We start from the raw sequence: 56840 nt of genomic DNA, 5'->3' as shown, positions 1-56840 counted from the left end.
TGGTTGAGACGGGGGCAGAGGCGGTCGCCGTCATCGTCATCGGCTCCTTGCTGGCAGAGCATCGGCAGATCCCGGATGGTCTTCACCTGCGGCTCGGTCGGGTAGCTGCGGGCCTTGTGGGTCAGCATGTCGCTGACATGGATCTCGAAGTCCGAGCTGGTGGAGGGGGAGAGCATCACGGCACCGATCAGCCCCTGACGATAGTGCTCCGGCAACCGGTTGATGACGAAGGGGACAATCTCGGCACCAAACGAGAAGCCGACCAGCAGCCAGCGGGGGCGCGGCCAGCGAGTCTGGTAATCATCGAGGATCCGCTCCAGATCGGCGGTCACCTGCTCCGGGGTTTTCTTCTTCCAGTAGTAGGTGAGGGAGCTCCAGCCCACGACCGGCAAGCCGTGCAGCTGAAACTGGGCGCTCAACCCCTTGTCAAGGGCCGCCCAGCCGCCATCGCCGCTGAGAAACACCACCATGGGGGCGTCGGAAGGCTGCTTGACCGGCAGCTCAATCAGGCTCAGGTCATCCTTGACCGGGGCGGCGTGCGCCGCAAAAGATGAAACGGGCAGTACGAGACTGAGTAACAGCAATATCAAGGCTCTCATTGGCCATGCTCCTATTTCTTGATCAGCCCCAGCGGGCCGCGGCTAATCAGGGTGATCAGGTGAGTCAGGGTTCTGGGCAGTACCAGCTTGCTGCTGCAGAGCAGGTAGCGGGGTTCCCAGCGGGGCGAAAATTTTCCCTTGTAGCGTCTGAGCCCCTGAAAGTTGTAAAAACGGCTGCCACGGACGAACAGGGTATTGCCAAGGCGGGCCCAGTAGCTGTTGAGCGGATGATCGTTGAAGCCGGACATGGGGGCCATCCCCAGATTGAAGCTGGCGTACCCCTGCGCCTTACCCCACAGCAGCAGCTCGACAAAGAGAAAATCCATGATGGGGGCGGTGCCGGTATCCAGGCTGTAGCGCATCAGATCGATGGAGAGGGTCTCCTTGTTGTCGCTCACCCAGAGGTTGGCAAAGCCGACAATCTGCCCCTCGTGCCACACCAGCGCAGCCGGGCTCAAGGTCAGGTAGTCAGGCTCGAAGCGGCCGACCGAGAAGCCCTTCTCCTTGCCCATCTTGCTCTGCAGCCAGGTATCGGAGACGGTCTGCAATCTGGGCAGCAGGGGGGCCACGGCACCTGCCTCGACCACCTCGAAGGTCAGCCCTTCCCGCTTGCCCTTGGCGTGGCTCTGGCGCAGGTTGCGCAGGCGGCTGCCCGCCAGATCGAAGGTAGCCAGATCGACCATCGCCTCTTCACCAAGCTTGAAGGGGATCAGCCCCAGCTCCAGATAGAGTGGAAGATAGCGGGCCGAGACCTGATAAAAGACCGGGTTGGCGTCGTGCTCGTCGCACCGCTCTCTAAATTGCCAGATCAGCTCTTCAATCAGCTCGGGGCGACCGACCGGATCTCCCATCACGATCCAGCTGTTGCCCTCGATGCCATACATCAAAAAGGCATCGCCGGCGGGGTGGAATAACAGGGACTTGTCCTGTAGCTGGGCCAGATAGCCGTGGATCCCCCCTTCGCGCACCACCAGCTCGTGAGCGCGCGCCAGCGTCTCCTTGTCCGGCTTTTCACCGACCACGCGTAGCGGCGCAAGCAGCTGGGCAACCCCGGCTACGGCCAGCACGGCCACCACGCTCCCCATGGCGCGCAGGCCGCGGGCAGCCCCGCCGTGGGGCGAGAAGTGGAACCAGAGGGCGTGGTCATACTCCACCTGACGGTATGAGAAGAGCAGCAGCCACAGGGCTCCCAGCAGCACGGCGCCGACCGAGATGAGCCAGCCCGGGGTGTACTGGGGATAGAGCAGCGACCCCTTGCGATAGAAGAGGGAGCGGCAGGGGGTCATGATGAGCAGGAAGCTGCCGAGCAGCAGGGCTGACTCCCAGTCACCCCCCTTGAGCAGGGAGAAGGCGATCCCCAGTGCCAGCAGCAGCTGGGTGATGCGAAATGCGGCGTCGTGACGGCGATAGAGGCTGCGCGCCAGCAGGATCAGGAGAATACCGCTCACGCTGCCGAGCACGTGGGAGAGCTCGAGCAGGTGGAGCGGCAACACCTGCAGCCACACCTCGATGTGGCTGCGCATGGTCGGGATCATCCCCGAGCAGAGCAGCAGGCTGCCGGCGGCGAAGGTGCCCATGCTGATAAGGGCAGGCAGAAATTCGCGCACCGCGCTCATCAGCCCCTGTAGCCGCTGCCAGCGCGCTTTTTGTTGCAGCATCTCCTGACTCGCAAAGAGCAGCAGGGCACAGAGAAAGGGAAGCAGGTAATAGATGCAGCGATAGAGCAGCAGCGAGGCGAGCAGCTTGTCGGTTGGCAGGTAGTTAGCCAGCAACAGGCTCATGCTCGCTTCGAACACCCCGATCCCGCCCGGCACGTGGGCCAGCACCCCGAGGAAGCTGGCCAGCACGAAGGCACTGAGCAGCACAGGGTAGGGGACGCTATCGGCGGGCAACAGCACAAACAGCACGGCGGCGGCGGCCATCCAGTCGGCCAGCGCGACCAACAGTTGCAACAGACGTACTTTGAAGCCGGGCAGGATCAGGCTGTGTTCGCGCCAGGAGAGACGGTGTGTGGGCCAGCAGAGGTAGCAGGTGACCAACAGCAGAGCCATGACGCCCGCCAGCCTGAGCAGGGTATCTGCCCACTGCGGCCAGTCAGGCAGCAGCTGTGATACATCGCAGGTCAGTAGGGCGCCACCTCCCCACGCCAGCAGGCCGAGGAAAAAGGTGATGGAGCAGAACAGCACCACTCGGGCTACCTCACCGGTCGCCAGACCGAGAGCTGAGTAGAGCCGATAGCGTACCGAGGTGCCGGTCAGCAGGGCAAATCCCAGGGTGTTGGAGAAGGTGTAGGCGATAAAGGAGGTGATGCTGACCTGTTGCCAGGGAAGGCGCTTGCCCAGCGCATGGAGCGCCAGCATGTCATAGCTGCAGAGGCAACCATAACTGAGCAGGGTCAGCAACAGGGCGCCCGCCAGTCGCGGCAGGGGTTGGGACCAGATGGCCACACGAATATCGTGCCAGTGCCATGCCTGAGTCAGGTGATACAGCACGGTCAGTGCGGTGCCGAGCAGCAGCAAGCTGCACAAGGGGCCGAGCCATTTAAGCAGATGACGCCACATGTCATGTTCCTGTGGTCATTGACCGTTTCCCGCAAAGGGGGAGCCGGGTCGTGGATCCGGTTTGGACGAGGGAGGCGCTCGTCAGGAATATTTCGGGAAGAGATGGAAAGGGAGGCGTCAGCCTCCCTCTGTGTTATCCAGTGACCGGTTGGATCACTTGGTTTTCGGCGCGACTTTGACGGCAGGGGTCTTGGCGTGGGTGGTTTTATGGTGTTTTTTCACCACCTTGGTCTGGGTCGCCTGCGGTGTGGCTGTCTTGGTCGGAGTGGCCGCCATGGTGAAACCGGAAGTGAGGGCGAAGACGGCTGCCAGGGTCAGGGGAATGATCTTTTTCATGTTCAATTTCCTTATTCGGGTTGATGTTATGGAGCGTTCTCCATGACAGTCATCCTATGACGGTTGCAGCGGCCCTTCAGTGAGCGGTTGGTGACGGTTTGTATCCAAATGTACAGGCAGGGTGAGGCAGAAGCGGGCGCCGTGGTCACTGGCCAGCAACGCCACATCCCCCCCGTGATGACGGGCAATGCTGCGCACGATGGCCAACCCCAAACCAGTGCCGCCGGTGCGACGATCCCGGCTCTGATCAAGGCGTACGAACGGCTCGAAGATCTGGGGCGCCAGCGCCGGATCGATCCCCGGTCCATCGTCGCTCACCTCCAGCAGATAGTTCTCCTGTAGCCGCGAGATGGAGAGGGTAACCTCGCTCTTGGCGTAGCGCAGAGCATTGCCGATCAGGTTCTCCACCGCGCGGGTCAGCAGACGCTGATCGCCGCACCAGGGCATGTGACGTGGCGGCAGATCGAGGGTGAGCTTCTTTTCGGGGGCCAGCGCTTGCCAGTCGCCGAGATGCGCTTGTGCCCAGTGGCTGAGCTCAAGCTCGTCCTGTTGCAACGGCAACTCGGGTCTATCCAGCTTGGCGTAGGTGAGCATCTCTTCGATAAGCGAGTCCAGCGCCCCCAGATCTCGCTCCAGCGCCTGCTGTTCCTGCTCGGCAGGGGCAGGATCGAGCATGGCAAGCCGATAGCGCAACCGGACCAGCGGGGTGCGCAACTCGTGGGCGATGGCATCGGTCAGTTGCTTGCGGCTGGCAATCATGGCCTGCAATTGGGTCGCCATTTGATCGAAGGTACGTCCCACCCGGGCCAGACTGCTTCCCGGTGGCAGATTGGTTCGGCAGGAGAGATCCCCATCGCCTACGCGACGTGCGGTTTGCTCTAACTGCTGCAAGCCGCGCCAGTGGGGACGCAACCACAGAAGGATGGGCAGGCCGAGAGAGAGGCCGATCACCAGCAGCAGCCCCACATCGACCCAGTGCAGCTCGTGCAGATAGGAGAGGTAGGGTACAGGGCCGACAATCAGCACCCGGTCGGTATCGGGGATGCGCTGCAGGAAGGTGTCATCCTCCTCGACGATGACAATATTGCCAGCGGCCAGAAAGGCCTGATCCTCGCTGGCCAGGGGCTGGCGCACCAGCTCGCCGATCTTGAGGGGGAGGGTAAACTGACTGCTCTGCTCGGCCAGCCGATCGGGCCAGCGCTCTGGCGGGGTTCTTGCCAACTCGCCGGTCAACAGGCCAAGGGAGCCTTGCATCATGCGTTCGAGATAGCGATCACCCGCCCGTTCGGCGGTCACCTGATAGACCACGCCAACCAGCAGGATGGCCAAGGTGAAGCAGCCGATCAGCAACAGATAGAATTGGATAAAGAGACGGCGCATGGCGGTGCTCCCGAAAGAGGGTTATTCCCAGGCGTGGAGGACGAAGAGGTAGCCTTTCTGGCGCACCGTCTTGATCCGGGTCGGGTTGTCGGGGTTATCACCCAGTTTGCGGCGCAGGCGGGAGATGGCCACATCCATGCTGCGATCCTGACCGTCGTACTCCCGGCCGCGCAAGCTGCGAAAGAGGGCTTCCCGACTCAAGATTTGGCCCGCGTGGCAGGCGAGCTCCCACAGCAGATCAAAGTCGGCGGTCGAGAGAGCAATGCTCTCGCCATCGAGCCGCACATCTCGCCCCGGACCATCCACCCGGAGCAGACCAAATTGCAGTTGCTGAGGAACGCTACTGGTGGCTGCCGGTTGGGTTGATGCTTGCTGGTGCTGGCGAAACTGCACCCTCAGTCTGGCCAGTAGCACGGGGGGCGGGGTGGTTTTAAGGATGTAGTCGTTGGCGCCCAGCTCCAGACTCAGGATCTGGTTCATGTCGCTATCCAGCGAGGTGAGCATTACGATGGGGCCGTCGAAGCGCGGCCGCAGATCCCGACAGAGGGACATGCCATCCTGCCCCGGCAACATGATATCGAGCAGCACCAGATCGGGCTGTTCGGCTTCTACCCGGGCCAGTGCCATGTCCCCTCTGGGCTCGAGGATCACGTCCATATCGTGGCGACCGAGCCAACTGCTGATGAGCTGGCCAATCTCGGGATCATCTTCGACAAAAAGAATGCGTTGCATAGAAAAGCTCCAACGGAAAGCAGGAGAGAAGAAGAGCGATCAGCATATCAATGGCGCTTGGGAAATACAGAAAAAGAACCGGGCAGGCTGGTGTGCGGGGGAGCGTGGTTGTGTCATCGATGGTGAGGCGCGAATCGTGACACATGGACGGAGCCGCGTTTATCGATCTAGAGGATGATGGCCTTGTAGACAAGGCAAGGCGCTGCCTGGCACAAAACAAAAAACCGGCCAAGGCCGGTTTTTCGCGGAGCAGACCAGAAGGTCACTGCACCAAGTCGATGGACATCACGTTGCGGCGATTATCGACAGAATAATGGGGTGGCTGATGGGGCTCGAACCCACGACAACCGGAATCACAATCCGGGACTCTACCAACTGAGCTACAGCCACCACTGAAATTTTCATCAACGCTTGCCAATCCAAAAGGAAAGGGGAGCATTAATGGCGCGCCCTGCAGGATTCGAACCTGCGACCCACGGCTTAGAAGGCCGTTGCTCTATCCAACTGAGCTAAGGGCGCTTTGTATCAACACGTCATTGACGACGAGTCGATGAACATGGTCGGTGATAAAGGATTCGAACCTTTGACCCTCTGGTCCCAAACCAGATGCGCTACCGGACTGCGCTAATCACCGAAAATCCCTGACCAGCATATCGACAAGAGTCGTACTGGGCAACGGGCGGGCATCATAGCCAAGCGTAAGGGCCAGCGTCAACGACTTTTTCCCCCAGTAAATTCAAGTGCCTACTTATTGCCCGCTACCGGTCTGGCGTGCGTCTGCCGCTAACATCCCGGCTAAAAAAATGCGACAATGCGCGGCAGTTGAACACATGGTGAGTGGAGAACGATGTCTGCCAAAATCATAGATGGAAAACAGGTTGCGCAAACGATTCGCAGCCAGGTCGCGGCGCAAGTCCAACAGCGGTTGGCGGCAGGGAAACGGGCTCCAGGGCTGGCAGTCATTCTGGTGGGGGCGGATCCCGCCTCTCAGGTCTATGTCGGCAGCAAACGTCGGGCGTGCGAGGAGGTGGGTTTTCTCTCCCGCTCCTATGACCTGAGTGCCACTGCCAGTCAGGAAGAGCTGCTGGCGCTGATTGACCAGCTGAATGCGGATAGCCACGTAGATGGCATTCTGGTTCAGTTGCCGTTGCCGGATCACTTTGATACCACTCAGGTGCTGGAGCGGATCCAGCCTGACAAGGATGTAGATGGATTCCACCCGTATAACGTCGGCCGTCTGGCCCAACGTATTCCGGCGCTGCGCCCCTGCACTCCGAAAGGGATCATGACGCTGATCGAGACCACTGGCGTGAAGACGCATGGTCTGCATGCGGTCGTGGTGGGAGCGTCCAACATAGTGGGGCGTCCCATGACCCTCGAATTGTTGCTGGCGGGCTGCACAACCACGACCTGCCATCGTTTTACGCGGGATCTGGAAGAGCAGGTACGCCGTGCCGATCTGCTAGTTGTTGCGGTTGGCAAGCCCAACTTCATACCTGGCGAGTGGATCAAACCGGGGGCACTGGTAATCGATGTGGGCATCAATCGCCTGGCTGATGGCTCGCTGGTCGGGGATGTGGAGTTTGAGACGGCGCGCAGCCATGCCTCCTTCATTACCCCGGTACCCGGTGGCGTGGGCCCGATGACGGTCGCCAGCCTGATGGAAAATACCCTGATCGCCTGCAGTGAATATCACGACTGATCATGGCTGGTGATAACCCTGTGATCCCGTGAGGAGGCAGGATTCGCCAGAAATCTGACAATAAAAAACCGGTTGCTCAGAGAGGAACCGGTTTTTTATTTATCCAACGGGCGTTATTTACATATTTTGTGCTTCGTTTGGCACAATCACAGAGGCGTGATTTCCTTTCGGCCCCTGTTGCAGTTCAAAATTGACAGCCTGACCCGCTTTCAGGGTCTTGTAGCCCTCCATTTGAATCGTGGAGTAGTGAGCGAAGATATCCTCACCGCCCCCTTCCGGACAGATAAACCCAAATCCTTTTGCGTTGTTAAACCACTTAACTGTGCCGGTTGCCATACTTCTACATCCTTTTATTGATTACCCAGAAGTCGTTGAGTAACCTGCGCCAGCCCTTTATAACTAGGGACATGGGCCCATAGCAGACGGGCACAGATTAGCAAGTAACCAATCTAGTCTAACTTTTGAGCGAGTCAAGAAGTTGTTAACAGCTGATGTGATCTGGTTAACAAGTCTATTGACAACCTTGTGTTAGACGGTAGTAATCTAGAGGTACCAAAGCGCGATTATGAGCAAGCAGAAAGAACTCTTTGCTAATGAAGAGATTGCAGAAGCAGAGAAAACAAAGCTGCAGCCGCCACCCATGTATAAGGTTGTGTTGAACAACGATGACTACACACCCATGGAGTTTGTGGTGGAGGTGCTGCAAAAGTTCTTTGGTATGGATTTGGACAAGGCGACTCAGGTCATGCTGAGTGTGCATTATAGTGGTAAGGGTGTCTGCGGCATGTTTACCGCAGAGATCGCCGAAACCAAAGTTGTCCAGGTCAACACCTATGCACGTAACAACGAACATCCACTGCTCTGTACTATGGAAAAGGCTTGAATCTGATGACTTGATGGCAAGTGTGACACCACATTGTAGCTGTACTAGGGGAGGTGCCTATGTTGAATAAAGATCTAGAAAAGACGCTGAACGAGGCTTTCAAACTGGCCCGTGACGAGCGCCACGAATTCATGACCGTCGAGCACCTGTTGTTAGCCCTTCTGGATAACAGTTCAGCCCATGAGGCGCTGAGCTCCTGTGGTGCCGATGTCGAGCAGATGCGCAAGGAGATCCGCGCATTCATCACCCAAACTACTCCGCTCATACCGCGCGATGATGAAGATCGTGAAACCCAGCCGACACTGGGCTTCCAGCGTGTGTTGCAGCGTGCCGTCTTCCATGTGCAATCCTCCGGCAATACCGAAGTCAGCGGCGCCAACGTGCTGGTCGCTATCTTCAGTGAGCAGGAGTCACAAGCTGCCTATTTCCTGAAAAAAGCCGAGATCAGCCGTCTCGACGTCGTCAATTTCCTCTCCCACGGGGTGCGCAAGGACAACAAGCCTGATCTCGGCAGCAATAACAATCCCGAGTCTGATGATGATGTTTCGACCGCCCAGATCGAGAGCTTTGCCACCAACCTGAACCAGCTGGTGCTGGAAGGGCGCATCGATCCGTTGATTGGCCGTGATCAGGAGCTCAACCGTACCATTCAGGTGCTCTGCCGTCGTCGCAAGAACAACCCGCTGCTTGTGGGTGAAGCGGGCGTGGGTAAAACCGCCATTGCCGAAGGTCTGGCCTATCGCATCGTCAAGGGGGATGTCCCCGAGGTGATTGCGGGCAGTACCATCTATTCGCTGGATATGGGTTCTCTGCTGGCGGGCACCAAATACCGTGGTGATTTCGAGAAGCGCCTCAAGGTACTGCTCAAGCAGATTGAGCGTCAGGAAGGGGCCATCCTCTTTATCGACGAGATCCATACCATCATTGGTGCCGGTGCTGCTTCCGGTGGTCAGCTGGATGCAGCCAACCTGATCAAGCCACTGCTCTCCAATGGTTTGCTCCGCTGTGTGGGATCCACCACTTATCAGGAGTACGCCCAGATCTTCGAGAAAGACCGTGCGCTGGCCCGTCGCTTCCAGAAGATCGATATTGTTGAGCCGACTATCGATGACACCACGCGCATCCTGATGGGGCTCAAGAGTCGCTATGAAGCTCACCACGGCGTACGCTATACCGCCAAGGCGATCCGTGCAGCTGCCGAGCTCTCTGCCAAGTACATCAATGATCGTCACCTACCCGACAAGGCGATCGATGTGATCGACGAGGCGGGCGCCGGTCAACGGTTGCTGCCTGCGAGCAAGCGCAAGAAAGTGATCAATGTGCAGGAAATTGAGTCCATTGTGGCCAAGATCGCCCGCATTCCGGAAAAATCAGTCTCCTCTTCAGATAAAGAAGTACTGAAGAACTTGGAACGCAATCTGAAGATGGTGGTCTTTGGTCAGGATAAAGCCATCGAGGTGCTGACCGATGCGATTCGCCTCTCTCGTTCAGGTTTGGGTAACGAGCGTCGCCCGGTTGGTTGCTTCCTGTTTGCCGGTCCTACCGGCGTTGGTAAAACAGAGGTGACCCAGCAGTTGGGCAAGGCATTGGGTGTCGAGATGCTGCGCTTTGATATGTCCGAGTACATGGAACGCCACACCGTCTCACGCCTGATTGGTGCGCCTCCCGGCTATGTCGGTTTTGAGCAGGGTGGTTTACTGACCGATGCGGTGATCAAACACCCTCATTCCGTCGTGTTGCTTGACGAAATAGAGAAGGCTCACCCGGACGTATTCAATCTGCTGTTGCAGGTGATGGACAACGGCACCTTGACCGATAACAACGGGCGCAAGGCGGATTTCCGTAACGTCATTTTGGTGATGACTACCAACGCCGGTGTGCAGGAGACCCAACGCAAAGCGATTGGCTTCCAGCAACAGGATTTGAGCCACGATGCCATGGCGGTGATCAACAAGACCTTCAGTCCGGAGTTCCGTAACCGGCTTGATCACACCATCTGGTTCAACCATCTCGATATGACGGTGATCCATCAGGTGGTCGACAAGTTCATTGTCGAATTGCAGGTTCAACTGGATGCGAAGGGAGTTTCTCTCGAGGTGTCCGAGCGTGCCCGCCACTGGTTGGCGGAGAAGGGGTATGACAGAGCCATGGGGGCCAGACCGATGGGTCGGGTAATCCAGGAGCACCTCAAGAAACCCCTGGCCAACGAGATCCTGTTTGGTTCACTGGTTGACGGGGGGATAGTGAAGGTTGAGTTGGTAAATGACAGCCTCAGCTTTGATTTTCAGGTCAATGTTGAAGCTGTTTCCCACTAAGCGTCAGTGATCAGAAAACGACAAAAAACCCCAACCGAAAGGTTGGGGTTTTTTGCTGAATTCCTGGCTTAGCGAGAGCGGAAAACAATACGTCCCTTGGAGAGATCGTAGGGAGTCAGTGCTACCGTTACTTTGTCTCCAGTCAGGATACGAATGTAGTTTTTGCGCATCTTGCCTGAAATATGAGCGATAACCACGTGACCATTCTCCAGTTCCACACGGAACATGGTATTGGGCAGGGTTTCGAGAATAGTGCCCTGCATCTCAATACTGTCTTCTTTAGCCATTGAATCCTCTTGATAAGCCACAACAAAAAACCGCTGGATCATGCCGGATTTAAGGCTATGTGTAAAGTTTACTCGGGCTTGGTGTCGATATTTTTCCATTCCCCCTGAATTAACAGCTCATGAGGGAGATAATTGCGCTTGTAATTCATCTTGCGACACGCCTCCACCAGATAGCCAAGATAGAGCCAGCTTCGCCCGGTTCGCCTGGCCAGATCGAGCTGGCAGAGGATGGCAAAGGTGCCCAGGGAGCGATCGGCATAATCGGGGTCGAAGAAGGTGTACATGGCGCTTAAGGAGTGGGGCAGCAGGTCTGTGGTAGCGACACCGATCAGGCGGCCCTCTTTGCGCATCTCCAGGTAGAGCGGCGGCATCCAGTCACAATGGAGAAACCCACGATACTGGCTGCGGTTGGGGGGATACATGCTGCCATCGTGGTGGCGTTCGCGGATATAACGTTCGTAGAGCAGGTAATACTCGGGCTTGTCATCGTAACTCAGGACGATCTCGATATCCCTGTTGAGCTGGCGGATCCGTTTCTGGCCGCGGCTGGGGCGAAAGCGCTCGCTGTGAATACGAAGGGATTGGCAGGCATGGCACGCCGGGCAGTGGGGGCGATAGATGTCGTTGCCACTGCGGCGAAAACCGGCAGTCAACAATCGCTCGTAACCGTTGGCGTTGAGCAGATTGTGATCCATCAGCACCAGCAACTGCTCCTGTTCATGGTCCAAATAACTGCAGGGATGCTTGGGAGTCAGCCCTACTTTTAGGATCACTTCTTCAGTCATAGGCTGATTTCCCCCTCTTGCCAGCAGGAAGCCAATAGTGGTTGATGGCCAAGGCGTGCCAGCTCGGCCAGAAAACGGGCCCTTGGCCACTCCTCGATACCCAGGGTCGCCAGAAACGGGTTTTGCATCTGGCAATCGATGAGGGCGCCGTGATGGCGGGCGAAGTGGCGACAGAGTGCCACCATGGCAAGTTTGGCGCCGTTATCAATCCGGCTGAACATGGATTCACCGCAAAACAGTCGGCCGATAGATAGGCCATACAGCCCCGCTTGCAGCTCTCCCCCTTGCCAGATCTCGATAGAGTGGGCATGACCCAGCCGGTGCAACTGCTGGTAGGCATCGATCATGGGTTGGCTGATCCAGGTGCCATCGGCAGTGCGACGAGGGGCGGCGCAGGCAGTAATGACTTCATTAAAGGCGCGATTGACGGAAATATCGAATGGGGTTCGGCGGATAATCTTCTGCAGTGTCCGCCCCACATGGAGTTGGTCGGGACGGATCACCCCGCGGGGATCCGGTGACCACCACAGGGTCGGTTGGTGGGGTTCATTCCACGGGAAGATCCCCTTGTGGTAAGCTGCCAGCAATCTGGCAGGGGAGAGATCCCCGCCGATCGCCAGCAAGCCGTTGGGCTCTTCCAGCGCATGGCTGGGGTCGGGAAACCAGCAAAGCTCATCATCCAGTTGGGTAAGATAGCGAGACATAAGGCAACGAGGTTCATAGATGAAGGCCATTATCCTGATAGTATCCAGCTTGCTCTGTTTTGTCACGGCGCCCGCCGGGGCGGAGGTCTACCAGCGCAATACCGCGCGGCCGGTCAATCAGGTGGTGTTTGGTCAGGTCGAAACGGTGCGCAATATTACCCAGCGCCAGATCCTGGAGTCAGAGCACTCTGGCTGGAAGACGCTGGGTGGTGCCGTGTTGGGCGGCCTGCTGGGGAACCAGTTTGGCGGCGGTCATGGCCGTGAAATCGCCACCGCCGTCGGCGCGCTCGCGGGAGCTGCGGCTGCGCAGCAATACCAGTCCGGGGGAACCGTGGTGGAAAACAAGTTGGTGGAGCTGCTGATCCGCAACGAGCAAAATGCCCTTATCAACGTGATCCAGGATTATGATCCCGCCATGGTCTTTGCCAATGGGGACAAGGTGCGCATTCTCTACTTCGATGATGGGGTGCGGGTCGACAAGACTTACTGACTTTCGATAGTCTCGGTGATGGGGAGACTGTGGCAGGAAAGGAACCCGCAGACTCTCCTGCCGGAAAGTCTGTCGGGCGGTAATACACGGGACTGATGCCCTGAGGATTCAGATAGTTATCTCTTGAGAGACTATCTTGTCGCGACCGGTGTTCTTTGCCTGATAGAGCAGCCGATCCGCTACGCTCAGCGCCTCGTCCATGGATATCCGCCCGACGCTGATCACGCCGTAACTGGCGCGAACAAAGAGCGGGGTTTCCGGTGACAAAGGTTGCTGGCGCAGCTGCTGACGCAGCCCTTCAAGACGCTTGATCAACACGGGGACGGTACAGTGAGGCACCATCATGGCAAACTCCTCTCCGCCAAAGCGGGCGATCATGGCATCGGGGAAGAACTGGGTCAGTAGCCGGGTCAGATGGCAGAGCAGTTGATCGCCGATGGCATGGCCCCAGTGATCGTTGACCTGCTTGAAGTGATCCACATCGAGCACACAGAGTGCCATAGGCGTCTGCTGGCGCTGATGCTCTTCAAACCATTTTTGCCCTTCGTTGAACCAGTAGCGCCGATTGTAGAGACCGGTCAGGTAGTCACGATTGGCTGACTCCTGAATGCTGTTGAACTGCTCGAGGGCTTCCAGATTGTGGCTGACCCGACACTGCAGCTCTTCCGGCTCGAACGGCTGGTTGAGAAAGTCGTTGGCGCCTTGCTTGAGGTAGCGAGCAGAGAGACCGCGCTTGTCCGAGACCGAGATCCCGATAATCGCAAGCTGCTGCTTGCTGTAACGCTCTCTCAGCATCCGCACCAGACTGATGCCATCGATATCCGGCATATAGTAGTCGACCAGCGCCAGCCGGATGTCCGGGTGTTGCTCCAGCATCGCCATCGCTTCACGGGCATGACTGGCCTCATGCACCTGCAACAACTGCTTGCGCAACTGGGCCATGGTGCGGTGACGGGAGGTGCGTGAGTCGTCGACCACCAGCACTTCGATCGACTGGTTGAGATAGAGGCGGTGCACCAGACTAACGGCATATTGCAGCGAGTGGCGCGAATCCTTCATCACATAGTCCAGCACGCCGGTTTCCAGCCAGGCGGCACGTTTATCTTCGCTGATGTCGGCAGTGAGGATCACCACCGGCAAACCTCGAGCCAGCAGCTCGTTGACCGCTTCGCCACGGGGCGCATCCGGCAAGGTCAGGTCCACCAGCGCGACCACATACTCTTCGCCCCGACAGTGACGGGCGCCTTCGAGGGTATCGAAGGCGTCAATCTCGAGGCCAGTTTGCTGGGCAATGGCCTGAGTCAGCATACGGCGGATGGTCAGGCTATCTTCGACAATCAATATCTTCTGTTTCATTAGACTCCTTTAAATAAAAAAGGCATACCGACTGGTATGCCTTATATCACAACTGCGCTTGTTTATTGCGCGTCGAGGTAGCGTTCGGCATCGAGGGCTGCCATGCAGCCGGTACCGGCAGAGGTGATCGCCTGACGGTAGTTGTGGTCGGCCACATCGCCGGCAGCGAAGACACCTTCAATGCTGGTCTGGGTGGCAAAACCGTCGAGGCCGCCCCGTACCTTCAGATAGCCGTTTTGCATCTCCAGCTGGCCATCGAAGATCTGGGTATTGGGCTGGTGGCCGATGGCGATGAAGACACCCATCAGTGGCAGCTCGCTGGTGCTGTTGTCCTGAGTGTTGCGCAGGCGCACACCGGTGACACCCATCTGATCGCCCAGCACTTCGTCCAGGGTCTGGTGGGTGTGCAGCACGATATTGCCGCTCGCGACCTTGTCGTGCAGACGCTTGATCAGGATCTTCTCGGCACGGAATTCGTCGCGTCGGTGGATCAGGTGCACCTTCTTGGCGATGTTGGCCAGATACAAGGCTTCTTCAACGGCGGTGTTGCCGCCGCCGATCACCGCCACTTCCTGATTACGGTAGAAGAAACCGTCACAGGTGGCACAAGCGGAGACGCCGCGCCCCTTGAAGGCCTCTTCGGAGGGCAGACCCAGATACTTGGCGGAGGCGCCGGTCGCGATGATCAGGGCATCGCAGGTGTATTCGCCGTTGTCTCCTTTGAGGCGGAACGGGCGCTGAGTCAGTTCGACACTGTTGATGTGATCAAACAGGATGCGGGTATCGAACTTCTCTGCATGCTCTTTCATGCGCTCCATCAGGGCCGGGCCGGTCAGGCCTTCCGGATCACCGGGCCAGTTTTCCACTTCGGTGGTGGTGGTCAGCTGACCCCCTTGCTGCATGCCGGTGATGAGCAGGGGATTGAGGTTGGCGCGGGCGGCGTAGACGGCCGCGGTGTAACCGGCCGGGCCTGACCCTAAGATCAGCAATTTGCTGTGAGTGACTTGGCTCATGATGTCATTTCCGGGATGTGATGAGTTTGCGCGATTGTAGGTAATTCGTGATCCGGGGTCAAAGGCTGGTGAGTCGATTGCACTAATCGTGTTCACAAGGGGTGACATGCAAAATAAAGGAATAAAAAAACCGCCCATCGCGGGCGGATTTTCACTCATCTCCAACTGGCGCAGGCCAGAGCAGATCAGTTCAGCAGGGTCAGGGGATCCGTGTAGGCAAGGCCATGCGCCACGGCCACTTCCTTGCAGGTGAGCTTGCCCTCCATCACGTTGAGCCCGTGCAACAGGTTGGGGTCGCTCAGCAGTGCCTGACGATACCCTTGTTGGGCCAGCTTGATGATAAAGGGGAGGGTGGCATTGTTGAGCGCCACGGTCGAGGTGCGGGCCACCGCCCCTGGCATGTTGGCGACACAGTAGTGCACCACCTCATCGACGATATAGGTCGGATCCTGGTGGGTGGTGGCGTGGGAGGTTTCCACACAGCCGCCCTGATCGATGGCCACATCGACGATGGCAGAACCCGGCTTCATGCGCGCAATGTGGTCACGGCTGACAAGTTTTGGCGCAGTGGCACCCGGCACCAGCACGCCGCCGATGACCAGATCGGCCGCCAGCAGATGGCGTTCCAGCGTCTCGCTGTTGGAGTAGACCACCTTGGCCGCTCCCTGGAACTCGTTATCGAGACGGCGCAGGGTATCGACGTTGTTATCGAGGATGGTGACATCCGCGCGCAGGCCAATGGCCATGCGGGCCGCATTGGAGCCGACCACGCCGCCACCGATGATCACCACCTTGGCCGGTTCGACACCGGGTACGCCGCCGAGCAGCACACCGCTACCACCGCGCGATTTTTCCAGCGCTTGGGCACCCGCCTGAATAGACATGCGTCCGGCAACTTCTGACATGGGGGCCAGCAGGGGCAGGCCGCCACGGCCGTCGGTGACGGTTTCATAGGCGATACAGATGGCGCCGCTTTTCAGCAGGGCTTCGGTCTGGGGCAAGTCTGGCGCCAGATGCAGATAGGTGAACAGGGTTTGACCCGGACGCAGCATGGCACATTCGACAGGCTGAGGTTCCTTGACCTTGACGATCATCTCGGCTTTGGCGAAAACCTCTGCAGCAGAGGCCAAAATTTCGGCTCCAACAGCGATATAATCTGCATCGCTGAAGCCAATGCCGTTTCCGGCACCGCTTTGGACGAAAACAGTATGGTTTCGTGCTGTCAGTTCACGTACACTGGCCGGAACCATGCCTACGCGGTATTCATGGTTTTTTATCTCTTTAGGTACACCGATAATCATGCTATCCCTCGTCTATAGATTGGTGTTTCATGTTGCCAAAATGTTAACCAACATTTGCGCCTAGTATATTCAGGTATTGACAGGATTTGTGACCATAATTATAAAATGACTGGTGATTCTTACCAAAAAATAGCCAAAGGATGGAATAAAATGATGGAAGCTAAGAGTCGGCTAAAGGATTTGGACAGGATTGACCGCAACATTCTTAATGAACTGCAAAAGGATGGCAGGATTTCGAATGTTGAGTTGTCCAAGCGAGTTGGCCTGAGTCCTACACCGTGTCTGGAACGGGTTCGTCGCCTCGAGCGACAAGGTTATATCGAAGGATATGCCGCTATTCTGAACCCTCATTATCTGGACGCATCTCTGCTGGTGTTCGTAGAGATAACCCTCAATCGCGGGGCGCCTGATGTGTTTGAACAGTTCAACAAGGCTGTTCAGGTACTCGAAGAGATCCAGGAGTGTCATCTGGTTTCCGGTGACTTCGACTATCTGCTCAAGACCCGAGTCAGCGACATGTCGGCTTACCGCCGTCTGTTGGGGGAAACCCTGCTGCGTCTGCCCGGTGTCAATGACACCCGCACCTATGTGGTGATGGAAGAGGTCAAGCAGAGCAGTCGTCTGGTGATCAGCACCCGATAAAGCAGGTTATGCCGTGGTATCTTTTCCATATGAGACACCATGACAGTCAGAAACGAGCGGCCGGTCCGCTCGTTTCTTCTTGTAAAGATAATTGCAAATATGGCCCCGTCCCATCAGGCTCTGGCTGACAATCGATGGGCTTTTCGGGGATACTAGGCCCCCTTATTTCCTGCATTACATGTTTTCAGAAAGGAGCCGGAGTTTGGCCGATAAAAAGCTGTTTACTCCTTTATCAGGTACACAACGGATCTTCGAAGCCGTCTTGATCGCCATCACCCTGATGGCTGCTTATCTTCTGCTTGCCCTGTTGTCCTATCATCCCGCTGATCCCGGCTGGTCCCAGACCTCCTGGCAAGGGGAGGTGAAGAACCTCGCCGGTAGTGCCGGTGCCTGGCTCGCCGACATCACCATGTTTACCTTTGGTGCTTTCTCCTATCTGGTGCCGCCGCTGGTGGTACTGCTGGGCTGGAGTCTGTTCTGGCGTCCGAGCCGTCTGCTTGATGTGGATTACCTCACCCTGGGGGTGCGGATCATCGGCTTTATCCTGACCGTGCTCGGCATGTCGGCCATTGCCAGCATGAACTTCAACGATATGCAGAACTTCTCCGCCGGTGGTCTGGTGGGGGATGTGATCGCTTCTGCAGTGGTGCCGCTGTTTGGCGGCGTCGGGGCCAACCTGATGCTGCTCTGCTTCGTGGCAACCGGCATCACCCTGTTTACCGGCTGGTCCTGGCTCACCATCGTCGAGCAGATCGGTGCGGCCTGTACCGGTTCGGTCAGCGCTGTTTACCACTTCCCGACCACCCTCGGTCGCTGGCTGACCGGTGGCTGGCGTCAACCCCGCAACGAGGGGCCGGATCCCTTGCTGGAAGGCGGGGTAGGGGCCATCGCGTTTGATGATGAGGAAGATGAGCCGCACACCAGCTGGACTCGCAAGCCCAAGGCCAAGAATCAGAAGGCTGCCGCCGAAGAGTGGCTGCCGGAACTCGACGACGATACCTTCGAGTTCGACCCACAGTTTGATGATGAAGATGATGAGCCGACTCCGGCTGCCAAGCCGAAACGTGCGGTGGCGGCTGCCAATGGGCGCCGTCAGCCGGTACTGGCTGTGGCCGATGACGATGATGAGGACGATCTGGATCTGCCGTGGGCCGAAGGGGACGACGAGATCGCCGTACCTGTTGCAGTCGCACCGACCAAGCCCAAGCGTCGTCCGCAGTCAACAATGCCGCCGTTGCCTAGCATCGAGCTGCTCGACCGTCCACCCGCCAAGACCCAGATGATGAGCAAGGATGAGCTGGATCGCATGGGCCGTCTGGTGGAGGCCAAGCTTGCCGACTACAACGTGCAGGCCAAGGTGGTCGGTGTCTATCCGGGCCCGGTCATTACTCGTTTCGAGCTGGATCTGGCGCCGGGTATGAAGGCGAGCAAGATCACCAACCTCTCGCGCGATCTGGCCCGCTCCCTCTCTGCCAGCAGCGTGCGGGTGGTGGAAGTGATCCCGGGTAAAACCTATGTGGGGATCGAGCTGCCCAACCGGGTGCGCCAGACCGTTTACCTGCGCGAAACCCTCGACTGCGATGCCTTCCGCGATAGCCGCAACCCGCTCACCATGGGCCTGGGTCAGGACATCGCCGGCGAGCCGGTGGTGGTGAACCTGGCCAAGATGCCGCACCTGCTGGTGGCCGGTACCACAGGTTCAGGTAAGTCGGTGGGGGTCAACACCATGATCATCTCGATGCTCTACAAGTCATCCCCCGATGATCTGCGCTTTATCATGATCGACCCCAAGATGCTGGAACTCTCGGTCTACGAAGGGATCCCGCACCTGCTGACCGAGGTGGTGACCGACATGAAGGACGCCGCCAACGCCCTGCGCTGGTGTGTGGGCGAGATGGAGCGCCGTTACAAGCTGATGTCGGCGGTCGGGGTGCGTAACCTCAAGGGCTACAACGACAAGGTACTGGCCGCCATCGAGGAGGGAGAACCCCTGCTGGATCCGTTGTGGCGCCCGGGTGACTCCATGGATCAGATGCCGCCGGAGCTGGAGAAGCTGCCCCACATCGTGGTGGTGGTGGACGAATTTGCCGACATGATGATGATCGTCGGCAAGAAGGTGGAAGAGCTGATCGCCCGTATCGCCCAGAAGGCGCGGGCCGCCGGTATTCACCTCATTCTGGCGACCCAGCGTCCGTCGGTGGATGTCATTACCGGTCTTATCAAGGCCAACATCCCGACCCGTATTTCGTTCCAGGTGTCGAGCAAGATCGACTCGCGCACCATCATCGATCAGGGCGGCGCCGAATCTCTGCTCGGTATGGGCGACATGCTCTACATGCCGGCTGGGACCTCCAACCCGACCCGCGTACACGGTGCGTTCGTCGATGATCACGAAGTGCACAAGGTGGTGGCGGACTGGAAACTGCGCGGCGAGCCGAACTACATCGAGGAGATCCTCTCCGGTGAGTCGGGTGGCGAAGGTGGCAGCGGCGAATATGGCAGTGGTGGCGATGAAGAGCTCGACCCCCTGTTCGACGAAGCGGTTGCTTTCGTGGTGGAGTCCCGCCGTGGCTCGACCTCCAGCGTCCAGCGCAAGTTCAAGATTGGTTACAACCGGGCAGCCCGTCTCATCGAGCAGATGGAGAATCAGGGCATCGTCAGCTCACCGGGTGGCAATGGTCAGCGCGACGTGCTGGCACCGCCGCCGGTGCGGGACTAAGCCTCACCGTTTCATACTATCCCTGGCCATGCCCTCCGCGGGCGTGGCCTTTTATCGAGAGCGTCTTTATGAAGAGCGTGATGAAAAAACAACTGTTGATGGGTACCGTGCTGCTGATGGCCAGCAGCCAGGTGTGGGCCGATGCGGCCAGCGATCTCAAACAGAAGCTGGCGGGGGTGAGCCTCTTCTCCGCCAAATTTGCCCAGACCGTCTATGACAGCAAGGGCAAGGAGCTGCAAAAGGCCAGCGGCGACCTGCTGGTGCAGCGGCCAAACCGTTTCAACTGGCACACCACCTCGCCGGACGAGAGCCTGATCGTGGCCGATGGTCAGGATGTCTGGGTCTATGATCCCTTCGTCGAGCAGGTGACAGCCCTCAAGCTGAAAGATGCGGTGCTCAACACCCCCTTTATTCTGATCGCCGGCAATGACGACAAGTTCTGGAAGAACTATGACGTGACCCAGCAGGGGGATGTCTATACCGTCACCAGCCGTAACAAGGATGAGCTGATTGCCTCCTTCCGTGTCACCTTCGACAGACAAGACAACATCAGTCGTTTCGATGTGAAAGAGGCGCAAGGGCAGTGGAGCGAATTCACCCTGAGCAGCTTCAACCGCAAGCCGGTGCTCAAGGGCAACGAATTTGTTTTCAAGATCCCGAAGGGGGTCGAGCTGGACGACCAGCGCTAATGAGCAAGCAGTCGTTGGATTGCTCGCCACTGCGCCAGTCAAAGGCGAGTGACGTGACGCTGGGTGGTCAATACAGATGAGTAACTTGTCGCTAGATTTCTCGTCGGACTTTCGTCCGCTGGCGGCCCGGATGCGGCCGCAAAACCTCGACCAGTATATCGGTCAGCAACATATCCTGGGGGCTGACAAGCCCCTGCGCAAAGCGATCCTGGCGGGTCACTGCCACTCGATGATCCTGTGGGGGCCACCCGGGACCGGCAAGACCACGCTGGCGGAGTTGATGGCTCACTACTGTCAGGCGGAAGTGGAGCGACTCTCGGCGGTTACCTCCGGTATCAAGGAGATCCGCGCCGCCATCGACAAGGCGAAGGAGAACAGCTGGCGCGGGGTGCGTACCATCCTGTTTGTGGATGAGGTGCACCGCTTCAACAAGAGCCAGCAGGATGTGTTCCTGCCTCACATCGAAGATGGCACCATCACCTTTATCGGTGCCACCACCGAAAACCCCTCGTTCGAACTCAACAACGCACTGCTCTCACGAGCCCGGGTCTATCTGCTCAAGCGACTGGAGGAGAGCGATATCCTCGCCATGCTCGATCAGGCGATGACCGATCCCCGTGGTCTCAATGATCCGGCACTCACCTTTGCCCCGGGCGTCAAAGAGGCGTTGGCCAAGGCGGTGGATGGAGACGGGCGTAAATCCCTCAACTATCTGGAGCTGTTGGCCGACATGGCCGAAACCGACAGCACAGGGGCGCGGGTGATCGACAGTGCCCTGCTCGCTGCCGTGGTGGGGGAGCACGTGGCCCGCTTCGACAAGGGGGGCGATCACTTCTACGACCTCATCTCGGCGGTGCACAAATCCATTCGCGGCTCGGCGCCGGATGCGGCGCTCTACTGGTATGCCCGCATGGTGAGCGCCGGTTGCGATCCCCTCTATATAGCCCGCCGCTTGCTGGCGATTGCCTCGGAAGATGTGGGCAATGCCGATCCCCGTGCCATGCAGGTCGCCCTGTCGGCCTGGGATTGTTTCCATCGGATCGGTCCGGCGGAAGGGGAGCGGGCCATCGCCCAGGCGATCGTCTATCTCGCCTGTGCCCCGAAAAGCAATGCGGTCTATACCGCCTGGAAGGCGGCGCTTCATGATGCCAAAAACCTCCCTGACTTCGAGGTGCCGGTACATCTGCGCAATGCGCCGACCAAGCTGATGAGCGATCTGGGTTATGGCGCCGAGTATCGCTATGCCCATGACGAGCCGGGCGCCTATGCCGCTGGCGAGCAGTATTTTCCGCCCGAGCTGGCGGGCAAGCAGTACTACCAGCCCACCGATCGCGGCCTTGAAAAGCAGATTGGTCAGAAGCTCGATTACCTCCATGAACTGGACAGGCAAAGTCCGCAGCAACGGGGCAAATAGCCCCTTTGTTACCTCGCATGGCTGAAAATTGGTCAGGCGTTTGAATATGCAGGACGGTTTGCATGCCAAAGTCGGTAAAAACGACACAAATAGTCCCTGTTCGGGCGGGGGGGCGGTCTGCTACACTGCCCGTCTGACCCCGCTTGTCTTGGCCTTGCGCCATCTTCTTGATCTCGAAGGCCTGATTGTTAAGGCCCGATTCTGAAGACGATTGGGGTGCGCCAACCGATGTTAACTTCCGGATCTGTTTCCCAGCCCGTCATGACGACTCAGGCCCAGATCCCATTTTAAAAAAGTAGGTAAACCATGCTGGATCCCAAATATCTGCGCAGCGATATCGAAGAGGCTGCCGCTCGTCTGGCGACACGTGGCTACGTTCTGGACGTAGCGGCTGTCAACGCTCTGGAAGAGAAACGCAAGGATCTGCAGTCCCGTACCCAGGAGCTGCAGGCCGAGCGCAACGCCCGCTCCAAATCCATCGGTGAAGCTGCCCGTCGTGGTGAAGATGTTGCCCCGCTCAAGGCCGAAGTGACCAAGATCAACGACGAGCTGGAAACCAGCAAGGTCGAGCTGGATGCCCTGCTGGCCCAGCTGAAAGCCATTGCCGACGCCATCCCCAACCTGCCGAGCGAGACCACTCCGGTGGGCCGTGACGAGAACGACAACGTGGAAGTGCGCCGCTGGGGTACCCCGCGCGAGTTCAGCTTCCCGGTACGCGATCACATCGATCTGGGCGAAGCGGCCAAGGGCGTTGACTTCAAGAACGGCGTCAAACTCTCCGGTACCCGTTTTGTAGTGATGAAGGGTCAGATTGCCCGTCTGCACCGTGCCCTGGCTCAGTTCATGCTGGATCTGCACACCCAGCAGCACGGTTACACCGAGTGCTACGTGCCCTATCTGGTGAACCCGGACAGCCTCTATGGCACCGGCCAGTTGCCGAAATTTGCCCAAGACCTGTTCAATACCGGTATCGAAGGTGAAGGGGAAGAAGAGGGCAAGGTGCGCAAGTTCTCCCTGATCCCGACCTCCGAAGTGCCGCTCACCAACATGGCCCGCGACGAGATCTTTGACGCGCAAGAGCTGCCGATCAAGATGACCGCCCACAGCCCCTGCTTCCGCTCTGAAGCGGGTTCCTACGGTCGTGATACCCGTGGCCTCATCCGTATGCACCAGTTCGACAAAGTCGAAATGGTTCAGCTGGTTCACCCGGAGAAGTCTTGGGATGCGCTGGAGGAGATGGTGGGTCACGCCGAGAAGGTGCTGCAACTGCTGGAGCTGCCGTATCGCGTGATGGCGCTCTCTACCGGTGACATGGGCTTCTGCGCTTCCAAGACCTACGATCTGGAAGTGTGGCTGCCAGCCCAGAACACTTACCGCGAGATCTCTTCTGTCTCCAACTGCACCGACTTCCAGGCGCGCCGCATGCAGGCTCGCGTGCGCATCGACGGCAAGCCGCAGCTGCTGCACACCCTGAACGGCTCCGGTCTGGCTGTGGGTCGTACTCTGGTTGCCGTGATGGAGAACTACCAGCAGGAAGATGGCCGCATCGCCATCCCGGCTGCGCTGCAATCCTACATGGGTGGCCTGACCCACATCGGGTAAGCTCACATCGCAGACCACAACGCCATGGCATTGCCATGGCGTTGTGCATTCTGGCGCCGAACAACCGTTTTAGTGCTGAAAAAATGCGGCTTTTCGGCGTCGCTTTGAACAGTTAACACATTTTTATCAAGCAATGCGCAATCGTTTTTGTTAGACTGCGCCGCAATTTCGCAGGACATCTTTTTCTATGGTCTGGATTGATTACGCCATCATTGGCATCGTCGGTTTCTCTGCTCTCATCAGCCTGGTGCGCGGCTTCGTCAAGGAGGCCATGTCTCTTGTCACCTGGTTCGTCGCCTTCTTTATTGCCAGCCATTTCTATCCCGATCTCGCCGTCTATTTCACCTCCTTCTCCGACGCGCTGGTTCGCAACGGTCTGGCCATCGCGGCGCTGTTTGTGGCGACCCTGATCCTCGGCAGCGTGGTCAACTATGTGGTGGGCCTGTTGGTGGACAAGACGGGTCTCTCCGGTACCGATCGGGTGCTGGGGGTCTGCTTCGGTGCAATTCGCGGGGTGCTGATCGTCAGTGCCCTGCTTTTTTTCATGGATACCTTCACCAGCCTCTCCCAGAGCGACTGGTGGGTGGCGTCCAAGCTGGTGCCGGAGTTCAAGCCGGTGATCCAGTGGTTTTTCGGGTTCATGTTGAACTCATCCAGTTTTCTTAAACAGGTATAGTGACTTCGAGGTAGCAAAGACATGTGTGGTATTGTCGGTATAGTTGGCACCACCCCCGTCAATCAGGCCCTCTACGACGCCTTGACGGTGTTGCAGCACAGGGGACAGGATGCCGCCGGGATCGTGACCATTGATAGTGGAAACTTCCGGCAACGCAAGGCCAATGGCCTGGTGAAGGACGTGTTTGAAGTGCGCCACATGCAGCGTCTGCAAGGGAACATCGGCATAGGTCATGTCAGATACCCCACCGCAGGCAGCTCAAGTGCCGCTGAAGCCCAACCTTTTTATGTGAACTCGCCCTACGGCATGGTGCTGGCCCATAACGGCAACCTCACCAACGCCAAGGAGCTCAAGGAGCAGCAGTTCAAGGTCGCCCGTCGCCACATCAACACCACCTCCGATTCGGAAGTGTTGCTGAACGTGCTGGCCCACGAGCTGGATCGCTGTGACAAGATGGCCCTGCGTCCCGAAGATATCTTCGCCGCGGTGCGCAGAACCCATCAGCAGATCCGCGGCGCTTATGCGGTGGTCTCGCTGGTGATTGGCCATGGTCTTATCGGTTTTCGTGATCCCAACGGCATTCGCCCACTGATCCTCGGTCGTCGTCAGGACGAGCAGGGCCAGGTGGAGTACATGCTCGCCTCCGAGAGCGTGGCGCTCGACGCCATCGGTTTCGAAACGGTGCGGGATATTGCGCCGGGTGAAGCCATCTACATCACCGAACAGGGTCAGCTCTTCTCCGAGCAGTGTGCGGAGAACCCGCAGATGAGCTCCTGCATCTTCGAATATGTCTATTTCGCCCGTCCCGATTCGTGCATCGACAAGGTCTCGGTCTACGCCGCCCGCCTCAACATGGGTCGCAAGCTGGGTCAGAAGATTGCCCGCGAGTGGGAAGATCTCGACGTCGATGTGGTCATCCCCATCCCCGAGACCTCCTGTGACGTGGCGCTGGAGATCGCTCATACCCTCGACCTGCCATACCGTCAGGGCTTCGTGAAGAACCGCTACATCGGCCGTACCTTCATCATGCCGGGTCAGATCCAGCGCAAGAAGTCGGTGCGTCGCAAGCTCAACGCCATCAGCTCTGAATTCAAGGGCAAAAAGGTGTTGCTGGTGGATGATTCCATCGTGCGTGGTACCACGTCCGAGCAGATCATCCAGATGGCCCGTGAAGCGGGGGCTGCCAAGGTCTACTTCGCCTCGGCGGCGCCGGAAATTCGCTTCCCCAACGTCTATGGCATCGATATGCCCACCGCCAACGAGCTGATCGCCCACGGCCGTGAAGTAGAAGAGGTGTGCAAGCTGATTGGCGCTGATGGCCTCATCTTCCAGGATCTGGAAGATCTGGAGGCCGCCGTACGGGAGATCAACCCGGATCTGCGTCACTTCGAGACCTCGGTCTTCAATGGCCACTACGTCACCTCCGACGTGGACCAGTCCTATCTGGATCACCTCAATGCCCTGCGCAACGATGACACCAAAGCGGTGCGTGAATGGCAGGAAGGCACCAGCAATCTGGAAATTTTTAACGAAGGTAGTTAAACGTTTGCGGTTTTGCCGGATGGGATAGCGAGATGGGGGCCAGTGGCCCCCATTGTCGTTTCTACCTCGCACCGGCAGAAGGGGTAGGGGGTATCTGTTTGAAAAACATCCGTTTATCTTGCCGGATATGGGCATGGCTAGCGGGATCCGCTAGCATAGGCGGCAACATATATGATCGATACGCTTTTAAGAGACGAGAGTTCAGATGGATGATCTGCTAGCCCCAGTGCGCCAGTTTTTGCAGTGCGAGACCCCGGATGAGTGGGTGGAGATGGCGCGGGAGCCGGCCCGTTTACCGACCCTACTCATCGATCACGCCAACTGCGAGACCAAGGCCGCACTCACTGCCCACAGTCTGGTGCGTCGCTACTGCCTGCCCAAGGGCAAGCGCCATCTGCTGCCCAAGCTGGAGTTCTATCGCGAGCTGGATGCCATTCCGGAGAAGGCCGAGATCCTGGGCAAACGCAGCATGGGAGAGTCTGATCGCACCGTCTTTGCCGAGCTGGAACGCAATCCGCTGCTGTTTCCCATGGTGCGGCTCATTCAGGAGGAGCTGCATCACTTCGAGCAGGTGCTGGAGATCATGCAGGCCCGCGGCATCGAATACGGGCCGGTGACGGCCTCCCGCTATGCCCGCCAATTGATGCAGCATGTGCGCACCCATGAACCGGCCACCATAGTCGACAAGATGATCATCGGCGCCTATATCGAGGCCCGCTCCTGCGAGCGGTTTGCCAAGCTGGCGCCCCATCTGGACGAAGAGCTGAGCCGCTTCTACGTCTCTTTGCTGCGCTCCGAAGCGCGTCACTATCAGGATTACCTGAGCTTGGCCGAACAGTATGCGGGGGAGGATATCAGCGAGCGGGTTGCCTTCTTTGGCAAGCTGGAAGCAGAGCTAATCTGCTCGCCGGATCCCCAGTTCCGGTTTCATAGCGGCCTGCCTGTCACATCTGACAGTTGTTGACGCACAGGGGGCAAACTACTATTGCCCTGTTCCTACTACGAGCGACAAGTAGTTACTTTTGAGCGCAATTCCCGGCCCTAAGCCGGGATCTTTTTTTCTGTCGTACCTCCTTCCTGCTTTTGGCGCTCTATGCTGAATCCCTGGCTATTTTTGCGTCTTCCCCTTGCGATGAAATCCTGTTCGATCAGCCGGTTATTGTGGTGATAAAGTGCTCATTCAAGTGGCTCACCCTTGTAGAAACGGGCGAAACCGTGTACTTTTTTGCCTTCGCAAGATTTGAATAACCAATCAATAGGAGCGTGTATGCGCATTGTTCTGTTGGGGGCTCCGGGCGCCGGCAAAGGTACCCAGGCTCAGTTCATCATGAAAAAACACGGTATTCCCCAGATCTCCACCGGCGACATGCTGCGTGCGGCGATCAAAGCGGGCACCGAGCTCGGTCTGAAAGCCAAAGCTGTGATGGACGCAGGTCAGCTGGTCTCTGACGACATCATCATCGGTCTGGTCAAAGAGCGCATCGCTCAGCCGGACTGCGCCAAAGGCTTCCTGTTGGACGGTTTCCCGCGCACCATTCCCCAGGCGCAAGCCATGAAGGACGCCGGTGTCGTGGTTGATTTCGTGCTGGAGTTCGATGTGCCGGACGAAGAGATCGTCAAGCGCATGAGCGGCCGTCGCGTTCACTCCGGCTCCGGCCGTACCTACCACGTGGTGTTCAACCCGCCGAAAGTGGAAGGCAAGGATGACGTGACCGGTGAAGATCTGGTGATCCGCGCCGACGACGAAGAGACCACAGTACGCAAGCGTCTGGATGTATATCATCAGCAGACCGCGCCGCTGATCGGTTTCTACGGCAAAGAGGCGGAAGCGGGCCACACCCGTTACGTCAAGATCGACGGCACCCAGCCGGTTGATCTGGTCAGCAAGCAGCTTGCCACCATTCTGGGCTGATCTTTGCTGCCGGCACTGTTTCCCGTGCCATCAGATAAATAAAGAGAAGGGCCCTGTCGGGCCCTTTTTGCATAATGACAGATAGACAGGAAGCCAACGTGACCACGAAAACCGGAATATTGCTGGTCAATCTGGGTACCCCAGCCGCACCGACCACCGCTGCCGTCAAAACGTTCCTCAGCCAGTTCCTGCACGATCCCCGTGTGGTGGACCTGCCCCGTTACCTCTGGTGCCCGCTGCTCCACTTCATCATCTTGCCGACGCGCTCGCCCAAAGTGGCCAAGCTCTATCAACAGGTGTGGACCGAGCAGGGCTCGCCACTGATGGTGATAAGCAAGCAGCAGCGTGCTGCACTGGAGCAGGAGCTCAAGCGGGAGGGGGTTGAGGTGCCGGTGGAGCTGGCGATGACCTATGGTTCCCCGTCAGTGAATGATGGCTGGCAGGCGCTCAAGGCCAAAGGGGTCAACCGGGTGATCCTGTTGCCGCTCTATCCGCAATATTCGGTCAGTACCACCGCCTCGGTCTTTGATGCCTGGGGCAAGGCGATGAAGAGAGAGCGCAATCTGCCGGTGGTACGGCTCATTCGTGATTATCACGCCCATCCCGAATACATTCAGGCGCTGGCCATGAGCGTGCGCCGTCACTGGGAGCAGCACGGTCAGGGTGATCACCTGCTGATGTCGTTCCACGGTATTCCCGAGCGCTACGAGAACGAAGGGGACCCCTATGGTCACCAGTGTCGCCATACCGCCAGCTTGCTGGCCGAGGCGCTCGGGCTGGAGGCCGGGCAGTGGACGGCCAGTTTCCAGTCCCGCTTTGGCAAGGAGGAGTGGCTCAAGCCCTACACAGACGTGACTATCGCTGGCCTGCCGGCCGCCGGGGTCAAGCGACTCGATGTGATTTGCCCTGCCTTTGCGGCCGACTGCCTCGAAACCCTCGAGGAAATTCAGGTACAGAATCGGGAGATCTTCATGGAGGCCGGTGGCGAGCGGTTTGAATATATTCCGGCCCTCAACAGCGATCAGGCCCACATCAGGATGATGGTCTCGCTCATCTGCCGCGAATTGGCATGAGTGACCGGCAGTCAGTCAAACAAGGAGTCGAGTCATGGTACATATCACGCTGATCTACGCAGGCCTGCTGGGGCTGCTGTTTCTGGGGCTCTCCTTCTGGGTGGTCAAACGCCGCGCCCAGTTCGGGGTGATGATAGGGCAGGGGGAGGCCCCCGAGCTGCTGGCGGCGATCCGGGCCCACGGTAATTTTGCCGAGTATGTGCCGCTGACCCTGCTGCTGATGGCGCTGTGCGAGCTCTCCGGTGCCGGTACGCTCTGGCTGCATGCCGGTGGCGCCATGCTACTGGTTGGCCGCATCCTGCATGCCATCGGCATCCAGATCCCCAAAGCCCCCAATGTGCCCCGTTTTCTGGGCACCTTGCTGTTCTGGCTCGCCCTCGGCCTCTTCTCGGTGCTGGCTCTGTTGCAGGGCATGGCGGCCGCCTGAAAACCGGCGCTTTTGTATGCTATGGAACCACCCTGGGTTGGGTGGTTTTTTTATGGTGAAAAGGCAAACGTTTTTCCTTGCAAGCCTTGTCTATACTGTCTCCATTATTTAAACAGGGCGACTTTTCGGGGCGGCGGATTGTGTTAAAATCCCGCCCCTCTTTCCCCCAGAGCACAGAACATTGCCATGAAATTTCCCGGTCAGCGCAAGTCCAAACACTACTTCCCTGTCGACAGACGCGATCCCCTGGTTCCGCAAAATCCCCTGTTAACCGAGCTGGGCAAAGCCTACGTGGTCGGGATTGATCAGACCCTGGTTGATATCGAAGCCCATGTGGATGAAGACTTTCTGACCCGTTATGGTCTGAGCAAGGGGCACTCCGTCGTCATCAGTGATGATGTAGCCGAACGGATTTATGACGAACTCAAGGCCAACAACATGGTAGTGAGCGAGTTTGCCGGTGGTACTATCGGCAACACGGTACACAACTACTCGGTGCTGGCCGACTCCCACTCCATCCTGCTGGGTGTGATGAGTCAGGACATTCGCATCGGCTGCTACGCCTACCGTTATCTGTGCAACACCTCTTCCCGCGTCAATCTGGACTATCTGCAGCCGGTTGATGGTCCCATCGGCCGTTGCTTCACCTTCATCACCGAGTGTGGCGAGCGCAGCTTCGGCATCAACGCCGGCAAGATGAACCAGCTGGATGTGCAGCACATTCCGGAGGATGTGATCAAAGGGGCGTCTGCACTGGTGATCACCGCCTATCTGGTACGCGGTGACGATGGTGATCCGATGAAAGAGGCGGCCATGACCGCGGTGCGTTATGCCCGTGAGGCCGGTATTCCCGTGGTGCTGACCCTGGGCACCCGTTTCGTCATCGATGAAAACCCCCAGTGGTGGCGCGACTTCATTGCCGAAAACGTGACCGTGCTGGCGATGAACGAAGACGAAGGTGAAGCCCTGACCGGTATCGCTGATCCGCTAGGTGCGGCCGACAAGGCTCTCGACTGGGCCGACATGGTGCTCTGTACTGCTGGCCCCATCGGCCTCTATATGGCGAGCTACACCGATGAGGACTACAAGCGCGAGACCACTCATACCTTGCTGCCCGGCGTTATCCCCGAGTTCAACATGTATGAGTTCAGCCGCCCGATGGCCCGCGCCAAGTGCCGCAAACCGGCCCGCATCTACTCCCACATCTCCCCGTACATGGGGGGCCCGGAGAAGATCAAGAACACCAACGGGGCAGGGGATGGCGCCCTTTCCGCCGTGCTGCACGACATGGTGGCCAACTCCTATCACCGGATGAATGTGCCCAACTCCGCCAAGCACATCTCCGAGTTCCTGACCTACTCCTCACTGGCCCAAGTGTGCAAATATGCCAACCGCGTCAGCTACGAGGTGTTGGCCCAGAGCAGTCCCCGTCTCTCCCGCGGTTTGCCGGAGAAAGAGGACAGCCTGGAAGAGGTTTACTGGGAGCGTTGATCTCCTGAATCTGCAAGACGCCTCCATCGGGAGGCGTTTTTGCAGGCAAATATGGGTTATCCCGGCTTTTTTCCCGGAATAACCCCAATATGCTTGAGTCCATGTCACTTTTACGACACCATTTGGCCATCGTATTGTCGCCCGACAATGCCGCAGCACCCGAAAGAAAGAGAGAATCCCATGAGCATGCTTAACGACAACCTTGACGCCAATTTCCAACTGTTTATCGAACAAGTCCGCGAGTCGGGTCAGGTGTGGGGTCTGCGCTATGGGGAAGACTGGGTCGTCTGCCGCTCCGCCGAATTTGAAGATGCCGACGTGATGCCGCTCTGGTCTGCCGAAGAGGACGCCCGTCTGCACTGCGTCGACGAGTGGGCCGATTACGAGCCGGAAGTGATCGATCTGGAAGAGTTTCTCGATATCTGGATCAACGATCTGGATGAAGATGATGTGCTGGTCGGCCCGAACTGGAACGCCGATCTGGAAGGTCAGGAGCTCGAACCCATCGAGTTGGCCAAGGCATTGGTTGAACTGGACGCCTGAAAGCGCCTCCATTGATGGCCTGAACGTACAGGCCATCGGGACAAAGACCGGCACCCGTGAGGGGGCCGGTCTTTTTTATGGTCGAATGGCCCGATTGATGAGTTAAAAGCCGATTTGCCTTTGCACCTGTCAGGGGGATGGTCCATCATCAACCTTTTGCCAAGGGAGGAGCGCCATGTTTGTATTTGACGTAACGGGAGCTGCGGGTGAGAAGGCCAGCATTCGGGTGCAGGCGCTGGATTGGGCGCAAGCCGGGCCAGTGACCTTCCAGTGCGATGATGATCAGCTGGCTGTCGTGCTCCTGAGCGGTTGTCGTTGCGATGCGGTGGGCTTTTTCAATCTGTTGGCGGGGTGCAAACCGCTCTATATCGAGCAGTGGCTCAGCTATCTGCAGGAGAGTGGTCGCATTGGCAAGTGGAGTCACCAGACCGAGAGTCCCGCCGATGGGGACTATCTGGCCAGAGCCGGTCTGGAGCACGATGAGCTCAATAGCCTGCTTGGCCAGGTTTATCAGGTGGCGGGGTTCAACCGGTTGCAGATCAACCGTTACCTCAAAAACCGCCACAATCCTACTACACTGGCGACCCGTTACGATCAGAAGGAGCTGGAGCGTTACCGCCAGCTCAATGACATCATTCTGACCCTTTTGAAGCTGAAGCATCCTCAGTAAAGAGCCCCAGCTGGCTGATATCCGGTCGCAGCGGTTGCGGCCGGGCGATCAGATAGCCCTGCAAGCCATCCACGTACATCCCCTGCAGCAGCTGTTTCTGGCCAAGCTGTTCTACCCCCTCTGCAATCACCTGGCACCCCATCCGATGTGATACATCGACGATCATCCGCACGAACTGCTGGTTGGTCTGATCCTGCTCCAGTCCGGTGATAAGGGCAGGGTCCAGCTTGATGTAGTCGGGCTTGAGCTCGCGAAACAGGGTAAAGGAGCCGATCCCCTTGCCGAAATTGGCGATGGCCGAGCGGCTGCCGTTGCGGCGCAGCAATTCAAACACCCGCTTGGCGCCGGTCAGATTGCGCTCCAGATGCTCTTCATCCAGTTCGAACACCAGATTGGCGCTGGTATTGGGATCCTTGAGCAACTGGCGGTCAAGCCAGATCAGGAAGGCGCTGTTTTGCAGCAGGTTGGGGGAGAGGTTGATCCCCCAGCGACTCTGGTTGGCACCAAAGGCCCGGTACTGACGCATGATGTGGGTAATGACCAGCTGCTCCAGCCGCATCACCATGTCCAGCCGCTGGGCCATGGCAAACAGGGTGTCGGTGGGCAGGGCGGTGCCGTCATTGCCGCTGAAGCGGGTGTAGATCTCGTTGTAAGCCAGCATGCTGCGGTGCAGGGGCTGGATTGGCTGATAGGTAAAGCTGAGTCGCTCCTGTGCCAGCACTTCGGTCAGCACGTCGCGCCAGTGGTGTTGCCCCTGCAGATCGGAGGCGCTGTCATCTTGCTGGATGGCCCAGCCGTTGATGGTTTCGGTCTGGGCACGGGCCAGCGCCAGATCCGCTCTGGCCAGCACAGCTTCGATTTTCTGGCCGCTGCTGAGCTTGGTCAGCCCCGAGTAACCGGTGCTCTCCAGCTCGTGCTGGTCCTGATAGTGATCGAAGGCCACCTTCAAATCCTGCCCCAGCAGATGGGGGGGAATATTGGCCACCGGTTGCACCAGCACGGCAAAATCGGCCCCCGAGATGCGGTAGACCTGATTGCCCGGGAAGCGGCTTACCACCCGCTTGATGAGAGCGGCCATGTCCTTGATGTAGGCATCACCAGACTGGAAGCCGCGCTGGGCGTTGATCTTGCCAAGCTCGGTGGCACGGATCAGCACCAGGGTCGCGGTCTGGGTGTCCTGATCCCGCTGCAGCAACTCGGTCATGTCGCGGCGAAACGCGTGGCGGTTGAGTAGCTGGGTCAGCTCGTCGGTGGTGGCCAGGTTGCTGAGCTCGGTCAGCTGGCGATGGGCGCTCTGCTCGGCGCTTTCGAACTGCTCCAGCAGCTGTTGCAGCACCTCCCGGGAGGCGGGCTCATCGAGTTGTGAGGGATCCCGCCCTCTGATCGCCTTGACCCAGGTGAGCTCCTGATGCTGGAGCATGCCATCCATGGTGCGTATGGCCAACATCAACAGCAGGATCATGCCAAGCAGTGTGGTGGCCAGAATAATGGCCAAAGTGAGCGGTGTGCTCTGCAGGGCCAACCAAACTGCTTGCAGGAGCAGCAGGGGTATGGTCACTATGGTGGCGATCAGAAAGAGGGTACGTCCGAGCTTGTGAACCATCTTGTCATCCTTGAAGTGGCTGCTTTGTGGGGGAATTTTAACCAAGCTGGCGGAGCAAAGCATGCTATTCCTCGCAACTCGGTGAAAAGGGTCAATTGAGATCGGTTAAATGTGAGTGAAACCACTTTCACAGGTGCCGAAACAGGCGAAGATGAGTTGAAAATAGATCAAACAAGGCAGAGGTAAATCATGTTGTTAGAGCCCGAAAATAGTGCCAAAGCACGACAATTATTGAACCAGAGTATGGCACTGGTGCTGGCGGGTGGACGTGGTAGTCGCCTGAAGCAGCTGACTGACAACCGCGCCAAGCCTGCCGTCCATTTCGGTGGCAAATTCCGGATCATTGATTTTGTGCTCTCCAACTGTATCAACTCGGGGATCCGCCGGGTTGGTGTAGTCACCCAATACAAATCTCACAGCCTGCTGCGTCACCTGCAATCGGGCTGGTCCTTCCTGCGTTACCAGATGAACGAATTCATCGACCTGCTCCCTGCCCAGCAACGGGTGGACGAGGTGCACTGGTATCGCGGCACCGCCGATGCCATCTATCAGAACGTCGATATCATCCGCGACTACGGCCCCAAATACCTGGTGGTGCTGGCGGGGGATCACATCTACAAGATGGATTACGCTGCCATGCTGCTCGACCATGTGCGCCTTGGCGCCAAGGTGACTGTGGCTTGTATCGAGGTGCCGCGGGCCGAGGCATCAGCCTTCGGGATCATGGATATCGACGAGCAGCGCAAGATCCGCGCCTTCGTCGAAAAACCGGCCAATCCGCCCGCCATGCCGGGTTGCGAAGATCGCTCGCTGGCCTCCATGGGGATCTATATCTTCGAGGCGGAGTACCTCTACCAACTGCTGGAGGAGGATATTCACAATCAGGACTCCAAACACGACTTCGGGATGGATGTGATCCCCCGCATCGTGGAGGAGGGGATGGCATTTGCTCACCCCTTCAACATGTCCTGTGTCGGGGCGCGCGAGGGGCAAAAGCCCTATTGGCGTGACGTTGGAACGCTGGACTCCTTCTGGGAAGCGAACATGGATCTCGCCTCCGTGTTGCCCGAGCTCGACATCTACGATCAGAACTGGCCGATATGGACCAGCCAGACCCTGACGCCACCGGCCAAGTTTGTGCAGGACCGCAACGGTCAGCATGGCATGACCATCAACTCCATGTTCTCGGGCGGTACCATCGTCAGCGGGTCGTTCGTGCTCAACTCGGTGCTCTTTACCAATGTGCGGGTGCACTCCTTCTGCACCCTGGATCAGGCCATCATCTTCCCCGGGGTCGAGATTGGCGCCGGTTGCCGTCTGCGCCGTGTGGTGGTGGACAAGGGATGTGTGCTGCCCGATGGGCTGGTGGTGGGCGAGAATGCCGATGAGGATAGCCGCCGCTTCTACCGCTCCGAGCAGGGGATTGTACTGGTGACCAAGGAGATGCTGGACAAGCTGGTTTGAGGAAGGCCCTTGAAACTGTGTCAGACGCTGTAATGCAAAGGGAGCCAATCTGGCTCCCTTTTTCATGCTGGTGAATGGTGAGGATTATTCGCTAACCACCGCTTTGGCGGCCATCACCATGGCGGTGCCGTGCTTGCCACCGGCGGCGGTCACTTGCGGTACGCCATCTTCGTCGGTGTCGCTGCCGGCACCTTCGATGATGTTCTCGCCGGAGTCACCGATCCACTCAGCCATTTGCATGCCACCGTTGACGGTGCCACGGAACCAGCTGACGTACTGACCGGTCAGCTTGGCCAGCTCCAGCTCGGGCGCCTTCTCGACCCCTTCGTTGCGCAGGTTCAGCATGGCAGAGCGCAGGGCGCCGGAGATGGCAGCCTGGGTCCAGGGAGTGTATTCACCCTGTTTACCCGCCAGCCAGGTGCCCGCCTTGGCATTGAAGTAGGCCTTGTCGGCAGCGATAAACAGCTCGCGGGCGGCAGTGCGGTACTTGGTATCGGAGGTGGCGAGGAACGCGGCAGTCAGACCACGGATGGCTGCGAACTGTGCATCGATGGAGTGGCCGGCATCGAGCTTGCCACCCAGGGTGATGCCGTCATGCACCAGACCATTTTTGCCCTTGAGGTTGGCAAGGATGAAATCGGCCTGTTTGCGGATCAAGTCGAGCGCCTCTTGACCCTGCTTGGTCTTGAGGTTCAGCTCGCCATTGTCACCGGCGGCGTAACCGACCGGCAGCGCATCCTGAGCGCGCTGGAAGATCTGCAGGGCGACCAGTGCGTAAGCGGCGTCAAAGGTGGTGACGTGCTTGCCCTGTTTGCCTGCCTGCCAGCTGTCGACCAGGGTGCCAGCCTTGGCATCAAAGTGCAGGGCTGCCAGGTTCTTGAAGGTGAGGTTTGAGAGATTGATCGCCAGCGAGAAGGCATCGCTGCCGGCGACCGCTTTGCCCAGGTCATTGGTCTTGTTGGCAGCCGGTGCGGCGGCAAACGGCGCACCGTCAAACACGGCGTGGAAGGCCGGGTTCTGGTTGGTGTTGGCGCTGCGCTGATCGCTGAAGGCATAGAACTCGGAGAGCGGCCACAGCATCATCCAGGCATCGCGCAGCTGGGCGGAGCCATCTACCACCTCCAGCTTGCCGATGGCACCGGCATCGTTGTTGCTGGTTTCGGTCACTTTCACCTGATGGGGGAAGTAAATCACGCCCTTGGCCGGATCGTACTGCGGGGTGATCTTGGCGCCCAGTTGCTTGCCATCGAAGCCGAGCTGGTTCTGCATGATGGCCAGCTTGTCGATGGACTGCTCGGTCAGCATCATGCCGTTGAAGCCATCGGCGGCAGAGACGCCCAGCTTGTGCTTGCCATCCTGATCCATGGTGGCGGAGGCGGCTTCTACCTCTTCATCGGTCTCGGCCACGTGCATGCCGCCGAGGAAGTCCTGGGACCACATCACCTCTTTGAGCAGGATGCCGCCCACCGCTGCGGGCACCAGCAGGTTGTCGCTGCCGCTCCAGCGCAGGGTGCTATAGTCGCGGAAGTAGGCGGGCACCTGGGTCTTGACGGTTTTCTCGGTCCCTTTGGCGGTCTTGATGGTGATCTGGTCGCCATTGACAGGGGTGGCGTTGACGGCCTGGACAAACTCCGGATTGGCGGAGGCGTAGGGCAGGGAGAGGGGATACATGCCCTGCGGCACTTCATCAGCCGGGAAGCCAACGGCGTCGGCCATGGCCAACACCCGTTGCCCCAGAGAGGCCATGGTGCCGCCACGGGCCAGGTTTTGCGGCCCGTTTACCAGATGAGGACCCATGCCGGATTGGTAGTTGAGGGCGTACATCGCCTCTTCGGAGTATTCGTAGGATTCGATGCCGGCGGCGAAGTCGAACGGGGTCGGCTCATCGGCACGGTTGGCATCCAGCACATCCAGATCCAGCCCCAGCGCTTCGGCCAGCGGCTCACCGGAGAGCTCGAATTCGGTATAGGCCAGCATGTTGGCGGCGGTATTGAATGTCTTGTCTTCGACCTTGACGGCAGCGTGTGCGGCGCCGCTGATCAGTGCGCAGGCGATCGCCTGAACCAGTACGGTTTTTCTCATGTCCCTTCTCACCATTGGTTTTATTATTGACGCTTCTCATAACGAATCTAAATGAGAATGGTCTGCATTATGCTGTGTTGGCGGGGACTTGAGAAGTAAAAAACCGCCCCATTCGGCTGCACGTTGAACCGGATGTGCGCTGTCGAAGAGGACGGTTATCTGTTTATTGCGCTGAAAGTGCCGGTGCGACGGCGATCAGAGCAGCTTGAACGGGATGACCAGACGGCCCGGCTCTACCTTGAGGGCTTCGACCTTCTCCTTGATCCTGGCTTCGTTCTTGCGGCTGCTGTCGAGGCGATAGACCGGGGTCTGTGACAGGAACAGGGAGAGCGACTGATTGAAGGTGGGCAGCAGCGGGGTGAGGGCGGCCCCGATATCGGCCGGCTCGGTCTTGACCGAGACAAGCTCAAGGTCGCGCAGATAGATGGCGCCTTGATCGGCCACATAGTCCGGACGGGCGCTCAAAGCAAAGCGGATCTTCATCTGCTGGCTGCCAAGGGGACTGCTCACCTGCAGGTCGCCAGCGGCGTCCAGCTCGATGCGATCTGCTTGTTTGCGGCCGATACGGCTCTGCATCTCATCCAGACGGATCTTGCTCGACATGATGCCGGGGATCCCCAGCTGTTTTTCAAAAGAGACCTGATCCTTGAGGTACTGGTTGATTTCGGCCTCGCTGACGTTGTACTGGGTCAGGGAGCAGGCTCCCAGTAGCAGGGCGAGGGGGAGTAACAACAGCTGTTTCAACATGATGGATTCCGCTTGGGCAACTATGATGGCGCTATCTTACGCGATAACGGGCGTGGAATGAGAGCCTCATACCGTGGGAAATCACGGAGTTGCTGCATTCCCGATTGTTTTTTGGCAACCGCCGGGTTCATCATCGACGAGTGAGCGGAATAGGGTTGAGCTGTTTGCTGCGGGCGTAGGTCTACGCCTTAAGCAGAGAGAAGAGAACAGAGAGCGAGAAGAGCACAGAGAACGAGGAGAGCGTAATGGTTCGGATGGGCAAGGTTGGCCGCAGGGCGCTGTTGTGGCTTGTCTGCATGATGGGACTATGGAGCCCGTCGCTGTGGGCCGAGGTGAAGGTGATCCCGGTCTTCGAGGCGCAGGCGGCGGTGCAGACCCTCAAGGAGATCTATCCCCAGCTTGGGGTGAGTGCCATGGGTAATCAGCTGGTGCTGAGCGGGACGCCAGCCCAGCTGCAGGAGGCCGAAGCCACGCTGGCGCAGATCAACCAGCCACCGCAAAGCCTGCTTATCGAGTGGCGGGTCGATGGTGCCGCCAGCGGTCAGCAACTGGGGGGCTCAATCAGTCGCGACGAGGCCAAGCGGCAGTGGCTGGTCGATGGCAACGCCCAGCAGTACCAGCGCAGCCAGAACGACAGCTGGCAGGTGCGCGGGCTGTCGGGTCGTCCCGTGTTGCTGCAGATGGGCTCCTATCAGCCGGTCACCTTCTATCAGTGGAACGGGGGCGCCGTGGTGGGGATGATGCCGCTGGTGAACGGCCTCTATGCCACGGCCACCTTGATTGGCGATCGGGTGCAGATTGCGCTGAGCAGCGAACAGGCGAGGCTGGATCAGGGCACCATCAATCGTGGGCAGAGTGCCACCGAGGTGAGCGGGGCCCCGGGCCAGTGGCTGACGGTGGGGGAGCTCTCGACCAGCTCAGCGGATCAGGGAAGCAGCCTCGGCACCCAGCTACAGGGCGGGCGAGGCAGCCAGAGCGAGCGCCAGACCCTGCAGATCCGGGTCACTCGTCAATAGGTGTCAGCCCCGTCAGTGGGGCTGATCTGCGGCATATTCCCGTAGCTGGCGACTGCGCAGCAGATACCAGAGCGCCCAGAGGCTGGCGACCAGCACCAGTGCGGTGGGCCAGCTGAATGACCACTTCTGCAGATTGAGGCTGTGCAACTGCATCAGCAGGCCGCTGACGGCAGAGCAGAGCAGCAGCAGCGGGCTGTGGCGCCGGAGTCTGGCGCGAATGCTCTGGGTCTGCTGATAGGTGCCCCCGCAGGCGAGCAACGCCAGCATGGCGGGTACGTCGGTCAGCAGGCTGATGTAGAGGGTGATCTTGTCCGGATAAAAGAGGGTCAGGATCTCGCTGCCGCTCTCGCGGGTCACTCCCGCCATCAGAAAGAGCCAGACCGAGCGGGTCAGCAACAGGGCGATGGGCCAGAACCAGAGAGGCGGGCGCAACTGGCCGTGATCGTCATATCGGTGTTCGGGGTAGAGGGTCATGGTTGCCCGTTATCCACTTGAATTGAGTGATGAAGGGGATATGGGGCGATGAAGCGCCCTTTGCAAGGCGTTGGGCGTGGCGCAAATTAATCGGGGGGCCATGCCCCCCAATCGGTTTCTTCAGATATCGCAGCGCACCTCGGCGGCGTTACAGCCAGCCTTTGCGCTTGAAGAAGAGGCCGGTGCCGAGCGATGACATCACCATCAGCACCAGTGACATGGGATAACCATACTCCCAGGCGAGCTCCGGCATGCGGCCGAAGTTCATGCCGTAGATACTGGCGATCAGGGTCGGCGGCAGGAAGATCACGGCGGCTACCGAGAAGATCTTGATCACCTTGTTCTGCTCCAGATTGGTCACCCCCATGGAGGCCTCCAGCTGGAAGTTGATCTTGTCGAACAGGAACTGGGTGTGGGGCAACAGGGATTCCACGTCGTGCAGCATCTCGTCGATCCACTTGTTCTGCTCAAGGCTCATGCGCTGGCGCAGGCTGCGTTTGAGGAAACGCAGGGCGCGGCGGGTATCGTGCAGAGAGAGACGGATCTGGCCGTTGGCCTCTTCCTGAGCCATCAACTCTTTCAACATGGGGTTGATCTGATCCGGCTCGAAGATCTGATCGGCGGTGTTTTCCAAGGTCTTGTAACCATCTTCGATAAGGTCGGAGAGGTACTCCACCTTGAGGTTCTGCACCTCCAGCAGGATATCGAGGGCATCCTCCACCTCCAGCCGATCCTGGCGCATATAGTGGCGCAGCAGGCGCACCAGCCCGATGTCATCTTCACGAATGCTGATCAGCAGGTTGTTGCGCAGGGTAAAGGAGACGTGGACACCCTTGGTGTCACGACCGATCCGCTGGGGAAACAGGGAGTGAATGTGCAGACCATCGGTATCCCAGTAAAAACGGGCGGATGCTTCGATGTCGTCGAGCTCTTCCTTGTCGGGGACCTCTTCCAGGAACAGGCCCGTCAACCATTCTCGCTCTGCCGTGTCCGGCTTGTAGGCATCCAGCCAGACCGTGTTGTCAGGTACTATGTCGTCAGGCCCGAGCGTGACTATGTCCAGCACCTTGTTGTTGAGAATGTAGGCGGTGATCATCTGTCCCCCCTTAAAAAGTCATGGGTAATCAGGGATGGTTGCACAGGTCATGCGGCCTTAGATCGCTGCAGAAGGCGATCCCGTGGATAAGCAGATCGGGCCGATGGAAAACCTGAATGCGGCGAACTATACAGGGGCGGGCCGCGCTTGTCAGGGGCTATTCATCAGGGATTCAGCTTGTTTGTTCAAAAAAACAGCGAGGTCGGATCACCTGAGTGGCTATGCGGGGTAGAACCCAGCCTTTGGTTGGGGGAGGGCTAGCTGGGGCTGCTTGTTGCCGCTGCCCCGCTTCATCACATATTCGGATAATTGGGCCCGGAGCCCCCTTGTGGTGGCGTCCAGATAATGTTTTGACTGGGATCTTTAATGTCACAGGTCTTGCAGTGAATACAGTTGGCTGCGTTGATTTGCAGTTTGGCCGCGCCTTCCATTTCCAGCACTTCAAACACCCCGGCCGGGCAGTAGCGTTGGGCGGGTTCGGCCCAGGTGGGCAGATTGACCTCGACCGGAATGCGCTCGTCCTGCAGCTTGAGGTGGCAAGGCTGATCCTCGTCGTGACTGGTGTTGGCCAGATACACAGACGAGAGTTTGTCAAAGCTCAGTCTGCCATCGGGTTTGGGATAATGGATGGGCTCGCAGCGGCTGGCCACGCGCAGCTGACGGTAATCGTGAGCCTTATCGAGCAGTTTGAAGGGCGAGTTTGCGCCAAACAGCCGTTGCTCCAGCAAGTTGAAGGCACCGCCCAACCAGGGACCATAGCGGTGAAGCGCCGCGCCGAAGTTGCGCGCCGCCTTGAGTTCGCGGGCCAGCCAGCTCTGGTGCAGCTCGTCACCATACTGGGCCAGATCCCGGCCCCCTTCATCACCACCTCGCAGCGCCATCGCGACGGTTTTTGCCGCCAGCATCCCCGATTTCATGGCGGTGTGGATCCCCTTGATGCGGGAAAAGTCGAGGGTGCCCGCATCACAACCGATCAGCAGGCCGCCCGGGAAGTGCATGCGGGGCAGGGCGTGCCAGCCCCCCTTGGTGATGGCGCGGGCGCCGTAACTGATGCGTTCACCCCCTTGCAACACGCCGGCGATAAGCGGGTGATGCTTGAGGCGCTGGAATTCGTCAAACGGGCTGAGCCAGGGATTCTGGTAGTTGAGATCGACAATCAGCCCGACTGCCACCTGATCCCCCTCCATGTGATAGAGATAGAAGCCACCGTGGCTATTGCCGCCCCCCTGCTTGCCAAGGGGCCAGCCACTGCCGTGCAGCACCTGTCCCGCTTTGCATTGGCCAGCAGGCAGTTGCCACAGCTCCTTGAAGCCGATGGCATAGTGCTGGGGCTGGGCAGGGCTTGCTAGGTTGAAGTCGGCGATCAGCTGCTTGCCGAGATGACCGCGGGCCCCTTCGGCAAAGAGGGTGTAGCGACCGAGCAGTGCCATGCCGGGCACATAATCTGCTTTCGGATTGCCCGCCCGATCCAGCCCCAGATCGCCGGTGATCACCCCCTTGACCCGGCCCGCTTCCATGATAAGTTCGCTGGCGGTAAATCCCGGGTATATTTCGACTCCCAGTTTTTCCGCCTGTTGGCCAAGCCAGCGGCAAAGGTTGCCGAGGCTGATGATGTGACAGCCCTCATTGTGCATCCGGGGCGGCACCGCCCAGGCGGGGAGTTGCAGGGAACGTTGCTCGCTTTGCAGCAGATGAACCTGATCGTCGCTGACCGGCACGCCGAGCGGCGCTTGCTGCCAGCCATCCGGCAGCAGCTCTTGCAAGGCGACGGGATCAAACAGGGCGCCGGAGAGCAGATGGGCGCCAATTTCCGCCCCTTTCTCCAGCAGACAGACAGAGAGAGTGGCATCCTGCTGTTTCAGGGCGATGGCTGCACTGAGCCCCGCCGGACCGCCGCCGACGATGACGACATCAAATTCCATTGCTTCCCGTTCCATCTTGCCTCTGCGCTCTGGTTGGCCTAGGGTAATGCAGGTAGTTTACGTAAACGTAAAGCAGTTGTAAGCAAAACTGAGCAAGAAAAAGCAAAAAATCAGGGAAGAACGTACTGCAACAAATGCAGAGGCACACTAATGAATTCAATCCAAAGAGACGAGGCATGACCCCATGAAGCTGCTGGTCGCAATCAAACGGGTAGTCGACTACAACGTCAAGATCCGGGTGAAGGGAGACGGCTCCGACGTGGAGCTGGCCAATGTGAAGATGGGGATCAACCCCTTTTGTGAAATTGCGGTGGAGGAGGGGGTCAGGCTGCGGGAAGCCGGGGTTGCCAGCGAACTGGTGGTGGTGACCTTCGGCCCTGACGCTGCCGCCGAGCAACTGCGCCATGGGCTGGCGTTGGGGGCGGATCGGGCGCTGCACTATATAACCGGTGAGAGTGTCACCGATGAGACGCTCACCCCGCTGACTGTCGCCCGCGCCTTGCGCAAGGTGTGTGAGCAGGAGCAGCCGGATCTGGTGCTGCTCGGCAAGCAGTCCATCGATTCAGACAACAATCAGGTGGCACAGATGCTGGCGGCCCTCAATGATTGGCCGCTGGCGACCTGTGCGTCAGCCCTCAAGGTGGAAGCGGGGGAACTGCTGGTGACCCGCGAAATCGACGGTGGCCTCGAGACCCTGGGCATGCCGTTGCCTGCGGTGGTGAGCGCCGATCTGCGTTTGAATGAACCGCGCTTTGCTTCGTTGCCCAACATCATGAAGGCCAAGCGCAAGCCGCTTGATAGCGCCCCGTTCTCGACACTCGCCGTTGAGGTGGCCAACCAGACCCGTTTGCTCGGGGTGATGGCGCCACCAGCCCGCAGCGCCGGGATCAAGGTGGGCTCGGTGGACGAGCTGGTAGACAAACTCAAACACGAAGCGAAGGTGCTGCCATGAGCGTGCTGATCATTGCCGAACATCATCAGGGCCATCTGGCCGACAACGTGGCACAACTGGTGACCGCCGCCGGATCCATCGGCGGTCAGGTTGACCTGCTGTTGCTGGGTCAGGGGCTGACCGAGGCGGGTGAACAGGCGGCAGCCCTCAGCGGTGTCGACAAGGTTCTGCTTGCCGAGCATCCCCTGCTGGCCGACGGGCTGCTGGATGGGGTCGACAAGCTGCTGGCCTGCTGGTGCGAAGGTTACAGCCACTGCCTGATGGCGGCGAGTGCCATGGGCAAGGCGTTGCTGCCACAGGTGGCGGCCCGGCTCGGGGTGGAGATGCTCTCCGAGGTAACGGCTATCGAGAGCAGCGACACCTTCCTGCGCCCCATCTATGCGGGCAATGCCATCGCCAGAGTGACAAGCTCGGCACCCGTCAAGGTGATGACGGTACGGGCCACCGCGTTTGCCAAGGCGGCGACGGGCGGGCTGGCTCTCATCGAGCACTTGGCCGTGCCCGAATTCGCTGGTCGTACCCGGTTGGTCGAGCGCCGCGCGGTGCGCTCCAGCAGACCCGAACTGACCGCCGCTCGGGTGGTTGTCTCCGGTGGCCGGGCTCTGGGCTCCAAGACGCAGTTTGCTTTGATAGAAGCGCTGGCCGACAAGCTGGGCGGCGCGGTGGGGGCATCGCGGGCCGCCGTTGATGCGGGATATGTCGCCAACGATCTGCAAGTGGGACAGACCGGCAAGGTGGTGGCGCCCGAGCTCTATATCGCGGTCGGCATTTCGGGGGCCATCCAGCATCTGGCGGGGATGAAGGAGTCAAAGGTGATCGTGGCCATCAACAAGGACAGCGACGCCCCCATCTTTCAGGTAGCGGACTACGGGCTGGTGGGGGATCTCTTCACTCTGCTGCCGGAGCTCACCGCCAAACTGTAAATTTGTCAGAAATGGCTGAGCTGTGGTCGTTTATGCGCTCTGCCCGCCATTTCTGTGCATGTTCCCTGCAAGCCCTGACCCGTTCAGGGCTTTTTCTCCTGCAAGGGGGATGCAGAGTGACGGTAAAAGGTTGAGCCAGCTCCCAAAAAGCCTTTGATCCGCTGGCTGCTCTTGTGTAAAACCTGACAAGTCATCGATTACTCTCATCCACTCACGGAAAGCGTCATGAGCAAACAGATTTACAACTTCTGCGCCGGCCCCGCCATGCTGCCGGTTGAAGTCATGGAGCGCGCCCAGCGCGAATTTTGTAATTTTCAGGGGCTGGGAGCCTCGGTCATGGAGCTTTCCCATCGCGGCAAGCCCTACATGGCGGTTGCCGAGAAGGCCGAAGCGGATCTGCGCGAGCTGCTGGCGGTGCCGGACAACTACAAGGTGCTCTTCATGCACGGTGGCGGCCGCGGTCAGTTCTCCGCCGTGCCCATGAACCTGCTGGGCGGGGCCAACAAGAAGGCGGACTTCCTGCTGACCGGTGTCTGGTCCCAGAGCGCGGTGGATGAAGCCAAAAAGTATGGCGATATCCAGACCTTCCAGGGGGTTGCCAAGAACGAGCAGGGGATCTCCCACCTGTTGCCGACCCCGGCGTTTCGCGCCGATGCGGCTTATGTTCACTACTGCCCGAACGAAACCATTGACGGCATCGAGATGTTCGACATCCCGGCCACTGGCGAGGTGCCGCTGGTGGCGGATCTCTCCTCCACCATTCTCTCCCGTCCTCTCGATGTGAGCCGCTTTGGCATTATCTATGCCGGTGCCCAGAAAAATATCGGGCCGTCCGGGCTTGCCATCGCCATCGTGCGCGATGATCTGCTGGAGCAGGCGAGAGCCGATGTCCCCTCGATTTTTGACTACAAACTCACTGCCAAGAACGACTCCATGTTCAACACGCCGCCCACCTACGCCTGGTATCTGGCCGGTCTGGTGTTCGAGTGGCTGAAAGAACAGGGTGGCCTCGAGGCGATGGAAGCGCGCAACAAGGAGAAGGCCGACTTCCTCTATGACTATCTCGATCAGTCGAGCTTCTACGGCAATCAGGTTGATGTCAGCTGCCGTTCGCGGATGAACATCCCGTTCCAGCTGAAAAATGCCGAGTTGGACAAGCAGTTCCTGGCAGAATCGGAAGCGGCTGGCCTGCTGGCCCTCAAAGGACACCGCATTGTCGGTGGCATGCGCGCCAGCATCTACAACGCCATGCCGCTGGAGGGAGTGAAGGCTCTGGTGAGCTTTATGGATGGCTTTGCCAAGCGCAACGGCTGAGAAGAGAGCCCCTATGTGTTTGCTGGTGGCCTCTCGTGACAACCAGTGAGCCGCTTCCAGCTATTGCAGTGATTCAAGACGCCGGGGATACCCCGGCGTCTTTTTTTCAACAGAACCAGCGCGCTGGCGTTTGCCGTGCGATTTCCCCTGAAAGTGCCCTTGCCGAGCGGGACGCAGGCTGTTAACGTCCGGACAGGCGTTTATTTTTGAGATAGCACAGGAAGTCTATGAATTCGTTGCGTTTGGAACCCATTTCTCGTGTGGCCGGAGAGGTCAATCTGCCCGGCTCCAAGAGTGTCTCTAACCGTGCGCTGCTGCTGGCGGCGCTGGCTCGTGGCACTACCCGTCTGACCAACCTGCTCGACAGCGATGACATTCGTCATATGCTGGCTGCGCTGACCCAGCTCGGGGTCAAGTACAAGCTCTCCGCCGACAAGACCGAATGTACCGTGCAGGGGCTGGGCCGCAGCTTTGCGGTGAAAGAGCCGGTCAATCTGTTCCTCGGCAACGCCGGTACTGCCATGCGACCGCTCTGCGCCGCGCTATGCCTCGGCTCAGGTGAATATACCCTGGGCGGCGAGCCGCGCATGGAAGAGCGTCCCATCGGCCATCTGGTGGATGCCCTGCGTGAAGCCGGTGCCCATATCCAGTACCTCAAACACGATGGTTATCCGCCGCTGGTGGTGGATGCCAAGGGGCTGTGGGGCGGCGATGTGCACGTCGATGGCTCCGTCTCCAGCCAGTTCCTGACCGCGTTTTTGATGGCTGCGCCGATGGCGGCCGGTGATACCCGGATCCACATCAAGGGGGAGCTGGTCTCCAAGCCTTACATCGACATCACTCTGCACATCATGAAGCAGTTCGGGGTGGTCATCGAGCACGACAACTACAAGCTGTTCTACATCAAGGGCAACCAGACCTACATCAGCCCGGGTGACTTTCTGGTGGAAGGAGATGCCTCCAGCGCCTCCTACTTCCTCGCGGCGGGCGCCATCAAGGGCAAGGTGCGGGTCACCGGTATCGGCAAGCACAGCATTCAGGGCGATATCCATTTCGCCGATGTGCTGGAAAAGATGGGCGCGCGCATCACCTGGGGCGATGATTTCATCGAGGCGGAGCAGGCACCGCTGCACGGAGTGGATATGGACATGAACCATATTCCCGATGCGGCCATGACCATCGCCGTTGCCGCGCTGTTTGCCGAGGGGCCGACCTCCATTCGCAATATCTACAACTGGCGGGTGAAGGAGACCGATCGTCTGCACGCCATGGCGACCGAGCTGCGCAAGCTGGGCGTCGAAGTGGAGGAGGGGCATGACTTTATCACCGTGACCCCGCCGACCCAGCTCAAGCATGCCGAGATCGATACCTACAACGATCACCGTATCGCCATGTGTTTCTCGCTGGTGGCGCTGTCGGATACCCCGGTCACCATCAATGATCCCAAGTGCACCTCGAAGACCTTCCCGGATTACTTCGACAAGCTGGCCAGTATCAGCCAGCGTGGCTGATCACTGACAAACCCGTCATCACCGACGCTTCGGGCCCGCGCTGAGCGGGCCTTTTTGCCTTCCTTATCCGCACTTCCATTTTGCCTAGCATTATTTCAATAACTTGCAAGATCGCCATATAAAATAGTTTTGTGATTGCTGTAATTTCCTATTTACACGTGCGCTGTCGCGGGCTATGTTGAGATTTCCTAATCGCAGTCATCTAGCAGGAAGCCTTGTCATGCAGCATCAAACCGACGACGTTCGTATCAGTGAAATCAAAGAGTTATTACCCCCGGTTGCGGTGCTTGAGAAGTTTCCGGCTACCGAGGTGGCCTCGTCCACCGTTTTTGAATCCCGTCAGGCCATTCACAATATCCTGGCCGGCGAAGATGATCGTCTGCTGGTGGTGATTGGTCCTTGCTCCATCCATGATCCGGTTGCCGCGCTGGAGTATGGCAAGCGCCTCAAGGCGCTGCGCGACGAGCTGAAAGGTCAGCTGGAGATCGTGATGCGGGTCTACTTCGAAAAACCGCGCACCACAGTGGGCTGGAAGGGGCTGATCAACGATCCGTACCTCGATAACAGCTGCAAGATCAACGACGGTCTGCGCATTGGTCGCAAGCTGTTGCTGGATCTCAACGACATGGGACTGCCAACTGCCTCCGAGTTCCTCGACATGATCACCCCGCAATATGTGGCGGATCTGATGAGCTGGGGCGCGATCGGTGCCCGTACCACCGAATCCCAGGTACACCGCGAGCTGGCCTCCGGTCTCTCCTGTCCGGTGGGCTTCAAGAACGGCACTGACGGCACCATCAAGGTCGCCATCGATGCCATCGGGGCTGCCAGTGCGCCGCACCACTTCCTGTCGGTCACCAAGTACGGTCACTCCGCCATCGTGGCGACCCGTGGCAACCCGGATTGTCACATCATTCTGCGTGGTGGTCGTGAGCCGAACTACAGCGCCGCCCATGTCAGCGAAGTTGTGAAGGGGCTGGAGAAGGCCGGTCTGCCGCAGAAGGTGATGATCGACTTTAGTCATGCCAACAGCAGCAAGCAATTCAAGAACCAGATGGTGGTGGCCGAGGATGTGGCTGGCCAACTGCGTGCCGGCAGCAAGGCGGTGTTTGGTGTGATGGTGGAGAGCCATCTGGTGGAAGGGCGTCAGGATCTGGTGGAAGGGTGTGAACTCACTGTCGGTCAGAGCATCACCGATGCCTGCATCGGTTGGGCTGATACCGAAGTGTTGCTGCGCAACCTGGCGGATGCCGTTGCAACCCGTAACGCCCGCTAAAACCATCCCGGCGGCGCTGTTAATCGTCAACGCGCCGCTGGAACAGCAACGATGCCATTCGGCCAAATCGAATCCATAAAGCAAAAGCGCGACCCTCGGGTCGCGCTTTTTCGTTGGTGAAGTGGATTACCAACGGTAGGTTTTCAGCAGTGCCTCCAGTTTCTGGCACTGCTCCACCAGCTGGATGCTGGCGAGGTTGGCGGCGTGCGCCTGACCCAGGGTGTCGTTGGAGGTGTTGCGAATATCGCTCACCGAGCTGTCTACCTCATGGCAGACCCTATCCTGCTCTTCGGCCGACTGGGCCATCTGGGCGTTGAGGTCGTTGATACGGGCGATGCGCTCGATGATATTCTGCATGGCTGCCAGGGTCGCTTCGGTCTTGCTGATGCTCTCATCGGCTTTGCTTTTTGCATCCCCGATCACCGTAACAGCGCTCTGGGCCTCATTTTGCAGGGCGGCGATCATCTGGGAGATCTCTTCGCTGGCGGCGCGGCTGCGGTTGGAGAGGGCCCGCACTTCATCGGCCACCACCGCAAAGCCACGGCCTTGCTCACCTGCCCGGGCCGCTTCAATGGCAGCGTTGAGGGCCAGCAGGTTGGTCTGATCGGCAATCCCCTTGATCACCTCGAGCACACCGTCAACCGCAAGGCAGCGGCTGTCGAGTTGCTGGATCACCTGATCCACCCGATCGATCTCTGCCGACATCTCGCCCATATCGGTGATGGAGTGCTGGGCGAGACGACTGGTGTCAGCGGCATCCTGATTGGTGAGAGCGGAGAGCTCGGCGCTGTGGCGGGCATGTTCGCGCACTTCATGAGAGCTGGCGGCCAGCTCGCTGACGGCGGCGGCAACCTGGGTGGTCATCCCCTCTTGCTGGCGGGCCGAGTTTTCGGTCTGGGTCGCCACCTGACGGATCTGGTTCGACTCCTGATAGAGCTGGTGGGTCGCCCCTTCCACCTCCTGCAGGCTGTGGCGGAATCCCTGCACCATGTCATTGACGGCGCGGGTCATCTGGCCCAGTTCATCCCGGCTGTGATTGACCAGGGGGAGGGCGAGGTCGCGCTCTTTGGCCATCCGGATCATGGTGAGTTGCAGCTGGCGCAGAGGGTGTTTCACGTAGCGTTGTAATACCCACCAGAGCAAGCCGAAGCCGAGGCTGAAGACGGCGGCCAGGCTGCCGCTCAGGATCAGGTTGTTGTGGCGGATCTCGCCGAAGGTGTGGCTGAGGTCATAACTGATCCGCACAGCCCCCATCACGGTCCCCTCATTGACCTGATGACAGGTGAGGCACTGGGTGCCGCGATACTCCTTGTAGGCTTTGAACGGTTTGATCAGGGTGAGCCGGTTGCCCTGCTGCTCCAGAATGGCTTCGCCCTGATTGATGGCACGCTCATCGAGGGGATCCTGCACTTTCTGATCCGGATGACCCGGGCCAAACAGGTTGCTGACGGCCGGCGCGCGCACCAGACGGGCCTCAACGATGCCCGCTTCACTCTTGAGTTTGGTCTGCACTATCTGCCGGTTGGCCATGCCACCTGTCATCATCAGCACGTTCACCTGATCCATATAGGTGTTGGCCATGCTCTCAACTTTCTCCTCTGCCAGCCGGATGGCGAGATCCCGTTGCAGCCAAGCGGAGAGTTCGAAGCAGAGGCCAAAGGTAGTGCTGATGACCAGCGCAAGAGGGAGGAATATTTTCCAGTTCAAGGAGAGGTTATGCATTTTGGGCAAGTTCCATGCGCTTGGTGTTGTTATGTGATCCCGTATCATCTTGATCGTAGACGAAGAAACGGCGGGAGATGGTTCTCTATCGGCACACGATAACCACTCTTGAGTAAATAATCTGTTAAGCAGATCGGTAATGCAGGTTGCCAAAATGCCTTTCGGGAGGGGGGCTGCTCCTCGGGTTGATCCAGAACAAATTGCCAGTAACGATAATCGTTATCATTGTCATTATTTGCTGATAATAGTGACCATCATGAATCTGACCCCTTCCATGACCGGTATTGCCACGCCGGATCCCCTCAAATTTGCTTTTAGCGCCAAGACCTCGGCTCACGCCAGTCGGGGAGGGATGCGCCCCTTCCCGTTGGATGAGGCTGGCTGGCAGAGCTGGTGGCAGCGAGAGAGTGAAGCTGAGGAGCGCGCCCTCTACATCCATATTCCGTTTTGCCGAAAGCGCTGCAGCTTCTGCAATTTCTTTGAAAATGGCGCCAATCCGGCGCGGATAAACCGCTATGTCAACGCCCTCTGCGCCTCCCTTGCGCAGGCGGCTGACACCCCGCTGGCGCAGAGCATGCCATTTTCAGCCGTCTATGTGGGGGGCGGTACGCCGACCGACATGAGCGCCGACGAGCTGGCCATGCTGGCCGCCGTGATCCGCCGTTTTCCGCTGGCGGCGGATGCCGAGGTGACGCTGGAGGGACGCCTCAACGGCTTTAATGATGAGAAATGGCAGGTGGCGTTGGCGGGGGGCTTCAACCGCTTCTCGTTCGGGGTACAGAGCTTTGATACCCGGGTGCGTCAGCAGGCGGCCCGTTTCGATGACAGGGAGACGCTGCTGACCCGTCTGGGTGAGCTGACCCGGGATGATGCGGCTGTGATCGTGGCGGATCTTATCTTTGGTCTGCCCGGTCAGGATGATGCCGTGTGGCAGCAGGATATCCGCGATGTGATGGCGAGCGGTGTACACGGGGTCGATCTCTACCAGCTCATCGCCATGCAGGGCACCAATCTGGAGCGAGCGCAGGAGAAGGGCACCCTGGATTGGCTCGCCGATGGCCAGCAGCGGGCGGCCATGTATGCCTATGGCGGGGCGCAACTGGAAGCTCACGGCTGGGAGCGTCTCTCTTGCAGCCACTGGCGGCGCAGCCCGGCCGAGCAGAGTCGTTATAACCAGATGGCCAAGCGCGGTGCGGAGATCCTCCCCTTTGGCGCCGGTGCTGGGGGCAGCATTCTTGGCCACGGCTTGATGTATGGACGGGATCTGGCCCCCTGGCATGACGCGCTGGCCAGTGGCAAGCGGGCGCCCGGGATGGTGATGGGACGCAATCCCAATGCAAGGATGGACGGTCTGCTGCGTGGCGCCCTCGACAGCGGTGTGCTGGCGCTGGATCGTCTGCCAGCGCCTTTGCTGACCCATCTGATGCCGCTTTTTGCCGCCTGGCAGCAGCACGGGCTGGCTGAGGTCGAGAATGCACGGTTGCAACTCACCCTCGCCGGACGCTTCTGGAACGTCAATATGCAGGCTGGCTTGTTCGAGTTCTTGCAGCTCAATCCGCTCGATGGTTCAGCGTCGCCCAGCCATGGTACCGCCGCGGTGCGCCATTCGCTGGTTTGAGCCCGAGCGGAGCATTTGCACGACTCAGTGCGATCCATAACGAAAGAGGGAGCCTTGCAGGCTCCCTCTTTTGGCTTGGCAGTTAGCGTCGCGCGAGCTTACTCGTCGCTGCTCTCCTGATAGCTGTCGCGCATTGCTTTGGGCAAGCGGCGCATCGGCGCAAAGCCGATATCCTCACCCACTACTTCCCGCTTGCGGGACTTGTTTTGAGGAGACTGGGCGGGATTTTTGCTGGCGTCACCCTTGGCTTTGCCCTTACCCGCGGCTGGCTTGCCCTTGGCATTGCTGCTCTTGGCGTTGGCATGACCGCGAGCCCGAGGCGGGTTCTGCACCGGCTTGCTGCCCGGCAGAGTCTGGCGACTCGGCTTGCCGCTTGGCTCATACCCTTCCAGGATCTCCACGGACAGGGATTGGCCGATCAGTGCTTCGATCGCCTTGAGCTGACCCAGCTCGTCCTGGCTGACCAGCGAGATGGCCTCGCCGCCACGACCGGCGCGGCCGGTACGGCCGATACGGTGGATGTAATCTTCCGCCATCTGGGGCAGTTCAAAGTTGATCACATAGGGCAGTTGATCGATATCGAGACCGCGGGCGGCGATATCGGTCGCTACCAGCACCCGCACCTCGCCACTGCGAAAATCGGCCAGCGCCCGGTTGCGGGCACCCTGGCTCTTGTCACCGTGGATCGCCACGGTATTGAGACCATCTTTTTGCATCTGCTGGGCGAGGCGGTCGGCGATCTGCTTGGTGCGAACAAACACCAGCACCCGCTGCCAGTTGCCACGGCCAATCATATGGGAGAGCAGCTCGCGGCGGCGTTCCCGATCCACCTGAATGATGCGCTGGGTCACCTGCTCGGCGGCAGTATTGCTGGGGTCCACCTCGATGAGTGTAGGGTCGTTCAGCAGATCATCCGCCAGCGCCTTGATGTCGTTTGAGAAGGTGGCAGAGAAGAGCAGGGTTTGCCGCTCTGCAGGCAGCGCCTTCATGATGCGGCGGATGTCGACGATAAAGCCCATGTCGAGCATGCGATCCGCTTCATCCAGCACCAGCACTTCCAGCTGGCTCAGGGTCAGGGCGCCCTGGGTCAGCAGATCCAGCAGACGGCCCGGGGTGGCGACCAGAATGTCCACCCCCAGCTTGATGGCGTCCAGATTGGGCTTGATGCTGACACCGCCATAGGCGATCAGAGTCTTGAACGGCAGGTGGTGGGCATACTTGATGATGCTCTCGCCCACCTGTGCCGCCAGTTCGCGGGTCGGGGTCAGTACCAGTGCGCGTACCTGACGACGGCCACGACCATGGTTGGCCAGCAGACGCTGCAACATCGGCAGGGTGAAACCGGCCGTTTTGCCTGTGCCTGTCTGAGCGCCGCCGAGCACATCCTGACCGGCCAGAATGGCCGGAATCGCTTGCTGCTGGATGGGGGTTGGCTGTTCGTAACCCAGCTCCTTGACGGCCCGCAGAATATGCGGAGACAGACCCAGTTCGTTGAATGACATGTTCGAGAGAAACTCCTGAGATGAGCCTTTGGCTCAACGGGCAGCCAGCGTGTTGGGGCCAGCCACGATATGGAAAAGATAGTGGGGCCGTAATATAGCAAAAGAGCGGCCGCTGCGCAGTAGCTGTCGCACCGGCCGCCACACAATCGTTCAACGCCGTGGCGTAAAACGGTGCGGGAGCATCAGAGCATCTCGCGGATCTGCTCGGCCAGACTCTCCGGTTTGGCCTGGGGGGCGAAACGCTCTACCACATTGCCATCGCGGTCGATCAGGAACTTGGTGAAGTTCCATTTGACGTTTTCCAGCCCAAGAAATCCCGGTTTCTGTTGCTTGAGCCACTGGTAGAAGGGGTGGGCATGCTCACCGTTGACATCGCACTTGGCCATGATGGGGAAGGTGACCGGATAGTCGAGGGAGCAGAAGCGGGCGATTTCGTCCGCATCCCCCGGCTCCTGATGGCCAAACTGGTTGCAGGGGAAGCCCAAAATCACCAGCCCCTTGGGGCCGAGCTCCCGATAGAGCGTTTCCAGCCCTTCATATTGGGGAGTAAAGCCGCAGCGACTGGCCACATTGACCACCAGCACCACCTTGCCCGCCAGTTGAGCCAGCGGGTAGGGGGTACCATCCAGTCGTTGCAAAGTGAGATCGGGCAGAGGCATGAGAAGATCCTTTCGTGGGTGATGCGCGGGTTGTGCCGTGAGTGGTTCGGTCGGTGACAGAGACAAGCGCCGGATGAACAGCAACATGGCGATGCGGATACGGTATCGGCTGGCTCTTGGCACCGCAAGGAGGCCGCGGCGCCTCCTCGTCCCGATTGCAAGGGCCATCACAGTTTCGACAGCCAATACGCTCTTTGGCAGGGCGGGATCACAACTGGCGACAAAAATGCGGGGCGGTGGGCAGCAACTCGCGTATTGATGTTGGGACTTCTCAAGAGAAGCAAACCGGTTTGTGACTTTGCCGGTAAGTCGCTACAAAGCGCCCTCTTTCCACTCATTGTGAGCCAATCTTGGACTATCAAGCTGCCATGGATGCCATTTACACCCGGGGATGGGTGATAGTGGATGATTTTTTGACCGCCGCCGAGGTGGATGCCCTCAAAGCCTGTTTGCCAAGCGAATGGCAACCGGCCGGGATCGGCCGTGACGCCCTGCATCAGGGCAATCCCGATATTCGCCGTGACCAGATCCACTGGCTGGAGCCCTCCCTCGGTGCGCCGGTGGCTGACTACCTCGCCCGGATGGAGTCCCTGCGTCTTGCCGCCAACCGGATGCTGATGCTGGGATTGTTCGACTACGAGGCCCACTTCGCCCGCTATCGCAGCGGGGATTTTTACGCCACCCATAGGGATGCCTTTGCCGGTCGCTCCAACCGCCGCCTTACCACCGTGTTTTACCTAAACAACGACTGGCTGCCCGAAGCGGGTGGAGTGCTGCGCATGTATGACGACCAGGAGCAGTTTCTGATGGATGTCAGCCCAAAGGGGGGACGGCTGGTCATGTTTCTCTCCGAGGAGTTTCCCCACGAGGTGCTGCCTGCCAATCAGGAGCGCTACAGCATTGCCGGCTGGTTTCGGGTCAATGGCAACGGCATGGGAAGGGTCGATCCCCCGCGCTGAGGGGCAATGTGTCCCGATTTTGACACAGGGGAGACTTTTCACTGCAAGAAGTGGGGTCATGGGTCTCCCATCAGCTGACAAGGGTTGATCTCCCTTGCTACACTGGCGCGCACTTATGTTCGTATCTGGCTTCGTCCGGTTTTTATGGTGGTTGGCTTATCAAATGGTCATGACGAGGCCGCTTTTCCCAAGGGATCACATCTAATGAAGAACATGCATGTCTTGCTGCTGTGCGGCGGCGGTGGCTCCGAGCACGAGGTTTCTCTGCGCAGCGCCAATTTCCTCGAGCAACAACTGGGCCTTCTGCCCGGTGTCGAAGTGACCCGCGTCGAGATGTTCGCCGATCGCTGGCTCAGTGCCGATGGCCGCGAGTGCAAGCTGGGGCTCGACAAGCTGCTTTCGTTTGACAGCGTGGCCCGTCCGGTGGATTACGTGGTGCCCTGCATCCACGGCTACCCGGGTGAGACCGGCGATCTGCAATCCTTCCTCGAACTGGCCGGATTGCCTTATCTCGGTTGCGATGCCGAGGCGAGCAAGATCTGCTTCAACAAGATCAGCACCAAGTTGTGGCTCTCCGCCATCGGCATTCCCAACACCCCGTACCTGTTCCTGACCGAGCAAAATGAGGCGGCGCTGGCCGAGGCCAAAGCCGCGCTGGCCAAGTGGGGCAAGGTCTTTATCAAGGCCGCCTCCCAGGGCTCTTCCGTTGGCTGCTACTCCGCCAGCAACGAAGCTGACCTGGTGAAGGGCATTGCCGATGCTTTCGGTTACTCCGAGCAGGTACTGATTGAGAAGGCGGTCAAGCCGCGCGAGCTGGAAGTGGCGGTTTACCAGTATGGTGACGAGCTGGTGGCGACTTATCCGGGCGAGATCTGCGTGCCGCAGGACAAGTTCTACACCTATGAAGAGAAGTACAGTAGCGCCAGCCATACCGAGACGGCACTGCGTGCCGAGGGGCTGACCCAGGCGCAGGCCGATGCGATCCACGAGTATGCCCTCAAGGCGTTCCGTCAGCTGAAACTGACCCATCTCTCGCGCATCGACTTCTTCCTGACCGAGGAGGGGGAGATCTTGCTGAATGAAATCAACACCTTCCCGGGCATGACCTCCATCTCCATGTTCCCGAAACTGCTGGAGCATCACGGTCACCGCTTCGCCGACTACCTTGAGCAGATCCTGCGCAAGGCCAGCTAAGTGCGCTCTCCCGCTCGCGGGATGAAGCAGGACCCAATAAAAAAATCCCCGCCAATCGGCGGGGATTTTTTTATGCCTTTATCAAGCGGGGCAGGCCAGCTTGAAGGGATAAACAGGCGGGGAGGGGATGACCCTTCCCCGCCTGTTGCTACCAGTGCGTTAGCCGCGAGCCACCCGAAAGCGTACGCTGCGGGAGTGGCACGGCGCCAGCTCGCCAAATTCGCCAGCGGCCAGTTCAAGGGGCAGGGGCTGCTCGTCCATCCGCACCGCTTGCCAGTCGTTCAGGGCGTGTTCGCAGCTCACTTTGCCACCCTCCAGTACCACCTGCTCGCTCGGGTTGTAGACCCGGATCACCAGCGCCTCTTCATCCTCTGCCTTTTTCAGGGCGCTCAGCACCGGACCGGAGGGGTCCATGGTGAGCAGGCTGAAGTGGAGCGGGGTGGTGAAGCTTGCCTTGTTGAGCTTCATGGCATCGAACGGGATCTTGTTGTAGCAGCGCACCGGGGTGAGGTAGCTGCGCGCCGCCTGCATCACGTTGGCGCTGATGTGATCGCCAGCAAACGCCAGCAGGCTGAAACGGCAGCTGAGTTTGCCACGCACCTGGGAGTCCGGGGTGGGCAGCTTGATGCCGGAGGGGCGACCCGGGCGTAGCAGCAGCTCCTCTTTACCGAGTACGCCGACCCCGCGCAGCAGGGTGAGCGCCAGGGTGTCGCACTGCTCACCGATCACTTCAAACTCGCGCAGACCGTCGCTCAGCACCGCCAGCCCCTGCTTGCCATCTTGCAGGGCGACGAAGTTCATCAGCTGCCAGACCGGAACGGGTGCCTCTTTCCACCCCTCCGCTTCCCAGTTCGCCATGGCGCTGTCGCGGGTGGGGCGGGTGATGCAGCCAAACTGGTTGTCAGAGACCACAGTGTCGCTCGGGAAGGGGGTGGGGATCAGCACCCGCACCCGGTGATCAT

Annotated in this window: 51 protein-coding genes and 3 tRNA genes (2 of these 54 cut by a window edge); 28 read left to right on the top strand and 26 right to left on the bottom strand. The window is 59.0% G+C overall.

What is annotated here, in order from left to right; genetic code table 11:
- The 8 genes from AB5Y71_RS08650 to AB5Y71_RS08615 form a co-directional block, all read right to left on the bottom strand.
- Positions 1-599: the 5' portion of an AcvB/VirJ family lysyl-phosphatidylglycerol hydrolase gene (locus tag AB5Y71_RS08650; RefSeq protein ID WP_368171395.1), read on the bottom strand. Its footprint begins 124 nt before the window's first position; the window shows 599 of its 723 coding nt (coding positions 1-599); the start codon lies at positions 597-599; its stop codon lies beyond the left edge, outside the window.
- Between the two features lie 11 nt (positions 600-610).
- Positions 611-3160, bottom strand: coding sequence for a bifunctional lysylphosphatidylglycerol flippase/synthetase MprF (gene mprF / locus AB5Y71_RS08645; protein ID WP_368171394.1), 2550 nt, complete (start codon positions 3158-3160; stop codon positions 611-613).
- Between the two features lie 153 nt (positions 3161-3313).
- Entirely contained in the window at positions 3314-3496 is a 183-nt protein-coding gene (locus tag AB5Y71_RS08640) for a hypothetical protein (protein ID WP_076494658.1), read from the bottom strand.
- A gap of 54 nt (positions 3497-3550) precedes the next feature.
- Positions 3551-4876 carry a two-component system sensor histidine kinase RstB gene (rstB, locus tag AB5Y71_RS08635; RefSeq protein WP_368171393.1) on the bottom strand — a complete coding sequence of 442 codons (1326 nt, stop codon included), beginning with the start codon at positions 4874-4876 and terminating at the stop codon, positions 3551-3553.
- A gap of 21 nt (positions 4877-4897) precedes the next feature.
- A complete protein-coding gene (rstA, locus tag AB5Y71_RS08630) occupies positions 4898-5608 on the bottom strand; it encodes a two-component system response regulator RstA (protein ID WP_368171392.1) in 711 nt (236 codons plus the stop codon).
- Between the two features lie 314 nt (positions 5609-5922).
- Positions 5923-5998: transfer RNA gene (locus AB5Y71_RS08625), tRNA-His, on the bottom strand.
- Between the two features lie 52 nt (positions 5999-6050).
- A tRNA-Arg gene (locus AB5Y71_RS08620) sits at positions 6051-6127 on the bottom strand.
- 38 nt (positions 6128-6165) lie between these two features.
- Positions 6166-6242: transfer RNA gene (locus AB5Y71_RS08615), tRNA-Pro, on the bottom strand.
- 213 nt (positions 6243-6455) lie between these two features.
- On the opposite strand from AB5Y71_RS08615, the gene folD reads away from it, so the two are divergent.
- Positions 6456-7310, top strand: coding sequence for a bifunctional methylenetetrahydrofolate dehydrogenase/methenyltetrahydrofolate cyclohydrolase FolD (folD, locus tag AB5Y71_RS08610; protein ID WP_005337113.1), 855 nt, complete (start codon positions 6456-6458; stop codon positions 7308-7310).
- A gap of 117 nt (positions 7311-7427) precedes the next feature.
- Here folD and cspD read toward each other — a convergent pair whose 3' ends face one another.
- On the bottom strand, positions 7428-7646 hold the full coding sequence (gene cspD / locus AB5Y71_RS08605) for a cold shock-like protein CspD (protein ID WP_005300025.1): 219 nt from the start codon (positions 7644-7646) through the stop codon (positions 7428-7430).
- Between the two features lie 229 nt (positions 7647-7875).
- Here cspD and clpS point away from each other — a divergent pair, with 229 nt between their 5' ends.
- Positions 7876-8193, top strand: a complete 318-nt coding sequence (gene clpS / locus AB5Y71_RS08600) for an ATP-dependent Clp protease adapter ClpS (protein WP_005337111.1) — start codon at positions 7876-7878, stop codon at positions 8191-8193.
- Positions 8194-8252: 59 nt separating this feature from the next.
- Positions 8253-10508 (top strand): ATP-dependent Clp protease ATP-binding subunit ClpA, encoded by a 2256-nt coding sequence (gene clpA, locus AB5Y71_RS08595; RefSeq protein ID WP_368171391.1) that lies wholly within the window; start codon positions 8253-8255, stop codon positions 10506-10508.
- Between the two features lie 68 nt (positions 10509-10576).
- Here the strand turns inward: clpA and infA are convergent, their stop codons facing one another.
- The 3 genes from infA to aat all read right to left on the bottom strand — a co-directional run bounded on the left by infA (position 10577) and on the right by aat (position 12284).
- Positions 10577-10795, bottom strand: a complete 219-nt coding sequence (gene infA, locus AB5Y71_RS08590) for a translation initiation factor IF-1 (protein WP_005300033.1) — start codon at positions 10793-10795, stop codon at positions 10577-10579.
- Between the two features lie 68 nt (positions 10796-10863).
- Positions 10864-11580, bottom strand: coding sequence for an arginyltransferase (locus AB5Y71_RS08585; RefSeq protein WP_019445526.1), 717 nt, complete (start codon positions 11578-11580; stop codon positions 10864-10866).
- Entirely contained in the window at positions 11577-12284 is a 708-nt protein-coding gene (aat, locus tag AB5Y71_RS08580) for a leucyl/phenylalanyl-tRNA--protein transferase (RefSeq protein ID WP_064336270.1), read from the bottom strand. Before aat ends, AB5Y71_RS08585 begins: the two co-directional genes overlap by 4 nt.
- A 19-nt stretch (positions 12285-12303) precedes the next feature.
- On the opposite strand from aat, the gene AB5Y71_RS08575 reads away from it, so the two are divergent.
- Positions 12304-12774 carry a glycine zipper 2TM domain-containing protein gene (locus AB5Y71_RS08575; protein WP_005337104.1) on the top strand — a complete coding sequence of 157 codons (471 nt, stop codon included), beginning with the start codon at positions 12304-12306 and terminating at the stop codon, positions 12772-12774.
- Positions 12775-12882: 108 nt separating this feature from the next.
- Here the strand turns inward: AB5Y71_RS08575 and AB5Y71_RS08570 are convergent, their stop codons facing one another.
- From AB5Y71_RS08570 to ald, 3 genes are all read right to left on the bottom strand, one after another.
- Entirely contained in the window at positions 12883-14130 is a 1248-nt protein-coding gene (locus tag AB5Y71_RS08570) for a diguanylate cyclase (protein ID WP_368171390.1), read from the bottom strand.
- 62 nt (positions 14131-14192) lie between these two features.
- Positions 14193-15143 carry a thioredoxin-disulfide reductase gene (trxB, locus tag AB5Y71_RS08565; RefSeq protein WP_019445530.1) on the bottom strand — a complete coding sequence of 317 codons (951 nt, stop codon included), beginning with the start codon at positions 15141-15143 and terminating at the stop codon, positions 14193-14195.
- A 185-nt stretch (positions 15144-15328) separates the two neighbouring features.
- Complete coding sequence (gene ald / locus AB5Y71_RS08560) at positions 15329-16444, bottom strand: alanine dehydrogenase (RefSeq protein WP_058059143.1); 1116 nt, start codon at positions 16442-16444, stop codon at positions 15329-15331.
- 150 nt (positions 16445-16594) lie between these two features.
- Here ald and lrp point away from each other — a divergent pair, with 150 nt between their 5' ends.
- The 5 genes from lrp (at position 16595) to serS (ending at position 23510) form a co-directional block, all read left to right on the top strand.
- Positions 16595-17086, top strand: coding sequence for a leucine-responsive transcriptional regulator Lrp (gene lrp, locus AB5Y71_RS08555; RefSeq protein ID WP_005300047.1), 492 nt, complete (start codon positions 16595-16597; stop codon positions 17084-17086).
- Positions 17087-17288: 202 nt separating this feature from the next.
- Positions 17289-19805 carry a DNA translocase FtsK 4TM domain-containing protein gene (locus AB5Y71_RS08550; RefSeq protein ID WP_368171389.1) on the top strand — a complete coding sequence of 839 codons (2517 nt, stop codon included), beginning with the start codon at positions 17289-17291 and terminating at the stop codon, positions 19803-19805.
- A gap of 80 nt (positions 19806-19885) precedes the next feature.
- Positions 19886-20494, top strand: a complete 609-nt coding sequence (gene lolA, locus AB5Y71_RS08545) for an outer membrane lipoprotein chaperone LolA (RefSeq protein WP_041202312.1) — start codon at positions 19886-19888, stop codon at positions 20492-20494.
- Between the two features lie 76 nt (positions 20495-20570).
- Positions 20571-21908: a replication-associated recombination protein A gene (locus AB5Y71_RS08540; RefSeq protein WP_021230553.1), complete on the top strand. Its 1338-nt coding sequence runs from the start codon at positions 20571-20573 to the stop codon at positions 21906-21908.
- Between the two features lie 306 nt (positions 21909-22214).
- Positions 22215-23510, top strand: a complete 1296-nt coding sequence (serS, locus tag AB5Y71_RS08535; protein ID WP_005337087.1) for a serine--tRNA ligase — start codon at positions 22215-22217, stop codon at positions 23508-23510.
- Positions 23511-23512: 2 nt separating this feature from the next.
- Here the strand turns inward: serS and AB5Y71_RS08530 are convergent, their stop codons facing one another.
- Positions 23513-23689: a hypothetical protein gene (locus AB5Y71_RS08530; protein ID WP_158113148.1), complete on the bottom strand. Its 177-nt coding sequence runs from the start codon at positions 23687-23689 to the stop codon at positions 23513-23515.
- Positions 23690-23697: 8 nt separating this feature from the next.
- Between AB5Y71_RS08530 and AB5Y71_RS08525 the strand changes: the two genes are divergently transcribed.
- From AB5Y71_RS08525 to AB5Y71_RS08485, 9 genes are all read left to right on the top strand, one after another.
- The gene (locus AB5Y71_RS08525; protein WP_005337086.1) at positions 23698-24186 is read left to right on the top strand and encodes a CvpA family protein; all 489 of its coding nucleotides are present in this window, start codon (positions 23698-23700) and stop codon (positions 24184-24186) included.
- Between the two features lie 21 nt (positions 24187-24207).
- A complete protein-coding gene (purF, locus tag AB5Y71_RS08520; protein ID WP_302246064.1) occupies positions 24208-25728 on the top strand; it encodes an amidophosphoribosyltransferase in 1521 nt (506 codons plus the stop codon).
- A 205-nt stretch (positions 25729-25933) separates the two neighbouring features.
- Positions 25934-26692: a tRNA-(ms[2]io[6]A)-hydroxylase gene (gene miaE, locus AB5Y71_RS08515; protein WP_127006596.1), complete on the top strand. Its 759-nt coding sequence runs from the start codon at positions 25934-25936 to the stop codon at positions 26690-26692.
- Positions 26693-26995: 303 nt separating this feature from the next.
- Positions 26996-27640: an adenylate kinase gene (adk, locus tag AB5Y71_RS08510; RefSeq protein ID WP_368171388.1), complete on the top strand. Its 645-nt coding sequence runs from the start codon at positions 26996-26998 to the stop codon at positions 27638-27640.
- Positions 27641-27738: 98 nt separating this feature from the next.
- On the top strand, positions 27739-28713 hold the full coding sequence (gene hemH, locus AB5Y71_RS08505; RefSeq protein ID WP_368171387.1) for a ferrochelatase: 975 nt from the start codon (positions 27739-27741) through the stop codon (positions 28711-28713).
- Between the two features lie 34 nt (positions 28714-28747).
- The gene (locus AB5Y71_RS08500; protein ID WP_368171386.1) at positions 28748-29140 is read left to right on the top strand and encodes an MAPEG family protein; all 393 of its coding nucleotides are present in this window, start codon (positions 28748-28750) and stop codon (positions 29138-29140) included.
- Positions 29141-29326: 186 nt separating this feature from the next.
- Positions 29327-30631, top strand: coding sequence for an inosine/guanosine kinase (locus AB5Y71_RS08495; protein ID WP_019445536.1), 1305 nt, complete (start codon positions 29327-29329; stop codon positions 30629-30631).
- Between the two features lie 180 nt (positions 30632-30811).
- On the top strand, positions 30812-31174 hold the full coding sequence (locus AB5Y71_RS08490) for a DUF2750 domain-containing protein (RefSeq protein ID WP_005337077.1): 363 nt from the start codon (positions 30812-30814) through the stop codon (positions 31172-31174).
- Positions 31175-31349: 175 nt separating this feature from the next.
- A complete protein-coding gene (locus tag AB5Y71_RS08485) occupies positions 31350-31844 on the top strand; it encodes a hypothetical protein (protein ID WP_069553886.1) in 495 nt (164 codons plus the stop codon).
- On the opposite strand, the gene AB5Y71_RS08480 is transcribed toward AB5Y71_RS08485, so the two are convergent.
- Positions 31807-33447 carry an EAL domain-containing protein gene (locus AB5Y71_RS08480; RefSeq protein ID WP_139401650.1) on the bottom strand — a complete coding sequence of 547 codons (1641 nt, stop codon included), beginning with the start codon at positions 33445-33447 and terminating at the stop codon, positions 31807-31809. The two genes, AB5Y71_RS08485 and AB5Y71_RS08480, sit on opposite strands and share 38 nt — an antisense overlap.
- 189 nt (positions 33448-33636) lie before the next feature.
- Here AB5Y71_RS08480 and glgC point away from each other — a divergent pair, with 189 nt between their 5' ends.
- Positions 33637-34911, top strand: coding sequence for a glucose-1-phosphate adenylyltransferase (gene glgC / locus AB5Y71_RS08475; RefSeq protein ID WP_005337070.1), 1275 nt, complete (start codon positions 33637-33639; stop codon positions 34909-34911).
- Positions 34912-34995: 84 nt separating this feature from the next.
- On the opposite strand, the gene AB5Y71_RS08470 is transcribed toward glgC, so the two are convergent.
- Positions 34996-36993, bottom strand: a complete 1998-nt coding sequence (locus AB5Y71_RS08470; protein WP_368171385.1) for a hypothetical protein — start codon at positions 36991-36993, stop codon at positions 34996-34998.
- 195 nt (positions 36994-37188) lie between these two features.
- A complete protein-coding gene (locus AB5Y71_RS08465) occupies positions 37189-37740 on the bottom strand; it encodes a lipoprotein (protein ID WP_005337065.1) in 552 nt (183 codons plus the stop codon).
- Between the two features lie 245 nt (positions 37741-37985).
- On the opposite strand from AB5Y71_RS08465, the gene AB5Y71_RS08460 reads away from it, so the two are divergent.
- A complete protein-coding gene (locus AB5Y71_RS08460) occupies positions 37986-38756 on the top strand; it encodes a hypothetical protein (RefSeq protein WP_203116667.1) in 771 nt (256 codons plus the stop codon).
- 12 nt (positions 38757-38768) lie between these two features.
- On the opposite strand, the gene AB5Y71_RS08455 is transcribed toward AB5Y71_RS08460, so the two are convergent.
- From AB5Y71_RS08455 to AB5Y71_RS08445, 3 genes are all read right to left on the bottom strand, one after another.
- Positions 38769-39230 (bottom strand): DUF2919 domain-containing protein, encoded by a 462-nt coding sequence (locus AB5Y71_RS08455; RefSeq protein WP_042023947.1) that lies wholly within the window; start codon positions 39228-39230, stop codon positions 38769-38771.
- Positions 39231-39378: 148 nt separating this feature from the next.
- Positions 39379-40326, bottom strand: coding sequence for a magnesium/cobalt transporter CorA (gene corA, locus AB5Y71_RS08450; protein WP_005337059.1), 948 nt, complete (start codon positions 40324-40326; stop codon positions 39379-39381).
- A 293-nt stretch (positions 40327-40619) separates the two neighbouring features.
- Positions 40620-42263 carry an electron transfer flavoprotein-ubiquinone oxidoreductase gene (locus AB5Y71_RS08445; protein WP_368171384.1) on the bottom strand — a complete coding sequence of 548 codons (1644 nt, stop codon included), beginning with the start codon at positions 42261-42263 and terminating at the stop codon, positions 40620-40622.
- Between the two features lie 169 nt (positions 42264-42432).
- Here AB5Y71_RS08445 and AB5Y71_RS08440 point away from each other — a divergent pair, with 169 nt between their 5' ends.
- The 5 genes from AB5Y71_RS08440 (at position 42433) to aroG (ending at position 48224) form a co-directional block, all read left to right on the top strand.
- Complete coding sequence (locus AB5Y71_RS08440; protein WP_005351260.1) at positions 42433-43200, top strand: electron transfer flavoprotein subunit beta/FixA family protein; 768 nt, start codon at positions 42433-42435, stop codon at positions 43198-43200.
- Positions 43197-44123 (top strand): electron transfer flavoprotein subunit alpha/FixB family protein, encoded by a 927-nt coding sequence (locus AB5Y71_RS08435; RefSeq protein ID WP_368171383.1) that lies wholly within the window; start codon positions 43197-43199, stop codon positions 44121-44123. The genes AB5Y71_RS08440 and AB5Y71_RS08435 overlap by 4 nt, the downstream gene beginning before the upstream one ends.
- Before the next feature lie 225 nt (positions 44124-44348).
- The gene (serC, locus tag AB5Y71_RS08430; protein WP_064338128.1) at positions 44349-45437 is read left to right on the top strand and encodes a 3-phosphoserine/phosphohydroxythreonine transaminase; all 1089 of its coding nucleotides are present in this window, start codon (positions 44349-44351) and stop codon (positions 45435-45437) included.
- A gap of 227 nt (positions 45438-45664) precedes the next feature.
- Positions 45665-46948, top strand: coding sequence for a 3-phosphoshikimate 1-carboxyvinyltransferase (gene aroA / locus AB5Y71_RS08425; protein ID WP_005351267.1), 1284 nt, complete (start codon positions 45665-45667; stop codon positions 46946-46948).
- A gap of 220 nt (positions 46949-47168) precedes the next feature.
- Positions 47169-48224, top strand: a complete 1056-nt coding sequence (gene aroG / locus AB5Y71_RS08420) for a 3-deoxy-7-phosphoheptulonate synthase AroG (protein ID WP_005351268.1) — start codon at positions 47169-47171, stop codon at positions 48222-48224.
- Positions 48225-48350: 126 nt separating this feature from the next.
- Here aroG and AB5Y71_RS08415 read toward each other — a convergent pair whose 3' ends face one another.
- Complete coding sequence (locus tag AB5Y71_RS08415; protein ID WP_005351270.1) at positions 48351-49946, bottom strand: methyl-accepting chemotaxis protein; 1596 nt, start codon at positions 49944-49946, stop codon at positions 48351-48353.
- Positions 49947-50202: 256 nt separating this feature from the next.
- Here AB5Y71_RS08415 and hutW point away from each other — a divergent pair, with 256 nt between their 5' ends.
- Entirely contained in the window at positions 50203-51564 is a 1362-nt protein-coding gene (hutW, locus tag AB5Y71_RS08410) for a heme anaerobic degradation radical SAM methyltransferase ChuW/HutW (protein WP_368171382.1), read from the top strand.
- Between the two features lie 98 nt (positions 51565-51662).
- Here the strand turns inward: hutW and AB5Y71_RS08405 are convergent, their stop codons facing one another.
- Positions 51663-53066: a DEAD/DEAH box helicase gene (locus tag AB5Y71_RS08405; protein ID WP_005337040.1), complete on the bottom strand. Its 1404-nt coding sequence runs from the start codon at positions 53064-53066 to the stop codon at positions 51663-51665.
- A gap of 182 nt (positions 53067-53248) precedes the next feature.
- Entirely contained in the window at positions 53249-53725 is a 477-nt protein-coding gene (locus tag AB5Y71_RS08400; RefSeq protein ID WP_368171381.1) for a glutathione peroxidase, read from the bottom strand.
- Positions 53726-54075: 350 nt separating this feature from the next.
- Here AB5Y71_RS08400 and AB5Y71_RS08395 point away from each other — a divergent pair, with 350 nt between their 5' ends.
- Positions 54076-54684, top strand: coding sequence for a 2OG-Fe(II) oxygenase (locus tag AB5Y71_RS08395; RefSeq protein WP_203116682.1), 609 nt, complete (start codon positions 54076-54078; stop codon positions 54682-54684).
- Positions 54685-54888: 204 nt separating this feature from the next.
- A complete protein-coding gene (locus AB5Y71_RS08390) occupies positions 54889-55878 on the top strand; it encodes a D-alanine--D-alanine ligase (protein ID WP_058057457.1) in 990 nt (329 codons plus the stop codon).
- A 159-nt stretch (positions 55879-56037) separates the two neighbouring features.
- Here AB5Y71_RS08390 and mngB read toward each other — a convergent pair whose 3' ends face one another.
- Positions 56038-56840, bottom strand: the final stretch of a protein-coding gene (gene mngB, locus AB5Y71_RS08385) for a mannosylglycerate hydrolase (RefSeq protein ID WP_368171380.1). The gene runs 1852 nt beyond the window's last position; only the last 803 of its 2655 coding nucleotides appear in the window; its start codon lies off the right edge, out of view — the gene reads right to left on this strand; its stop codon occupies positions 56038-56040.

This window comes from Aeromonas sp. R9-2 (genome assembly GCF_040908025.1).
GTDB classification, from domain to species: Bacteria; Pseudomonadota; Gammaproteobacteria; order Enterobacterales; family Aeromonadaceae; genus Aeromonas; species Aeromonas veronii.
This window is presented reverse-complemented; position numbering and strand designations above follow the sequence as displayed.

Coding starts and splice junctions, on each gene's coding strand:
- mprF (WP_368171394.1), bottom strand. CDS start 3,160: ATGTGGCGTCATCTGCTTAAATGGCTCGGCCCCTTGTGCAGCTTGCTG.
- AB5Y71_RS08640 (WP_076494658.1), bottom strand. CDS start 3,496: ATGAAAAAGATCATTCCCCTGACCCTGGCAGCCGTCTTCGCCCTCACT.
- rstB (WP_368171393.1), bottom strand. CDS start 4,876: ATGCGCCGTCTCTTTATCCAATTCTATCTGTTGCTGATCGGCTGCTTC.
- rstA (WP_368171392.1), bottom strand. CDS start 5,608: ATGCAACGCATTCTTTTTGTCGAAGATGATCCCGAGATTGGCCAGCTC.
- folD (WP_005337113.1), top strand. CDS start 6,456: ATGTCTGCCAAAATCATAGATGGAAAACAGGTTGCGCAAACGATTCGC.
- cspD (WP_005300025.1), bottom strand. CDS start 7,646: ATGGCAACCGGCACAGTTAAGTGGTTTAACAACGCAAAAGGATTTGGG.
- clpS (WP_005337111.1), top strand. CDS start 7,876: ATGAGCAAGCAGAAAGAACTCTTTGCTAATGAAGAGATTGCAGAAGCA.
- clpA (WP_368171391.1), top strand. CDS start 8,253: ATGTTGAATAAAGATCTAGAAAAGACGCTGAACGAGGCTTTCAAACTG.
- infA (WP_005300033.1), bottom strand. CDS start 10,795: ATGGCTAAAGAAGACAGTATTGAGATGCAGGGCACTATTCTCGAAACC.
- AB5Y71_RS08585 (WP_019445526.1), bottom strand. CDS start 11,580: ATGACTGAAGAAGTGATCCTAAAAGTAGGGCTGACTCCCAAGCATCCC.
- aat (WP_064336270.1), bottom strand. CDS start 12,284: ATGTCTCGCTATCTTACCCAACTGGATGATGAGCTTTGCTGGTTTCCC.
- AB5Y71_RS08575 (WP_005337104.1), top strand. CDS start 12,304: ATGAAGGCCATTATCCTGATAGTATCCAGCTTGCTCTGTTTTGTCACG.
- AB5Y71_RS08570 (WP_368171390.1), bottom strand. CDS start 14,130: ATGAAACAGAAGATATTGATTGTCGAAGATAGCCTGACCATCCGCCGT.
- trxB (WP_019445530.1), bottom strand. CDS start 15,143: ATGAGCCAAGTCACTCACAGCAAATTGCTGATCTTAGGGTCAGGCCCG.
- ald (WP_058059143.1), bottom strand. CDS start 16,444: ATGATTATCGGTGTACCTAAAGAGATAAAAAACCATGAATACCGCGTA.
- lrp (WP_005300047.1), top strand. CDS start 16,595: ATGATGGAAGCTAAGAGTCGGCTAAAGGATTTGGACAGGATTGACCGC.
- lolA (WP_041202312.1), top strand. CDS start 19,886: ATGAAAAAACAACTGTTGATGGGTACCGTGCTGCTGATGGCCAGCAGC.
- AB5Y71_RS08540 (WP_021230553.1), top strand. CDS start 20,571: ATGAGTAACTTGTCGCTAGATTTCTCGTCGGACTTTCGTCCGCTGGCG.
- serS (WP_005337087.1), top strand. CDS start 22,215: ATGCTGGATCCCAAATATCTGCGCAGCGATATCGAAGAGGCTGCCGCT.
- AB5Y71_RS08530 (WP_158113148.1), bottom strand. CDS start 23,689: ATGTCCTGCGAAATTGCGGCGCAGTCTAACAAAAACGATTGCGCATTG.
- AB5Y71_RS08525 (WP_005337086.1), top strand. CDS start 23,698: ATGGTCTGGATTGATTACGCCATCATTGGCATCGTCGGTTTCTCTGCT.
- purF (WP_302246064.1), top strand. CDS start 24,208: ATGTGTGGTATTGTCGGTATAGTTGGCACCACCCCCGTCAATCAGGCC.
- miaE (WP_127006596.1), top strand. CDS start 25,934: ATGGATGATCTGCTAGCCCCAGTGCGCCAGTTTTTGCAGTGCGAGACC.
- adk (WP_368171388.1), top strand. CDS start 26,996: ATGCGCATTGTTCTGTTGGGGGCTCCGGGCGCCGGCAAAGGTACCCAG.
- AB5Y71_RS08500 (WP_368171386.1), top strand. CDS start 28,748: ATGGTACATATCACGCTGATCTACGCAGGCCTGCTGGGGCTGCTGTTT.
- AB5Y71_RS08495 (WP_019445536.1), top strand. CDS start 29,327: ATGAAATTTCCCGGTCAGCGCAAGTCCAAACACTACTTCCCTGTCGAC.
- AB5Y71_RS08490 (WP_005337077.1), top strand. CDS start 30,812: ATGAGCATGCTTAACGACAACCTTGACGCCAATTTCCAACTGTTTATC.
- AB5Y71_RS08485 (WP_069553886.1), top strand. CDS start 31,350: ATGTTTGTATTTGACGTAACGGGAGCTGCGGGTGAGAAGGCCAGCATT.
- AB5Y71_RS08480 (WP_139401650.1), bottom strand. CDS start 33,447: ATGGTTCACAAGCTCGGACGTACCCTCTTTCTGATCGCCACCATAGTG.
- glgC (WP_005337070.1), top strand. CDS start 33,637: ATGTTGTTAGAGCCCGAAAATAGTGCCAAAGCACGACAATTATTGAAC.
- AB5Y71_RS08470 (WP_368171385.1), bottom strand. CDS start 36,993: ATGAGAAAAACCGTACTGGTTCAGGCGATCGCCTGCGCACTGATCAGC.
- AB5Y71_RS08465 (WP_005337065.1), bottom strand. CDS start 37,740: ATGTTGAAACAGCTGTTGTTACTCCCCCTCGCCCTGCTACTGGGAGCC.
- AB5Y71_RS08460 (WP_203116667.1), top strand. CDS start 37,986: ATGGTTCGGATGGGCAAGGTTGGCCGCAGGGCGCTGTTGTGGCTTGTC.
- AB5Y71_RS08455 (WP_042023947.1), bottom strand. CDS start 39,230: ATGACCCTCTACCCCGAACACCGATATGACGATCACGGCCAGTTGCGC.
- corA (WP_005337059.1), bottom strand. CDS start 40,326: ATGATCACCGCCTACATTCTCAACAACAAGGTGCTGGACATAGTCACG.
- AB5Y71_RS08445 (WP_368171384.1), bottom strand. CDS start 42,263: ATGGAACGGGAAGCAATGGAATTTGATGTCGTCATCGTCGGCGGCGGT.
- AB5Y71_RS08440 (WP_005351260.1), top strand. CDS start 42,433: ATGAAGCTGCTGGTCGCAATCAAACGGGTAGTCGACTACAACGTCAAG.
- AB5Y71_RS08435 (WP_368171383.1), top strand. CDS start 43,197: ATGAGCGTGCTGATCATTGCCGAACATCATCAGGGCCATCTGGCCGAC.
- serC (WP_064338128.1), top strand. CDS start 44,349: ATGAGCAAACAGATTTACAACTTCTGCGCCGGCCCCGCCATGCTGCCG.
- aroA (WP_005351267.1), top strand. CDS start 45,665: ATGAATTCGTTGCGTTTGGAACCCATTTCTCGTGTGGCCGGAGAGGTC.
- aroG (WP_005351268.1), top strand. CDS start 47,169: ATGCAGCATCAAACCGACGACGTTCGTATCAGTGAAATCAAAGAGTTA.
- AB5Y71_RS08415 (WP_005351270.1), bottom strand. CDS start 49,946: ATGCATAACCTCTCCTTGAACTGGAAAATATTCCTCCCTCTTGCGCTG.
- hutW (WP_368171382.1), top strand. CDS start 50,203: ATGAATCTGACCCCTTCCATGACCGGTATTGCCACGCCGGATCCCCTC.
- AB5Y71_RS08405 (WP_005337040.1), bottom strand. CDS start 53,066: ATGTCATTCAACGAACTGGGTCTGTCTCCGCATATTCTGCGGGCCGTC.
- AB5Y71_RS08400 (WP_368171381.1), bottom strand. CDS start 53,725: ATGCCTCTGCCCGATCTCACTTTGCAACGACTGGATGGTACCCCCTAC.
- AB5Y71_RS08390 (WP_058057457.1), top strand. CDS start 54,889: ATGAAGAACATGCATGTCTTGCTGCTGTGCGGCGGCGGTGGCTCCGAG.